The following is a 57,671-nucleotide window of genomic DNA, read 5'->3' as shown; positions in this document are numbered from 1 at the left end:
CGGGTACCCGCTGCTGGTCATCTCCGCCGAATCCCTGGCCGATCTCAACACGCGCCTGGACGAGCCGCTCCCGATGAACCGGTTCCGTCCGAGCATCGTCATCGAGGGCCTCGGCCCTTACGGCGAGGACGACGTGCGCCTCCTGCGCGTCGGCGGGGCCGTCATCGAGATGGTCAAGTCGTGCGCCCGGTGCGTCATCACGACCACCGACCAGGAGACCGCTGAGCGCGGCCGTGAGCCGCTGCGGACGCTCGCCGGCTACCGCAACCGGGACGGCGGCGTCCAGTTCGGCTACAACGCCGTACCGCGCGTTCTGGGCACCCTCACGGTCGGCGACCCGATCGAGGTCCTCGAACCTCGCTGACTCCCCGGCGCCGCCCTCCCGGCCGATGACGGCGGCCAGGCGATTCACCTAAATGATCACGATAGTCGCCCCTGCGGAAGGTCGCCGCCCCTAGGCTCACCTTGGGAAATTTCCTGGGGAGTGCGAACTTTTGGCGTGTTGCGGAGGTCTCACCATGCAGACTGACGCCAGCGTGGCGGACCGGGCGGCGCACGTCCGGTCCGGTGGTTTACTGGGGGTCGCGTTGGCGCAGAGGGGGATACCGTTCGGCGCGCTCGGCCCTCGTGCTCCCGATTGATTGCAGGCACCCTAACCGCACCCGAGAAGGAGTAAGGCGGCATGAGCATGGGCCACGAGGTTCGCTACCGCGTGCACGGCGGCCGGCAGCTGCACGGCACGGTTTTCATTCAAGGGGCGAAGAACGCCGTTCTACCGATGATCGGGGCCTCGCTGATGGCCGCCAAGGGGCGGACCGTGCTGCGCAACGTCCCGATCATCGAGGACGTGCGGCGGGCGGTGGAGCTCGCGCGGGCCATCGGGGCCAAGGCCGAACTGCACGAGACCGAGCGCACCCTGGTGATCGACGCGTCCTCGCTGAGCAGCCCGGTACTGCCCGCCGACATCGCGTCCCGGTTCCGGGGGTCGTTCCTGTTCGTCCCGGCGCTGCTGCACCGGCTCGGTGAGGCGATCATCGAGGGCGTCGGCGGCTGCAACCTCGGCAGCCGCAACCTCGACTTCCACTACAACGGCTTCAAGCGGATGGGCGCCACGGTCACCGAGCACGTGGCCGACAACGGCGACGGCATCATCCACATCAAGGCCGGCGACCTGCGCGGCGGGACGCTCTACTGCGACACCCCCTCGCACACCGGCACCGAGAACCTGATCATGGCGGCGGCGCTGGCGCACGGCACCACGCTGATCAAGAACGCGGCACTGGAGCCGGAGGTGCTGGACAACATCGCGATCCTCCAGGCGATGGGCGCCAGGATCAGCGGCGGCGGCACCGGGTTCATCACGGTCGAGGGCGTGGACGAGCTGACCGCCGTCGAGCACACCGTGATGCCCGACCGGATCGACACGGGCGTGTTCGTGATGGCCGCCGCGATCACCGGCGGCGACCTGAGCCTCGTCGGCGCCACGCTGGAGCACCTCGGCGTCGCCGCCGACAAGCTGGAGCAGATGGGCGTCGAGTTCCACCAGCAGGGCGCGGTACTGCAGGTCCGCCGGGACCGGACGCTCCGTCCGATCAACGTCATCACCGACGAGTACCCGGGCTTCGCCACCGACCTGCAGTCGCCGATCATGGCGCTGTCGTGCCTCGCCGAGGGACCGTCCTACATCTACGAGCGGATCTTCGACGGCCGGTTCAAGCTGGCCGACGAGCTGCGCAAGATGGGCGCCGACATCGAGGTGGACGGCAACCGCGCGAAGGTGAACGGCCCGCGCGCGCTGCGCGGCGCCGAGGTGGAGGCGCACGACCTGCGCTGCGGCAGTGCCCTCGTCCTCGCGGGCCTCGCCGCCGAGGGCGAGACGACGATCACCTCCGCCTATTATCTCGACCGCGGGCACGCGCACACGGCCGAGCGGCTGTCGCAGCTCGGCGCGGAGATCGTCCGCGAGGTCGGCTAGGGGACGGCCGGGCGGCGGGAAAGCGACCGAATGTGGCCCCGCCCTGACCAACTCCGGTGCGGCGCCTGACGGAACGTGTAACGCCGGCTCACGAAAATCGCCGAGCCGAGAGTTACCGAACGGCTACACCTTGCTGCCGCAGACGGGCGCGACCCACGCCGATCCGGGCGGATGACCAGGGAAGAAACCCAGGGAACACCCCCGGATGAACCAGTCCGTAACCCGGTAAAAAATCACCGAAGCGAACGATCCGCCCCCGTACGGACGGATCGTTCGTCTTTTCGCTGCGACAACATCGACACGTGCGGCTTCCGGTCCACAGGTAAACCAAACGGGTACCGCAGGGGTCCCTCCTGTACGTGAGAGCGTCAGAAGGGTCCCCTCGCCGTGTTTTCGGGTCTTGTTTTTCAACTTCGGACGTCCCAAGATGCAGGATCAAGGCTGGCCGAATGGTGACAAATGACTGACCAGGGGGTCGCGTAGGTTACTTTTTCGCCGCACTCTTGATTCGATTTCGCGTCTGGGCGTCACATCTCGTCGCCCTGACCCGATCTGCCCACTGAGGAACGGGCTCTCTTCCGCTTCAGGACGGGGGCCGAGGGAAGGCGACCCCTTCCGCTTTAGGGTGGCGGGTGGGGCTGCGGGAAGGCGGCTCCCTCCGCTTCAGGGTGGTGGGTGGGGGCTGCGATAAGGCGGCTCCCTCCGCTTCAGGGTGGTGGGTGGGGGCTGCGGGAAGGCGAATCGCACAAGACTGCGGTGCTGGGGCAGAAGGCAGGGGCGACAAGCCATGAGTCAACCGTTGGGCGAAACGTGCGCGAACGCGTGGCCGGGGCGGCGCCCCCGCCGAGAGGACGGACCGGAAGCGAGCGATCATCGATGACGGCCGCACGAACGGGGTCGGTTACCCCCGACCTCACGATCGGTGTCGTGGGCCCCCACGACCTGGTGGAACGGGTCATGCTGATGGGCCACGGCCCCACGCCGGTACCGAGCCGGCTGGTGGCCGCCGCGTACCGGGACGAGCAGGAGGCGGCCGACAAGGTCGTGCGGCTGGGGTCGGGCGTGGACGTGTGCCTGTTCGCCAGCCCCGTCCCCTACGACTTCGCGCGCAAGGCCGGCGTGCTCACCATGCCCGCCACGTACGTCCCGCTGAACGGCGCCGCCCTGCAGGGCGCGCTGCTGCGGGCGGCCCTCGACGAGCGCTTCGACCCGGCCAGGGTGAGCATCGACGTGCTCGGCCGCGCCGAGGTCGAGGAGGCCTACGCCGAGATCAGCCTCGGCACCGAGCAGGTGCACCTGCGCGAGGAGGCCGCCGGCCCCGGGACGCTCGCCGCGTTCCACGAGCGGCTGTGGCGGCGCGGCGCGACGACCGTCGCGGTGACCTGCGTGCACGCCACCGCCGAACGCATGGAGATGGCCGGCGTGCCCACGATCCGGGTCCGCCCGACCGGCGCCGCGATCCGCAGTTCCCTGCAGACCGCCGCGCTCCTCGGCGCCCACCACCGGCTGGAGGAGTCACAGCTCGTCGTCGTGCTGGTGGACGTCCCGACCCTCCGTGAGACGCCCCGCCGCGTCACCCCCCGCTACTGGCGCGACGAACTGAAGCTCGCGCTGCACCGCGTCCTGCTCCAGGAGGCGCACCGGATGAACGCCTCCGTGTGGTCGCTGGACGACCACAGCTACCTCGTCATCGCCACGCGCGGCTCCGTCACCGCGTCCACCGAGGGCTTCCGGACGCCGCCGTTCGTGGAGCGCGTCCGCGAGGAACTGGGCCTCGCCATCGAGGTCGGCATCGGCATGGGCCGCACCGCGCACGAGGCGGAGAACCACGCCCGCGCCGCGCTGGCCCGCTCGCAGAGCTCCCAGCGCACCCAGGGCTTCGTCCTGGACCGGGACGGCCGCGCCCTCGTCCCCGCGCCCCGCACGCCACCGCGCTCCCAGCCGCAGGCGAAGCCGAAGGGCCTGGAGATCCTCGCCCGCCTCGCCGACAAGCTCGGCGACCAGGAGCAGCCGCTGATCGTGGACGCCGAGAACGCCGGCAAGATGCTCGGCGTCACCCCGCGCACGGCCCGCCGCCTCCTGCGCACCCTGGTCGAGGAGGGCCTGGCCTGGCCCCTCCCCCCGAACCGCACCCCGCAGCCCGGCCGCCCCCGCCAGCTCTACCGCCTGATCGTCGAAAAACTGGGGCCCGCCGCCAAGACCACCTGAACGTCAGTCGCGGTGGGGGAAGGACTTGGCGACCGCCAGGAAGGCGTCGTTCTCCTCCGGGGCGCCGATGGAGATGCGCGCGCCCTCGCCGGCGAAGGGGCGGACGCTCACGCCCTGGGCGTCGCAGGCGGCGGAGAACTCCATCGTCCGGTCACCGAGGCGGAGCCAGACGAAGTTGGCCTCGGTCGGCGGGACCGTCCAGCCGTCGGCGAGGAGGGCGCTGCGGACCCGGTCGCGTTCCTTCACCGTGCCCTCGACGCGCTCCAGCAGTTCGTCGGTCGCCGCCAGGGACGCGATCCCGGCGGCCTGGGCGACGGAGTTCACGCTGAACGGCAGGAACGTCTTGCGGATCGCGCCCGCCACCAGCGGGTGCGCGACGAGGAACCCGATGCGCAGGCCGGCGAGCCCGTACGCCTTGGAGAACGTCCGCAGGATCGCGAGGTTCGGGCGGTCGCCGTAGAGGGTGAGCCCGTCCGGGACCTCGTCGTCGCGGACGTACTCGCGGTACGCCTCGTCCAGCACGACCAGGCAGTCGGACGGGACACGGTCCAGGAACGCCTCGATCTCGGCGCGCCGGACGGCGGTGCCCGTCGGGTTGTTCGGGTTGCAGATGAAGACCAGCCGCGTCCGGTCGGTGATCGCGTCCGCCATCGCGGCGAGGTCGTGGGTCTCCTCGCGCAGCGCCACCTGCGCGCTCGTCGCGCCCGACAGCGCCACCAGCAGCGGGTACGCCTCGAACGACCGCCACGCGTACACGACCTCGGCGCCCGGCTCCGCGACGGCCTCCAGTAGCATCTGCGTCATCCCGACCGAGCCGCAGCCCACCGCGACGTGGTCGGCGGGGACGCCGCAGAACCCGGCGATCGCCTCGGTCAGCGCGGTCGCGTTGTTGTCGGGGTAGCGGTTGATGTTCTCCGCCGCCTCGGCGATGGCGTCCACCACCGACGGCAGCGGGCCGTGCGGCGACTCGTTGGACGACAGCTTGAACGAGCGGCCCTCGGGTGACACCACGACCTTCCCTGGCTTGTAGGCCACGAACCGGTCGAGGACGGAGCGGAAGCGCGGAGTGGTTGCCTCGGACACCGTTGTCCTCCAGATCGCATGGGGGTGATGCCCCCTCAGCCTACGCAGCGTCCCTCATCATCCAGCAAACGGCCACGATGCGGACGAACTCCCAGTCGCGGGTGTCGTCCGGCCACCAGCCCCGGTTGAAGGCCTCCTCCGCGAAACCGTGCAGATATCCCATCAGCTCGTCCGCGCTGGGCGGCTCACCGTGCGCGCCGAGTTCGTCCCGCAGGCTCGCCACGTGCTGGTCGACGGCTGCCGCGAGGCCCGGGGAGCCGGCCATCTCCGCGACGCCGGCGTCGCCGATGTCGCGGACGAGCAGACCAAGCGCTTCGTCACCGTTCATAGGTGGTGAAACTAGCAACCCTCCCCGAAGGGCGCGAGATCCCCCCAGGTCAAGCCCGCGGGCGCAGCATGGGGGGTCGCAGTTGCTCGGCGTCGCCGCGCCGGTACAGCCGGGCCGGACGGCCGCCGTCCCGCGTCGTCGTCCGGTCCGTCGGGATGAGGAACCGGTCGGCGCCGGTGACCTTACGGTGGAAGTTGCGCGGGTCGAGGGTGGTGCCCCACACGATCTCGTAGACGCGGCGCAGTTCCGCGACGGTGAACTCGGGCGGGCAGAACGCGGCGGCCAGCGACGTGTACTCCAGCTTCGCGCGCGCCCGCTCCACCCCGTCGCACAGGATCCGCCGGTGGTCGAACGCGGCCCGGTCATGGTGGATGAGATCGTCCACGGCCGTCCACAGCACCTGCGCGCGGCTGGAGGCGGGCAGGTCCGGCGCGAGCCCCAGATACGCGACGCTCACCACCCGCTGCCGGGGATCGCGGTCGGGATACCCGTAGGTCGCGAGCTGCTCCAGGTGGATGCGCACGTCCGCGAGCCCCGCCCGCTCCGCCATCAGCCTGGACGCCGCGACCGGCAGGTCCTCGTCGAGCTGGATGAACCCGCCGGGCAGCGACCACGTCCCGGCATAGGGCGCCCGGTCACGCCGCCACATCAGCGCGCAGAGACGCTGCTCCCGCACGGTGAGCACGACAAGGTCGACGGAAACGGCGAGCCGCGGAACGGACATGCATCGAACTTAGTGGGCGTGACCGGCCGGTAACACCAAGAAGCCCCGGCCGGCCTTCGAGATGAGTGGGGACGGCCTGATCCGCCGGGCACCGGAAAGCCGGGCGCACCGCGCCAGAAAGGCCCGGCCGGGGCCGGGCCTTTCGTGGCGGAGCGGTCAGTCCTCCTTGGGGATCTCCACCGCGGGGACGGCCGGGGTGGCGCCGTTGTGGCCGTTGGCGGCGGGCTGGGTGTTCAGGTTGGCGAGGAGCTGGCGGGCGACGCCGAGGCCGGTTCCGCCGAGCGTGAGGGCCTTGGCGAGCATGTCCTCGATGCCCTCGGCGCCGTTGAGCACGACCATGTTGTCGACGTTGCCGAACACGCCCGCGCCGGCCTCGACGATCTGCGGCCACTGCTCGGCGAGCTGCTGGGCGATGACGGCGTCGGTGTTCTCCGCCAGCGCCTCCGCACGGGCCTTGATCGCCTCGGCCTCGGCGAGACCCTTCTGCCGGATCGCGTCGGCCTCGGCCTGGCCGAGGATGCGGGTGGCCTCCGCCTCGCGCTCCGCCCGCAGCTGGATCTCGGTCGCGGTGGCCTGGGCCTGCGCGATGCGCTCCTCGCGCTCGGCCTCGGCCAGCTTCACCTGCTCGTACGCGCGGGCGTCGGCGGGCTTGCGGATCTCGCTCTCCAGCCGCTTCTCGGTCCGCTCCGCCTCCAGCTCGGCGTTGCGGGTCTCCTTGAGGATGACCTCCTGCCGGGCCTGCTGCGCGGCCTGCTGCACCTGGCCCTCGTACTCGGCCTTCTTGATCTCGGTGTCGCGGATGACCGCGGCGTTCTGCCGCTCGGTCTCCTGCTCGCGCTCGGTGGCCTCCTGGTTGCGCTCGGCCTCGGCGATGCGGGCGGCGGCGGCGACCTTGGCGGCGTGCGGACGTCCGAGGTTGGTGATGTAGCCGGTCTCGTCGTCGATCTCCTGGATCTGGAGGGAGTCGACGACCAGGCCGAGCTTGCTCATCTCGTCGGCGGCGGAACTGCGGGTCTCGCTGGTGAGCCGCTCCCGGTTGAGGATCAGGTCCTCGACGGTGAGGTTGCCGATGATGGAGCGGAGGTGGCCGGTGAACAGCTCGTGGATCGCGCCGTCCATGGACGACTGCTGCTCAAGGAACCGCCGGGCGGCGTTGGCGATCGAGACGAAGTCGTCCCCGACCTTGTAGATGACCACGCCGCGCACCTTGACCGGGATGCCCTGCTGCGTCACGCAGTTCACTTCGAGGTTGGCGGCGCGGCTGTCGAGCCGCAGCCGCCGCGCCACCTGGAAACCGGGCAGGACGGACGTCCCCTTACCCGTCACGATCTTGAATCCGAGGCTGTCCACGCCGTCGATCGGCTTGGACCTGGCACCGAGCCCGGAAATGATCAGAGCCTCGTTCGGCTCGGCGACCCGCCAGACCATCTTGAACAAGACGATCAATACGATGACGGCGACGACCACACCGATCGCCACGGCGAGCACGGGCATGCGGCCTCCTCTTCAGATGTCGGGTGCGGCCGGCGTGCAGCGCCCCGTCCGCGTTTTCCCTCAGACGTGCGGGCCGCGTGTTCGGTTCTCCCCGCCGGTGACCACTTCGGGCCAGCGCGTCACTGGGGCAGCGCGGGCGCCACGTACACCGTCCGGGGCGGGTGGTACTCGACCACCACGACGATCGCCCCGACGCCGATCTCGTCCCGCGGGTCGACGGGGTGGGCGTAGAACGCCTCGACACCGCCCCGGATCGGGATCATGACCTCGCCGACCAGCCCCGGGCCGATCCGGCCGGTCACCCGCCCTTCCTTACCGATCAACCGACTCTCCCGGAGAACGACGCGCCGGGAGCCGCCTCGCGCGACCCCGTGTAGCCGAACCGTATCCGCTGTCCCCGCGCCCCCGCACTCAGGGCAGGACGCGTTCGGCTCGGGCGTACGCCTCGCGGGCGAGGCGTTCGGCGTCGGCATGGCCGATGGTGGAGCCGAAGACGGTGACGGTGCCGAGGTAGCCGCGGCCGCGGAAGACGACGTACCAGGTGCGGGCGCGGGCGTTGCCGCTGGCGGTGGCGACGCCGACGGTGCGGGAGCCCTCGCCGATGTCGCCCCTCGGCGTCTCCACGACACGGTGCTCGGACCACTGGGCGCCGATCTTGGTGCGGAACCTCAGGCAGCCGGGTGGAACGCGGGCGTTGATCTGCTTCTCGGCGTCGGCCGCGGACATGCTCATCAGGGTCTCGGTGGCGGTCCGGCCGGCGCCGGCGAAGGAGACGAGGGCCGCGGGGACGTCGCCGTCCACGGTGCCGCCGGGACGGCTCGTCCCGCAGGCGGGCTTGTCCAGGGTGGCCTCCCGCTGCAGCCTGGCGGCGTTCTGGATGGCCTTCAGGGACCCGTACTCGCCCGAGTCGGGCTCCCCGGCCCGCCGGTAGCCGGACGCCTCGGCGAGCAGGGCCTGGGCGAGCTGATCGGAGGTGAAGCCGAGGGCCGCGACCTCGGCGGGGGCGGTGCCGCGCACCTCGCGCGCACGTGCGCCGTGGGCGCCGCACGCGGCCGCGGCGGCGGACGTCGCCAGCAGGACGATCGGGAGGAGCCTGTGCGCCATGCCCGCGACATTACGGCCCGGAGAGGGCGGGTCCCCCCGGACGACACGCCCTCGCGTGAACCCGGCGGCCGGAGGGGAGCGGAGCGGGCGGCGCCGTCAGCTCTGTTCGGCGCGTTCGTTGTACTCGCCGGCGTACTCCTGGCCGGACATCTTCTGGATGGTCTCCACGATCTCGTCGGTGATCGCCCGGCGTGCCTTGGCGGGCGGCAGGTCGCGGTAGTGGGAGAAGTCCATCGGGGGGCCGATCCGGACGGTGGGGCGCGGGCCGAAGACGCGCGGGAGGCCGGCGCCGATCGGCTGGATCTTCTCGGTGCCTTCGAGGGAGACCGGCAGGACGCGGGCGCCCGATTGGAGGACGAGCCAGCCGATGCCCGTCCGGCCGCGGTAGAGCCGCCCGTCCGGGGAGCGGGTGCCCTCCGGGTAGATCGCGAACGCGCCGGCGTTGTCGAGGACCTCGGCGGCCTGCTCCAGCGCGCCCATCGCGGCGCGCCGGGCGCCGCGGCGGACGGGGACGTGGCCGAGGTTGGTGAGGAACCAGCGGACGAAGCCCTTCTTGAGCCCGCCGCCCTCGAAGTAGTCGGCCTTGGCGATGTAGGTGACGGGGCGCGGGACCGCGAGCGGGATGATGAAGCTGTCGATGAACGACAGGTGGTTGCTCGCCACGATCAGCGGCCCGTAGCCCGGTACGTTCTCACCCCCGATGACGCGCGGCCGGAACAGCAGCCAGAGGATCGGACGCACCACCCGCGTCATGAACGTGTAGAACACCCAGCCTCCCGAATTTCGCCACCGCCACTGTAACCTCTGCGCCGATCCGGGCCCGGGTCACCGTCCGCCTTTCGCGTGTACAGGCGGGTAAGAAATGGTCCATCCGCAGGTCACAGTACGGCAAACCAGGATTGAACGGCATTTCTTACCTATCAGTAAGTTTCTCTTGAGTAAGTTATTGCCTCCGTTTCCCGGGCACCCCCGGACGCATCGGACGCCCCGGACGGCACGTCGGGTAGAGTCTGAGACCAAGGACCGGCCGAGTGTCCGCTACGGCGTTACGGTCCCGAGCCCGGGCGGACGGCCAGGTCCTCCATCCCGGGTAGTGCTTGGAAAGCGGGCACGGGTGCGCAATCCTGAGAAGTCACCTGAGATGGCCGGATACCACCGGAGTGGGGCGTGAGGTGACCATGGACTTCGACATCAACCTGATGCGCGACGACCGCTGCACCGTCGTCCGTGTACAGGGCGACATCGACGTGGTGGCACGGTCGCACTTCGAGGAGGCCCTCTTCGAGGTCGTCGACATGGACGAGCCCGTGGTCGTCGACATGCGCGAGGTCACGTTCTGCGACTCGACGGGCCTGAACGCGCTCGTCGCCGCAAACCGCCGCGCCGGCGAGCGCGGCGGCCACATCGCGCTGGTGGCGCTGCCGCCGCGCGTCCAGCGGGTCTTCCGCATCACCGGGCTCGACAAGTTCATCCCGATCTACGACACGCTGCGGGAGGCGATCGTCGCGTTCCCGTCCACCACGACGCCCTGACGCTCAGGTACAGCCCTCGAACTGGGGGACGCTCGTCGTCAGCTTCAACCCCGACCTGCCGAACCACTTGTTCAGCAGCCGCTCGGCCGTGCCGTCCTGGTACATGCCGGTGATGGCCCGGTTGACCTCCTCGCAGCCCTTCAGGTCGCCCTTCTTGAGGCCGACGCCGTACTTCTCGTCGGTGAACGGCGCGTTGATCATCCGTCCGGGACGGCCGGCGGCGAACCCGGCGAGGATCAGGTCGTCGGTCGACACGGCGTCCAGCCTCCCGGCGGCCAGCGCGTCCATGCAGGCGCCGTAGGTGCCCACGGTGACCGGCTTCGCGGCGACCTTGCGCTCCTCGATGACGCGGCGCCAGGAGTTGGAGCCGGTCACCTGGCAGATCCGCCTGTCCTTCAGGTCCCGCACGTTCTTGATCGAGGTGGCGTCGGCGCGGACGAAGGTGTCCTGGTGGGCGACGTAGTAGGGGCCGCCGAACGTGACCTTCATCCTGCGCTTCGCCGTGATCGAGTACGTCGCCACGATCATGTCGACGGTGCCCTTCGCGAGCGCCTCCTCGCGGACGGAGGAGTTCGTCGTCCGGAACGTGATGCGGCTCTTCGGGACGCCCATCTTCCCCGCGATGTAGGTGGCGACATCGACGTCGAAGCCCTCGTACGTCCCGTCCGGGCGTTTGACGCCGAGGGCCGGCTGGTCCCCCTTCACCCCGATGACGAGGGAGTCCCTGCCGGCCGCGGACGTCTCCTCGGCGCCGCCGAGACCGCAGGCCGCAAGCAGCGCCGGCACCGTCGCGGCGGTCAGGACGGCGGCGGTGGCTCGGGTACCGCGCATGGCGTGCTCTCCTCCGGTCAGCGGAACTCGGCCAGCCGGGGACGGACCCCCGCGATGATCAGAAGGGCGATGACGGCCGCCGCGGCGGGCGGCGCGGCGTCCCAGCCGCGCAGCCCGCCGTCCGCGTCCTTGATCGCCGTGTCGAAGGCGTCCTGGTGGACGGCCGTCAGCGCGCCGAGCGCCGCGTCGAAGGCGTCGAAGTCGCGGATGGCGCCGGACGTGCGGCCCATCCGCACGTCGATGGCGCCGGCCCGGTCACCGGACGCGGCGAGCCGACGCATCCGCGCGTCGTTGCGCTGGACGGCCCGGTACGCCTCCAGCGTCCTGCCCAGCGCGTCCGCTTCGCGCCCCCTGCCGGCGGTGCGCGCCTCGTCCCCGAAGAAGCCGAGGAACGGGACGGCGCCCTCACCCGGCTTGTACGCGGCGGCCTTCTGCTCCAGCCCGGCGTAGTAGTTCTCCAGGTTGACGGGCTTGTCACCGAGGTCCGGGTAGATCACCGACAGCGACTTGTCGAGGTAGGTCTGCTCGTAGGTGTCGGCGCGTCCCGGGTCGAGGAGGTAGCGGCTCTCGTCGGCGAACGCGCTGTGGCTGATCGCCCGCGCCCGCGACAGTTGGAGGATCGAGTCGAACCCGTCCTCCTTGGCCTTCCTGATATGGCCCGCGTGCGCCGTCAGCAGGCCGGTCCCGGCCGCGGTCAGCACGATCGTGGCGAGCGTCGCCAGCGCCAGCGCCGGGTTCAGCAGGCGGCGGAACGTCCGGGTCAGGTACAGCTGCGTGGCGATCAGCAGCAGCAGCGCGACCACGCCGGTGACGGCGACCCACGCGCGGCCCGCCAGCACCGCCGACCGCTTCGTCTCGTACGACTGCCGGACGCGCGCGCCGCTGTCGAGCGTGATGTTGTACGCCTTCGGCAGCAGTTGCAGCCTCATCAGGTCGGTGGCCTGCCGGTAGGCGTCGACGACCTGGCCCGGCGGCTCCCCGGGCGCGTGGTTGGACTGGGCGTCGAGCTGCATGGCCTGGCCGACGAGCCGCTCGTACCGGCCGAGGCCGTCCAGGACCTCCTGGACGGTCCGTTTCAGCGCCGGGTCGCGGCCGGCGAGCTGCGCGGCCTGCACCGCCGCCGCGTCCGCCTCCGCGCGCCGCTGCTCGTACACCCGCAGCGACTCGTCGTAGCCGATGCCGAGGTCGTGCTCGCGCCCGATGAGCAGGATGTTGGACACCTGCGCGTCCATGTCGCTGAGCGCGAAGTAGAGCGTCCCGGTCGCCACGACCTGCGGGCCCGCGTCGTGCCCGATCGTCTGGACGGAGTCGCGCGCGTTCCCGGTCGCCACGGTCAGGACGGCCAGCAGCGCGACGAGGGCGGCCAGGCAGAGCACCACGTGCGCGCGGATACGGCCCGGGATCGTCTTGAGCCACCGGCCGCGGAGGAACGTTCCGAGCCGGCCGGCGCGCCGCGGGTCCGCCGGCGGTGCCGCGCCCGGTCCGGCCGTCCGGGGAGCGGGGGCCGCGGGCGGCGCGGGACTCATCGTCATGGCGGGCCCTCCTGCAGGGACAGCGTGATGGTCGTCCAGGCGCCCACGTGGATGCGGTCGCCGTCGCCCATCGGCATCGGCGCGTTCACCGGGATCGGCTCGGTGCCGCCGTTCACCGTCGTGCCGTTCGTCGAGCCGGGATCGACGAGGTTCCAGGTGCCGTCCGGCTGCGCGAGCAGGACGGCGTGCAGATGCGACACGCCGGGGTCCTGGGGCGGCGTGCTCAGGTCGATCTCCGGCAGGATCGCGCGGGACGTGCTGCGCCGCCCGATCCGGACCCTGTCGCCGATCAGCGGGATCCGGCGCTCCGGGCAGTACGGCGGAAAGGTGAGGTCCGCGGCGTCTCGCCCCATCTCGGCGACGACCGTGTCGAAGTAGTCGCGGTCGGCCCTGACCAGCGCGGACGGGCCGTCCGACACGAGCGGCCCGCTCCCCGTGCGCGGCTGCGGCACCGGCGGCGCGACCCGCGCCGCGCGGCCGGCCGGCAGCTCGGCGGTGTGGCCGGCGCCGGTCTCGAAGTCGTACCCGTCGACCTCGCAGAAGCGGCCGGAGCGGGGCGTCCCGCAACGCGGGCACACCCCCGTCTCCAGCGGCTTCGCGGGTGCGGCGCCCCCGATGAGGTCGCCGCAGACGTCGCAGTAGTCGGCGGCCTCGGACGTGTGCCCGCACGGACAGACCGGCATCCGCCTCAGCCTCCGGCCCTGTTCCCGGCGTCGTCGTCCTGCCGGGTGCGGACGGTCCGGACCGAACGGGTGTCGAGCGACATCTCATCCGCCTTCGACACGTCCCGTTTCAGCCGCACGGTGCCGCGCACCGGGTCCACGACGTCCACGACCTTGGCGAGCAGGCCGGAGATCTGCTCGTTGCCGACCTCCCGGGCGAGGACGACGGCGCGGCCGAGCCGGGCGGTCGCGGTGTCCTCGTCGCCCTCGCGGCGCGCCTCGAGCCCCTCCTGGATCGCCTCGGCCAGTTCCGACTGCCCGGTGTGGTGCGCGACCCGGCCGTTGATCCTGGTCGAGAGGGCCTCGTCGTCCGTCCACTCGGCGAGGACGTTCCCGGACGCGAGCACCCGGTCGTCCGCGATGAGCTTCACCCACGCGGCCCGCATCTGCCGTCCCACGTCGCCTGGCTGCACCTCGACGCACATGTGGTATTCGCGGGACTCTTCGCCCCACGCGCCGAGCGGATAGTCGCCCGTCTGCGTCCCCGACTCGACCCGCCGGCCGGTCAGGTCCTCCACGGCCGGGACCATCTGCTTGACGAACCGGAGCCGCGCCTGCTGCGGCGTCCACACGCGCAGCACCACGTCCGCGACCTCCTTGCTCATCGCGGCCCGCGTCATCGCCAGGAAGTCGGCCTCCAGGTCGGCGGGGTCGGGGACGTCCAGGAACCCGCCCAGCAGCGCCGAGGTGATCTTGCGGAGTTCGGCGACGTCCCAGTCGGTGCCGACGCCGCGCGCGTCGCAGAGGAAGTGCCCGGTGCACGCGCGCAGCGCCGCGTCCAGTTCCGCGGCCGACTCGTGCTGGTTCTTGCCGTCGGTCAGCAGGATGGCGTGCCTGACGGCGTCGTCGTACCCGGTGAACAGCCGGTCGGCGAGCCGCAGCCACGACCCGATCGCGGTCCCGCCGGCCGCCTCCAGCCGTCCGATCGCGTTCACCGCGCTGCGCCGGGCGGTCTCGTTCGCCTCGACGAGCCGCTCCCCCTGGGGGTAGATCATCCGCGGCCGGTTCGCGCCGGCGATCACCGCGAACTGGACACCGTCGCGCAGCACGTTCACCGCCGCCCGCGCGGCCCGCTTCGCCGCCGCCATCTTCCCCCGGTACGACATCGAGCCGGAGGTGTCGATGATGATGACCTCCGCCGCCTTCGCGCCGCTCCCGGTCCCGGTCCCGGACGAGCGCGCCGCCACGGACACGATCGCGTGCATCTCCCGTCCGCCGACCGGAAGGTGGGGATTCTGGTCCACGCGGACGGTGAACTCCGGAAACTCGCTCATCTGCCCCGCTCCCTGTCGTGTCCCCGCGGCGGACGGGGGACGACCGCCGCCGTGCCGCCGGCGGGCTCGCCGCGGGTGCGGCAGAGCATGCCGGAGGCGCGCCGGTCGGCGTCCATGGTCATAGCAGCGTCCTCGGGCGGACGGCGTTGGCCCGTTTCACCATCGCGTGCCGCCGGCCGGCGCCGTCCGCGAGCTTGGCGAGGACCCGGTAGGTCTCCTCCAGCTTCGCGCGCAGCGCCGGTTCGGCCAGTTCCGTGCCGAGGATCCGCTGGCGCATACCGGCCGGGAGCGGGGCGCGGCCGGCGCGGACCCAGGCGAGCGCGGCCTCCAGGACCTCGGCGGTGAACGCGGCGGCGCGTTCGGTGTCCAGGCGCAGGGACGCGAGCCGCCGGCCGGCCTCGGTGAGCGTGGCGGCGTCCAGCTCGCCGGGGCTCCTCCCCCGGACGGCGGTGGCGACGGCGGCGAGCTGCGCGGCGAGGTAGTGGCTGGAGATGCTGGGGACCGAGTCCAGGACGCGTTCGGCCGCGGCCCGGTCACCGGCGGCGAGACAGGTGCGGGCCAGCCCGAACGCGGCGCTGACGTGGGTCGGATCGGTGCGCCAGACCGTCTCGTGGAAGTGGCCGGCGTTGCCCATGTCGCCGAAGCTCTCGTAGCAGAACGCGAGCGCCAGCTTGGGCGCCTGCTCCCCCGGCGCGAGGTCGTACAGGTCGTTGAAGACGGCGACCGCCTCCGTGCCGCGCCCGCCGGCGAGGGCGCGGACACCGCGGTACCAGTCGACGCGCCAGTCGTCCGGGGCCTCGGCCGCGAGCTCCTCGATGAGCCGGCCGGCGCCGTCCAGATCGCCCAGTTCGATGCGGACGCGCACCAGCGCGAGCCGCACCTCCCGGGACGCGACCGGCGCGGAACCGAGGGCCGCCGCCAGGTCTCCGGGGTCGCGCGCGGTGAGCCCGGACAGGAACGCGGCGGCCGGATCGGCCGCCGACACGAGCGGGACGGGCAGCGCCGCGGCGGCGGCCGGCGGTTCCAGCGGCGCCAGGACGGGCGCCGCGCCGCCCGCCCGCGCGTCCCCCTCCAGGCCGCCGACGATCTCGGTTCCGGCCGTGTGCTGCTCGGGCCCGAACAGCGGCGACGGCGCGGGACGGGAACGTCCGTCCTCGGCCGCCAGGACCTCGCGCAGGACGCCGGTGAGCTGCTCGGCCATCTCGGCGGCGCTCTGGAACCGGCGCGCCGGATCGGGGTGCGTCGCGCGCCGCAGCAGCCGGTGGTAGGACTCGTGCCGCTGGAAGAGCGGCACCTGGTCGCGCGGCGGCAGGCTGCGCAGATGCCGTCCGGTGTAGCCGCGGAACGGGAAGCTGAGCACGGCCAGCGCGCGTCCCACCGTGTACAGGTCGGAGGTGATCGACGGGCCCTGCGAGCCGATCTCGGGCGCCTGGTAGCCGGGCGTGCCGAAGATCGGGCCGTCCACGTCGAAGGCCCGCCGGACCCCGCCGAGGTCGATCAGCTTGAGCTGCTCCTCGGACTGGATCGCGTTGTCCGGCTTGAAGTCGCAGTACAGCAGCCCGACACCGTGCAGGTAGCCGAGGGCGCTCAGCACCTCCAGCCCGTACGCGATCACCTGGCCGAGCGGCAGCGCCGCCTGGTCGCCGTGCTCGGCGCGGACACTGAGCAGGATGTCCTTCAGTGAGCGCCCGCCGACGTACTCCATCACGATGTAGCCGGAGTCGCCGTGCTGGACGAAGTTGTAGATCTTGACGATGTTGGGGTGCTCGACCTCGGCGAGGAACGCGCGCTCGGCGGTCGCGGCGGCCAGCGAGTCGGCGTCCCCGCTGTCGAGCAGCCCTTTCAGGACGACCCACCGCTCGCTCACGTTGTGGTCGCGGGCCAGGTACACCCAGCCGAGCCCGCCGTGCGCGAGGCAGCCGAGCACCTCGTACTGCCCGCCGACCATCTCGCCCGCGTGCAGCTTCGGCGTGAACGAGAACGGGTGCCCGCAGCTGCGGCAGAACCCCTCGGTGCGGCCCGGGCGCCCGCCCCGGCTCCGCCCGACCTTCTCGTCGCACCGGCTGCAGTAGCGCCGGTTCTCCGGCACCTCCGGATTCTCCATGATCGCTGAGGCGGGGTCGCGGGCCGGGACGGGCGGGACCTCGACGAGCCCGGCGCCGAGCATCCCGCGCCGGGCCGAGCCGCTGGAGCCGGTGCCCCGGGTGCCGCCGCGCGACGCCGTCCGGCCGGAGCCGACCGTCCCCGGGCCGCTGCCCGCCGAACTCCCGGATGTCCCGGCGGGCCCGCTCGGGACGGACGGCCCCGGCTCCCGGGTCGTCGGGGGAGCGGCGGGGGTCCGCGTGGTCACCGCGGCCGGAACCCGCACCGGCGCCGCCGCCGTGTATCCGGCTCTCGCGGGGTCGGCGGGGACGGCCGGGGCGGGGACGGCTCCGGCGGCCGGAACAGAGGGGGTGGCGGGGACGGAGGGGGTTTCGGCTCCGGCGGCGGGAGCCATGCCGCAGACGTCGCAGAAGCCGTCCGCGTCCACCTCACCCGCGCAGCCGGGCTGGGTGCATCGGTTCATCGCCGCGTCCCCGTCTCGCTCTCGCCCGCCCTGATCTCCCGCTGGTACTCCGCGAGGATCGCCGTCGCCCTGCGCAGATCGCAAGGGGCCGTCCACAGCACCTCGCGGGCCTCCGCGTGCAGCTTGGTGAGCCCCTCGTCCTCGGCCAGGCCGAGCCGCGCCGCCTTCGCCCGGTACGCCTCCAGCCGCCCGCGCAGTTCACCCCGCCGGTCGATCAGGCCGGCGCTGAGACGCAGATCACCGCGGGCCCGTTCCAGCGCCTCCTCGGCGGCGCGTTCGAGCTCGGCGAAACGGCCCGCCATCTCGACCCAGCGGCCCGCCTCGCGGAGCCGTTCGAGCGCGACGAGCCGGTCGCGGAGCGCACTGCCGAGATCGCGCGCCGGCGCCGGCAGGTTCGGTGAGTGGATCTTGACGAGGGCGGCCGCGTACGCCTCATGGGCGCGCCGCTCGGTGTCCTCGACCTCCTCGACCGTGGCCGTGACCCCGGCGAGGAGCTCGGCGTAGTCGTCGCGCATCCGGGCGACGCCGGCGAGTTCGTCGCCGAGCGCGGTCAGCACGGCGCGGACACGGTCGAGGCGGCCGGTGTCCGGGTGCCCGTCGTGGACGAGCGACAGCGGATCGGTGCGGACGATGCGGCCGAGCGCCGACAGCTCGCGGCCGACCCGGTCGAGTTCGGGATGCCGGGTGCCGTCCAGCAGGTGCGCCAGCCGGGCCGCCCTCCGCCAGCCCTCCTCGGCCTGCTCCAGGGGCTGCAGGAGCGCCGTCCAGGCGGTGTCGGCGGCGGCGACCTCCCGGGCGACGAACTCGTAGGCGTCCGACATCATGGCGACGGCCTCGTCCAGCGTGATGCGGCGCTCCCGCGGGCCGAGCAGCGTGCGGTGCTCCAGCGGGATCTCACCGCCCGGCAGCTCCACCGAGAAGCCCGCCAGCATCTCCGACAGTTCGGTCAGCCTCGCCGCGTCCGGACGGGCCGACCGCGCGCGCAGTTCGCACGCCTCGTCCAGGACGCGCTGGTAGGCGTCGAAGAGCAGCCACAGCGTCGTCAGCCGGGACCGCACCTCCTCCCACCGGCGACACGTCTCGCCGGTGAGCCGGGCGCCCTTCAGCAGCCGGACGCCCGGGTGCCGGTCGAGCTCATCCAGCGACGCGGAGATGCGCTCCCGCTCGTCCTGGAGCTTGCGCAGGGCATGGTCGACGCCTTCACGGCTCATGGGCGCGGCGGCCCCGGCCCCGCTGTGGTCCAACGTCTGCCCCGCGATCGCTTCTCCGGCCCCCCTGAGCCCGCCCTTCGCTGCACCGGTCCGGGAGCACGGATCGGTTCAGTATCGGACGTACACTCTCATATAAGTGTGATCCGTGACACTAACGGAGGCAAGGTCCTCTCGCCCAGCGCTGAATCACGTAAAAGGACCTCTGGCCAAGGGACAGATCGGCACCGCCCCGTACCCTGTGCACCGGGAACGTCGTTGTTCACGATGACGTTACGCAGGTAGGCCGATTACGAGAGGAGTGGTGAGTCCGCGGTGTCGGACCCCAGTCATAGACCCGGTGCCTCATGGTGAGCGCGGCGCTGGGAGTGCTCGCGGTGATCCTTCTCACTGCCGCCACCGGGTACTTCGTCGCACAGGAGTTCACCTACGTCGCCGCCGACCGCGCGACGCTCGGACAGGCCGCCGAACGCGGCGACGTGGCCGCCAGAAGAGCCCTCAAGGTCATCGGCCGGCTGTCGTTCATGCTGTCGGGCGCGCAGCTCGGCATCACGATGACGACGCTGATCGTCGGTTTCATCGCCAAGCCGGCCCTGGCCGAGCTGATACAGCCGCTTCTGGAGGTCGTGGGCGTCCCCAAGGGGGCGACGGGTGCGATCGCGCTCGCCACCGGCTTCGTCTTGGCGACGCTCATCCAGATGCTCCTGGGCGAGCTGTTCCCGAAGAACCTCGCCCTGGCGCGCGCGGAGTCGCTGGCGCGCGCTTTGGCCGCGTCCACCCTCGTGTACCTGACGGTCGCCGGGCCGCTGATCCGGCTGTTCGACCGCGCGGCGGAGCGGCTGCTGCGCGCCGTGGGCGTCGAGCCCGTCGAGGAGCTGCACGGCGGGGTGACGCTGGAGGAGCTCGGCGACATCATCGGCAAGTCGCACAGCGCCGGGCACCTGCCCGCCGACCTGTCCGGCCTGCTGGAGCGCGCCCTGTCGTTCGGCGACCTGACGGCCGACGAGGTCATGGTGCCCCGCCCGCAGGTCCGGACGCTGCCGGCGACCGCGCCCGTCGCCGACCTCATCGCACTGATCCGCGAGACCGGGCACAGCGCCTACCCCGTCTACGGGACGGAGGTCGACGACATCGTCGGCGTCGCGGGCGTCCGCGAGGTCGCCGACGACACCCTCGACCCGTCCACCCCGGTCGGCCGGATCGCCCGCCCGGCGCTGCTCGTCCCCGGCAGCCAGCCGCTGTACGGGGTCATCGAGCGGATGCGCGACTCCCGCCAGGAGTTCGCCTGCGTCGTGGACGAGTACGGCGGGCTCGCCGGCATCCTCACCTTCGAGGACGTCGCCGAAGAGCTCGTCGGCGAGATCACCGACGAGACCGACGGCCTGGCGGAGGCGCCGACGTCCGGGCCGGACGGGTCATGGCTCGTCGACGCGGGCATGCGCATCGACGAGGTCGGTCGGCTCACCGGGCTCGACCTGCCCGAAGGCGACGCCTACGACACCCTCGGCGGGCTCGTCATGGCCGAGCTGCGGCGGCTGCCGTCCCCCGGCGACCGCCTCACCATCGACCTCGACACCGGCACGGTCGAGCTGGAGGTCGTGAGCGTGGCCCGGCGCGTCGCCGAGAAGATCCTGATCAGGGCGACCGCCACCGCGTCGGCGGAGGTGTCGTGAACCCGCTGCCGTCACTGCTCATCACCGTCCTGCTGCTGATCGGGAACGGCTTCTTCGTCGCGGCCGAGTTCGCCCTGGTCGCGGCCAACCGCCCGCAGCTCGAACGCGCCGCGGCGAAGGGCAGCCGCCCCGCCGTCGCCGCCGTCGCGGGGGTCCGCGAGCTGTCGCTGATGCTCGCCGGCGCGCAGTTCGGCATCACGATGTGCTCGCTGGGCCTCGCGATCGTCACCGAGCCCGCGTTCGAGCACGTCCTCGAACCGCCGCTGCACGGGCTCGGCGTCCCCGAGGCCGGCGTGAAGGCCATCGCGCTCGGCACCGCGCTCACCGTCGTCACGTTCCTGCACATGGTCGTCGGCGAGATGGCGCCGAAGTCGTGGGCGATCGCGCACCCGGAACGGTCGGCGCTCATCCTGGCCCTGCCGTTCCGCGCGTTCGCGAAGGTGTCGCGGCCGATCCTGTCGGCGCTGAACGCGACGACGAACGCGCTGCTGCGGCTCATCCGCGTCACGCCGAAGAACGAGCTGGACAGCCACACCGACCCGGCGCGGCTCAGCCACCTGGTCGGCGAGTCCCGCCGCCTCGGCCTCATCGGCCGGCGCGACCACGAACTGCTCCGCCGGGCCATCTCCGCGCGCGAGGCCACCGTCGGCCCCCTCGTGGTGCCCGCCACGTCCGTCACCACGATCGGCGCGGACGCGACCGCCGCGCAGATCCGCCGGACCGCGACCGCGAGCGGCCACAGCCGGCTGCTCGTCCGCGCCGCGGACGGCGCGATGACCGGTATCGTGCACGTCCGCGCCGCCATCACCGAACCGGACGGCGAGCGCCACGCGGGCGAACTCGCGCACCCGGCGCCCGTTCTCACGGCGGAGACGACCGTCCTGGACGCGGTGAGCCGCATGCGCCGCGCCCGCGCCCAGCTCGCCGTGGTGAACGACGCCCGGGGCGAGTTCGCGGGCATCGTCACCCTGGACGACCTCCTGGCGGAGCTACTGGCCACGAACCCGCACTGACACAGCCCCCGTACCTGCGGCAACACTGCAGTTGTCGAGATGCTGCAACGGGATTCGTGGTTCATCGTGGACCCATGAGCGGACACGGTCACGGGCATGGACACGGTCACGGGCATGGTCACGGGCATGGACACGGCCACGGTCGCGGGCGGGGGCGGCTGCGGCACATCATCCGGCCGCACTCCCACGAGGCGGCCGACAAGGTGGACTCGGCGATGGAGGCGAGCGCCCAGGGCATGCGCGCCCTGTGGATCTCGCTCGCCGGGCTGGGCGCGACCACCGTCCTCCAGGCGGCGGTGGTCGCGTTCACCGGCTCGGTGGCCCTCCTGGGCGACACCCTCCACAACGCCGCCGACGCGCTGACGGCCGTCCCGCTGGCGGTGGCCTTCCTCCTCGGCAGGCGCCCGCCCACCCGCCGCTACACCTACGGCTACGGCCGCGCGGAAGACCTTGCGGGGATCGTCATCGTCCTGGCCATCGCCGCCTCCTGCCTGGCCGCCGGATACGCCGCCGTCGAACGCCTGGCACACCCGCAGCCCGTGGACCACCTGCCGGCCGTGGCGGGCGCGGCCCTGGTCGGCTTCCTGGGCAACGAACTCGTGGCGCGCTACCGCATCCGTGTAGGCCGCCGCATAGGCTCGGCGGCCCTGGTCGCCGACGGGATGCACGCCCGCACAGACGGTTTCGCCTCCCTGGCCGTCCTTCTGGGCGCCGCAGGCGTCGCCCTGGGCGCCCCTTGGGCCGACCCGGTGGTCGGCCTGCTGATCACCGTCGTCATCTCGACCGTCCTCTGGCAAACGGCCCGCGAGGTCTGGCGCCGCCTCATGGACGCCGTGGACCCCGCACTGGTCGACCGCGCCGAGTCGGCCCTCGCCGCAACCCCGGGCGTCCTGGCCGTGGGCGACGTGCGCCTCCGCTGGATAGGCCACAGCCTGCGCGCCGAATGCGACGTCGTGGTCGACCCGGCCGCCACCCTCGTCCGGGCCCATCAGGTGGCCGTGGACGCCGAGCACAGCCTCCTGCACGCCCTGCCCCGCCTGTCCGGCGCCCTCGTCCACGCCGACCCCGAGCCCCGCCCCGGTGAAGATCATCACGCCGCCCTGGCCGGTCACCACTGATCTCCGACCTGTGAGACGTTAGTCCCCGGCAGAAGGGGAAGATACGGCCCCGGACGGACGATCTGGGACGGGATGGCGTCGTGGAACACCCAGAAGAACCCAACGGGCCCGACAACGCGCCTCCGAGCGTCTCTGCCCAGCCCACCGAGGACGAACGGGAACAGGACCGGCAGAGCACGGCGAGCGCCGGTGACACGGCGGACGAGGCTGCTGAGGAGGCTGTGCACGACGTACCGGACACCGACGTCCCGGACACCGACGTCCCGGACACCGAGGCGGCGGACACCGAGGCGGCGGACGCACCGGCTCCGGCGGACGGGGGCTGGGGCGGAAGCGAGCTGGTCGCGAGCGTCTACGGGCCGTTGATCGAGTTCTACGAGCGGATCGACGCGCGGCTCCGGGAGGTGCCCGAGGACGTTCCGCCGGTCGGGTGGGCGCCGCATGTGGCGGCGTTGCGGGCGTTGCGGGACGGCCGGGTCGCGGGTGAGTGGGAGGTGCTCGCCCGCTTCCTGGTGGCGCCCGAGCCGCCGGACTCCGAAGCCCTGCGGCTCGTCCACGTGGAAGAGGGCGGGGAGGCCGGCGCCGTCCGGGAGGCGGTCAAGGAGCTCACGGCGGCGGACGCGCGGGCCCTCCTCATCGCGCCCACTCCGGAGCAGGCCGCCGACCTGCTGCGGAGCATGGAGGGCGATCCCGAGGTCTTCTCGCTGCTGATCGAGACGCGGCCGGAGTCGGCGGAGGCGCGGTCGGTGCAGACGCGGGCACTACCGCCCGTCGAGGAGCCGCCGCAAACGCAACCGCCCGTCGAGGAGTCGGTGCAGACGCAGGCGCTGCCGCCCGTCGAAGAGCCGCCGCCGCTGCGGGACCCGGGGTCCAACGGGACGGTCGAGTTCAGGCCCGTGGGCGCCGCCCCCGACACCCCGGTCCCCAACGCCCCGGCCCCTGACACCTCGTCCACCGTGACGCGGGCGGAGCCGCTTCCCGTGCTGCCGCCCGAGGGCGTGGAGCCGATCGTCCCGGCGGAGGGTCCGTCGGCGCCGGAGACGCGGGTGCGGTCGGCGGCGCTGCGGCCGGTCGGGGAGGCGTGGCGGCGGGCGTGGCAGACCGAGGCGCGGCTGCTGCGGCGCGGGCTGATGTGGCTTGAGCAGTGGCCGCGGGACGCGGCGGCGCTCCGGGCCGTCCAGGCGGAGAACCTGCGGCGCGGCGCGGAACTGGAGGCCGAGCAGGCGGCGCTGCGGAGCGCGATCGAGGACGCGAGGACCGCGGCGGAAGAGGCCGAGGGGGCGGCCGCGGCGGCCGAGACGGAGGCGGAGCGGTTCGCCGCCGTCCAGAGCGAGGCCGAGGCCGAGCTGGAGGAGCCGCGTGCGGAGGCGGAGCGGCTCCAGGCGGAGGCCGACCGGACGTCGGACGAGGCCGGTGCCCTCACCCGCACGGCCGACGCGTCCTACGCGCGCTGCATCCAGCTGGACGAGCGGGAGAAGACGGCGCGGTCCGAGCTGCGGGCGGCGCGGGAGACCGAGGCGTCCCTCACCGACGAGCTGGCGCGGGCGCGGGAGGCGCTGCCCGCCGCGGCGGAGGAGGCGCACCGGCTGACGGCGGCGGACGCGGACGCCGCCGCCGAGGGCCATGCCGCCTACTACCGGCTGGTGTCGGCGGAGTCGGCGGTGTCGGCGGTCCGCCGGAAGATGACGCTGGGGCAGCGGCTGCACGTGGCGTCGCCGCCGGCCGAGCTGCGGGCCCTGCGGGACGAGGCCAAGGCCCGGGCGCGGGACGCCGACGAGGCGGCGCGGCGGGCGCGGGAGGCCAAGGACGCGGCGGAGCACGCGGAGCGGGTGCGGCGGGGGCTGGCGACGTTCGTGTCCGAGGGCGGGGCGCGGCTGCGGCAGGCGCAGGAGGCGCAGGAGCGGCTCGGCACGGAGCTGACCTGGCTGGCGACGGAGCGGGAGAAGGCCGGGGCCGAGCACCGGGAGCAGGCGCGACTCGCGTCGCAGGCCGTGGAGCGGGCGACGGAGGCGGGGCTGCGGGCGCGGGCGGCGCACCAGGTGGTGCAGGAGATCGCCGACCGGGTGAGCGCCGCCCGGACGTCCCGCGAGGAGGCGCTGGCGACGGCGGCCCGGGCCCGCGCGGGCGCGGAGACCGCCACGGCGACGGCGGCCGAGACGGCGGCCGTGCTCGCGCGGCGCACCGAGGAGGCCGCGGCGGAGATGTCCGCCCGCGCGGCCGAGGTGGAGACGGCGGCGCTGACCGAGGCCCGCTCGCGGGAGAACGTGGTGGAGATCTGCGGCGCCGATCCCACCGCGGACCCGGCGGCCGTCCCGGCCCATCAGCGCCGCGCCATGGCGAGGATCGAGCAGCTCACCGCCTATCTGGAGGGCGGCGCGGCGGTGGAGGGCGATGTCCTGCTCCGCACCGCCGACGTCGTCATCGGGACGCCGCTCGGCGCCGCCCTCACCGCCCCCGGCCAGGAGTTCGACACGTTGATCGTCGCGGACGCGGGGGCGGTGACGGATGCCGAGTTCCTCATCGGCGCCGTCCGGACGCACCGCTGGGTGCTGATCGGCGCGTCCGGATCGCGTCCGCCGGAGTACCGCGAGTACACCGGCGCGCCGTCCGGCCTGCCGGGGGCTGGCCCGTTCGGGCGTGCGCCGGCCACCGCGGACTAGTCGTCGTCGTCCTCCGGGATGAGGAGGTGCAGCAGCCAGCCGACGACGCCGACGACGATCGCGCCCCAGAACGCCGACCAGAAGCCGTCGACGTGGAACGGCAGGTCGAGCCGCTGCGCGACCTCGCTCGTCAGCAGGAGCAGCAGGGCGTTCACGACGAGGCCGATCAGCCCCAGCGTGAGGACGTAGAACGCGCATCCGAGCGTCTTGATGATCGGCTTGAGGATGGCGTTGACCAGGCCGAAGATGACCGCGACGCCGACCAGCGTGAGGACGCGCCGGCCGGTCGTCTGGTCGCCGAGCGTGATGCCGGAGAACAGGACGGTGGCGACCCACAGGGCGACCGCGGTGATGCCCACCTTGAGAAGAATCCGCACACCACGATCATTGCCGGTGCGAGATGCGGCCGCCATCCTTCTACGTGACGATTCGGGTGGTTCGTCCCGTCACCACCGCGTACTACGCGTCGCGCTACTCGTTGCGCTCGAAGAAGGGGGAGGCCGCGGAGACCTGCGAGCGGGACCCGGCGCGCACGCCCTGCGGCGCCGCGGCCGGTCCCCGCTGCGCCGCAGGGCCCTGCTCCCGCTGCGGGGGCGCGGCCGGCTCCCGCTGCCCGGACCGCCGGGCCGTGCCCTGCCGGACGCGGGCGAGCTCGCGCTCCAGGCGGCGCTTCTCCATCTCCAGCGTGGTCAGCGACTCCTTGTGCTCGTCGCGCAGGTCGCGCAGGTCCCGGCGGGTGCGGATGCGGCGGGCGGCGCCCACGACGGTGAGCGTCATGCCGAGGACGAGGACGAGCGCCATGCCGGCGCCTGCGAAGAACACCTGCCATTCGTTGTTCAGGCCGGGCACGGCCTGGCCGAAAACGACGAGGTGCGCGGTGTCGGTGTTGTCGAGAACGACACCGGCTCCGACGGCGATGACGATCGCGACCAGCAGGAAACCGAGGAACATCATGGGCAGATCTCCTCTGCAGTGACTCCGGAGGGGGAACGGAGGGGCACCACGATGCCAGACCGAAACGAAATCATGTCGCATTCGCCGGATAAATCCGGTAAGGCGGCATCATGGGGCACGCATGGGGTTCCGTCCCGACCACACCGGGTAGTGGACGATATATCGCTGCGCGAGCTCCTGGGGGAGGGGCCATGTCCGTGCAGGCCATCGTGTTCGACTTGGACGGAGTCCTGATCGACTCGGAACCGGTGTGGGAGGAGGTCCGGCGCGGTTTCGTCGCCGACCACGGCGGACGCTGGCTGCCCGACACCCAGGACCGGCTGGTGGGCATGAGCACCGACGAGTGGGCCGAGTACATCGCCTCCGATCTCGTCGACGGCCTCACCGGGGAGGACGTCGCCTACGAGGTGATCGACCAGATGTCGCAGCATTACGAGAAGGGGCTGCCGGTGCTGCCGGGCGCCGAGGAGGCCGTCCGCCGGATGGCCGGGTACCGTCCGCTGGGGCTCGCCAGCTCGTCCCCGCGCATCCTCATCGACCTGGTGCTCGGGAAGCTCGGGGTGGCCGGCCTGTTCCACGCGACCGTGTCGACCGAGGAGGTCGAGCGCGGCAAGCCGGCACCGGACGGATACCTCACCATCGCCGCCCGGATGGATGCGACGGGCCGTGACTGCGTCGCCATCGAGGACTCCGGCAACGGGCTCCGCTCGGCGCACGCGGCGGGGATGACGGTGATCGCGATCCCGCGTCCGGCCCACCCCGTGGCGGCGGACGCCCTGGCGCTGGCCGCCCACGTCGCCGGCCATCTGGACGAAGTGACACCGGAGCTGGTGCGGGCCGTCCACAGGTGAGGTTTCCCGGGACGGGTGTCGGCGGCGGTTCATACTATGGGCCGATGACTTCCCCCGAGATGCCGGAGACGCTCGACACCCTGCGGCGCGTGTTCGGCTACGACACGTTCCGGGACGGTCAGCGGGAGATCATCGAGCATGTGGTCGCCGGCGGGGACGCGCTCGTCCTGATGCCGACCGGCGGCGGGAAGTCGCTGTGCTACCAGATTCCGGCGCTGGTCCGGAAGGGCACCGGCATCGTCATCTCCCCGCTCATCGCCCTCATGCAGGACCAGGTGGACGCGCTGCGCGCACTCGGCGTCCAGGCGGGGTTCCTCAACTCCACCCAGGACCTCGACGAGCGCCGCGTGGTCGAGGCCCAGTTCGTCCAGGGCGAGCTCGACCTGCTGTATCTGGCGCCGGAGCGGCTGAAGCTCGCCTCCACCGTGGAACTGCTCGACCGGGCCGACGTCTCCCTGTTCGCGATCGACGAGGCGCACTGCGTGTCGCAGTGGGGGCACGACTTCCGGCCCGACTACCTGATGCTGTCCGGCCTGCACGAACGCTGGCCGGACATCCCGCGCATCGCCCTCACCGCGACCGCGACCGAGTCGACCCGCGGCGAGATCGCCTCTCGTCTCAAGCTCGACCAGGCCCGGCACTTCGTCGCCAGCTTCGACCGCCCCAACATCCAGTACCGGATCGAGCCGAAGACCGACGCCAAGCGCCAGCTCCTGCGCCTCCTCCAGAGCGAGCACAAGGGCGACGCCGGGATCGTCTACTGCCTGTCCCGCAACTCGGTGGAGAAGCACGCGGCGTTCCTCACCGAGAACGGCATCGAGGCCATCCCCTACCACGCGGGCCTGGACGCGGAGACGCGCGCCACCAACCAGGCACGTTTCCTCCGTGAGGACGGCCTCGTCATCGTCGCGACCATCGCCTTCGGCATGGGCATCGACAAACCCGACGTCCGCTTCGTCGCCCACCTGGACCTGCCCAAGTCCGTGGAGGGCTACTACCAGGAGACGGGACGCGCCGGGCGTGACGGCCTCCCGTCCACCGCCTGGCTCGCCTACGGCCTGCAGGACGTCGTCAACCTCCGCAAGATGATCGACGGCGGCGAGGGGGACGCCGACCACCGGCGCCGCCAGAGCGCGCACCTCGACTCCATGCTCGCCCTCTGCGAAGCCGTCGAATGCCGCCGTGCCCGGCTCCTCGCCTACTTCGGCCAGCCGGCCGAACCCTGCGGCAACTGCGACACGTGCCTGACCCCGCCCGAGACATGGGACGCGACCGTCCCCGCCCAGAAGGTCCTGTCCACGGTGGTCCGGCTCGACCGCGAACGGCGGCAGAAGTTCGGCGCCGGCCACATCGTCGACATCCTGCTCGGCAAGAAGAACGCGAAGGTCATCCAGTTCGACCACGACTCGCTCAAGGTGTTCGGCATCGGCGCCGAGCTGCGGGACGTCGAGTGGCGCGCCGTCATCCGGCAGCTTCTCGCGCAGGGGCTGGTCGCCGTGGAGAGCAACCACGGAACCCTCGTCCTGACCGACACGAGCGGCGAGGTCCTGCGCGGGCGGCGCACGGTGATGATGCGCCGCGAGCCGGAACGTCCCGCCGCGAAGACCGTGAAGACCGCCAAGGCCGCGAAGTCCGCCAAGGCGCCCGCCGAACTCCCCGCCGAGGCCATGCCGATCTTCGAACGCCTCCGCGCCTGGCGCGCCGCCACCGCCAAGGAGCAGGGCGTCCCCGCCTACGTCATCTTCCACGACGCGACCCTCCGCGAGATCGCCACCGCCCTCCCCGCGACCCTGGACGAGCTGTCCCGGGTGAACGGCGTAGGCGAGAACAAACTCGCCAAGTACGGCGACCAGGTCCTGCAAACCCTCGCCGACTCCGCCCCCGGCTCCGCCCCCGACCCTGACCCCGGCTCCGGCTCCGGCTCCGGCTCCGGCTAGCCGGCGGGCCTGCGGGCCGCTTCGGCGGCGGTGCGGTGGCCGGATTCGACCGCGCCGTCGATGTAGCCGGCCCACCTGGTCGCGGTTTCCGTGCCCGCCCAGTGCAGGGGGCCGACCGGGCGGCGCAGGGAAGGCCCGTAGCGGGTCAGGGTGCCCGGGGAGAGGCGGGGGATCCGCCCGGTGTAGTCGCGGCGTGTCCCTCCTATGCATAAGCATCCGGCATATGGCTTGTATGGGTCATACATACCGCCGCGGCAGCCGAACTCCCAGGGTTCTCCCAGGATTCGCGGAGGTCTGCTGCCAGGCGCCTCCGGTTGGCTGAACCACATGCGAACCAAGACCATCGCGGCCGGAGCCGGCGCCGCCGGCCTCCTCGGGCTCGGCCTGTACCTCGCCGTCCCCGCGTCCGCCGCCGATCCCGCGCCCTCCGCCTCCCCCACCGCGCACCCCGGTCATCCCGGTCATCCGGGGAAGGGGCACCCGTTCCGGCGGGCGCGCGCCCTTCACGGCGTCCACGGTGAGGCCACCGTCCAGCGCAGGGACGGCTTCCACCTCGCGACCTGGCAGCGCGGGAAGATCACGTCCGTTTCGTCCGGCGGAGTCACCGTCAGCAGCGTCGACGGCGTGTCGTGGACATGGACCGCCGACGACAAGACCCACGTCCGCAAGGACGGCGACAAGTCCACCCTCAAAGCCCTGGCCGCCGGCGACCAGGTTCTCGTCGCCGGCGAGCGAACCGGGAACACCCGCACGGCCCGCCTGATCCGCGTCCCCCGGCACCGCTGACCGGCGGGCGGTACCGTCGAAGCGACAGCCCGAACGGACGATCTGCGGGAGCCGATGAGCGAGAGCCGGCGGGTGCTCATCGTGGACGACGAGGCCAACATCCGTGACCTCGTCGATGTCGCGCTGCGCTTCCACGGCTTCACGACCGGCACCGCGGCCACCGGCGAGGAGGCGCTGCGGGCGGTCCGCAAGGAGCGTCCCGACCTCGTCCTGCTGGACGTCATGCTGCCCGGCCTGGACGGCTTCGAGGTGTGCCGCCGGCTCCGCGCGGACGGCGACCAGGTTCCGGTGATCTTCCTGACCGCGAAGGACACCCCGTCCGACACCGTCATCGGCCTCACCCTCGGCGGTGACGACTATGTCACCAAGCCGTTCTCCATCGAGGCGCTGATCGCACGGGTGCGGGCCGTCCTGCGCAGGACGGCCCCGCCGCCGGCGCCGTCCGAGGACACCGTCCTGCGCGTGGCCGACCTCGAACTGGACGAGGCCCACTGGACGGTCCGGCGCGGCGGCGTCGAGGTCGACCTGTCGCCGACCGAGTTCCGCCTGCTCGCCTACCTGATGCGGAACGCGGGCGTGGTCCTGTCGCGCGCCCGGCTGCTGGAGGGCGTGTGGGGCTGGGACCACGGCAACCCGCAGGTCGTCGAGACCTACATCAGCTACCTGCGGCGCAAGCTCGACCCGCTCGGCCCCCCGCTCATCCACACCCGGCGCGGTGTCGGCTACGCGCTGCGGCCATGACGCTCAACGCGCGGCTGCTCGCCGGCCTGCTCACGGTCACCACCGCCGGACTGGTGATCATGGGGCTGGTCAGCGCGCTCGTCCTGAACGGCTACCTGATGCACCGGGTCGACCGGCAGCTTGAGGCCACCCGGGACCGGGCGGTGTCCCGGCTGCTGCGTCCCGGGCTGCCCGAGCAGGGCGTGGCGCCGACGCAGTTCGTGGTGCTGGCCGTGGGGCAGGCGGGACGGGTGCGCGTCCTCAGCGGCGACGACCCGGTCTCAGGCCCCGCCGTCACCGCGATCGAGAGGCTCGGGCGGGACGAACTGGCCGCCCGCGCACGCAACCTCGAACCGTTCTCCCTTCCCGGGCTGCGGGCGGTGGCCCGGCCATGGCGGAACGGCATCGTCGTCGTGGCCTCCCCGCTCAGCGAGATCCACGCGGCCGTCCGCAATCTCGTGCTCTCCGAGGTGGCGACGGGCGCGCTGCTGCTGGCCGCCCTGCTCGTGCTCGGGCGGTGGCTCATCCGCCGCGGCCTGCTGCCGCTGGACCGGATGGCCGCCACCGCGCACGCGATCACCGCCGGCGGCGACCTGCGCGCCCGCATGCCGGGCCCCGGCCGGCGCACCGAGACCGCCCGGCTCGCCGCCGCCATCAACGTGATGCTGGAGCGGATCGAGCAGGCGTTCTGGGCGCGGAGCCGCTCCGAGGCCCGGGTTCGCGAGTTCGCCGCCGACGCGTCCCACGAGCTGCGCACGCCGCTGACGACGATCCAGGGCTACGCCGAGCTCTACCGGCACGGCGCCCTCGGCCCCGCCGAACTGCCGGACGCGATGCGCCGCATCGAGGGCGAGGCGCGCCGGATGAACGACCTGGTCACCGACCTGCTGGAGCTGGCCCGCCTGGACCGCGAGGCGTCCCTGCACCCGGTACCGGCCGATCTGGTCGTCCTCGCACGGGACGCGGTGGCGGACGCGACCGCCGCCGAACCCGACCGTCCCCTCAGCCTGAACGCCCCGGACACGCTCGTCGCGAACGTCGATGAGGCGCGCATACGCCAGGTCTTCGCGAACCTCCTGGCCAATGTCCGCGCCCACACGCCCCCTGAAACGCCCGTGACCATCCGTCTGGCTCCGGGGCTGATCGAGGTGGCGGACAAGGGGCCGGGCATGGCACCGGAGACCGCCGCCCGCGCCTTCGAGCGCTTCCACCGCGGCGACCGCGGCGGCACCGGCCTCGGCCTCCCCATCGTGGCCGCCATAGCCGCCGCCCATGGCGGACGCGCCGAACTCCTCTCCGCACCGTCCAAGGGCACGATCGTCCGCATCACGCTGCCCATGCCCGGAGGGCCCGGCTCCCACTGAGCGGGACGGCCGGGGTCGGAGGGGACGGCGTCCTGCACAGTCGGTCGCGGAGGATCCCGAGGTAAGGAACCGCGCATGGCCGGGATCAAGGGGCCGGGCACATGACGCAGATCGAGAAGTCCGGCGAGACCCCCGCGGTGATGCTGGAATTCCTTGCGGAGAGAGACGAATGGGCCTGACCGAGAACCGTGTGGTGGTCGTCACCGGCGCCAGCCGCGGCGCCGGAAAGGGAATAGCGCTCGCCCTGGGGGAGGCGGGAGCGACGGTGTACGTCACCGGACGCACCCGCGCCGAGGGCGACGCCGAACTCCCGGGCACGGTCTTCGCCACCGCCCGGGAGATCGACGAGCGCGGCGGCACCGGCGTCCCGGTGATATGCGACCATTCCGATGACGATCAGGTGGCGGCCCTGTTCGAGCGGGTCGAACGCGAGTCGGGTGCGCTGGACATTCTCGTCAACAACGCCTTCACGATTCCCGACGGCCTGGCCCGCAAGGGGCCTTTCTGGGAGAAGCCGCTGGCGCTGCAGAGCATGTTCGACGTGGGAATGCGCTCGGCATACGTGGCGAGTTACTACGCGGCGCCCCTGCTGATCGAGAACAGTGCGGGGCTCGTCGTCAACACCTCGTCCTTCGGTGGCCGCTGCTATATGCACGGCCCGGCCTACGGGGCGGGGAAAGCCGCCGTGGACAAGATGGCCCACGACATGGCGGTGGATTTCCGGCCCTACAACGTGGCCGTCATCTCACTGTGGATGGGCCTGCTGAAGACCGAACGGAACAGGGCCCTCTTCGAGGGGGTCCCGGAGCGGTACGCGTCCTTCGCGGCCGGGGCGGAGTCCCCGCAGTTCAGCGGACGGGTGATCGACGCCCTTGCGCGGCACGAGGATCCGATGAGGTGGTCCGGGCAGGTCGTCATCGGCGCCGAGCTGGGCGAGGAGCTGGGCGTCGTGGACGTCGACGGCAGCCGGCCGCGGTCGCACCGGGCCATGCTGGGAGACCCGCCGACGTTCAGCAAGGCCGTGGTCGACTGACGGCCCCTGCCAACAGCCGTCACACCGGCCCATTCGGCACCATGACGGACCGCCGGTGACCGACATTTCCTTGCCATGCCTTGTCGATGATTAGCGCCGATTCGTTCAACTCCCGTACGGAATGACAAAGGCGAGATCCAGGTGAGGAAAAACCTGGACATGACCAGGACGCCTCACGCCATATCGAGCACCTCACAGGACGCCGAGAACGTCTCCGGCATCCCAATTCAACTTTGATCACGCGATTTTGTGGGCATAGGCCGGGAATATCCCGTGAACAGGGTCCTGACCGGGCGGCCGGCCGGAAGTTATGATCCGAATCGGGACTGTCCGGATACACCGTCCGGTCAGCGGTCCCCGCACTTCAGGGACGCATCTGACGCCATCTGAATCGCGCCGGATGCCTGGCATGACGGTGAGGTCGGATCAGTATGGGGCAACGCGAGTCTCGTCACCGCCGGTGCGGCCTTTCCCGACGTCCGCTGTCGCATTCCTTCGTCCATCCCTGCCCGGCCGACCCCAGACCGAGCGAGACATGGCGATGGGACTCCACCAAGGAGGCACCATGACCCACGTCGAGCAGGAGTCCACTCCGCAGACACCGCCCGCGGTCGCCGACCCGGCCCCCCTGGGCCTGGCGGCCCTGGCCCTGACCACGTTCCTCCTGTCCGTCAAGAACGCGGCCTGGACCGACGGCACCGACGCATGGCTCGGCTACGCCCTCGCCTACGGCGGCCTCGTCCAGCTCCTGGCGGGCATGTGGGAGTTCCGCAACCGGAACGTGTTCTGGTCCACGGCCTTCTCGTCCTACGGCGGCTTCTGGATCGGCCTCGGCCTGTACGTCCTCCTGGTCGCGAAGGGGGCCACCCCCACCCAGGAGGCCAACGACCTCGGCTGGATCCTGCTGGCCTTCGCGATCTTCAACACCTACATGATGCTGTGGGCCACCCAGGTCAACCAGGCCGTCCTCGCGGTGTTCGTGACGCTGGAGGCGACGGAGATCATCCTGTTCATCGGGAACTTCGCCACCAGCGAGAGCACGATCAAGGTCGGCGGCTACATCGGCATCCTCACCGCCATCTGCGCGTGGTACGCCTCCGCCGCCGGCATCATCAACGGCATGATGGGCCGCACGCTCCTCGGGGTCGGCAAGCCCCTGTTCCAGCAGATCACCCCCGGCGGCAGGCCCGAACCCCGCTGACTCCCAACGCCCCCGCCGCACGTCCCGGCGGGGACGCCGTCTTCCCTCCGGAGGGATGTTGCCTGGACGATGTGTTCGTCTCGGCAGTACGACGACACGCCCCCTCAGAATGTGAGGTGACGCGCCGACCTCACACCTCGGTGCGCTGTCTCGTCGGACTGATGAGGGCAGACGCGACCAAGGGAGTCGTCGAGACCATGACCACCGGCCGTCCCGATCCGGGCCTGAACGCGATCATGAGCGAGCGGCGCCATCTGCTCAATCTCGCGTACCGCCTGCTCGGCTCCCTGGCAGAAGCCGAGGACGTCGTGCAGGAGACCTACGTGCGCTGGTACGCCATGCCCCGGCAACAGCAGGACGCCATCGAATCCCCCGGCGCCTGGCTGACGACGGTCGCCAGCCGCATCTGCCTCGACCTGCTCGGCTCGGCACGGGCCCGGCGCGAGCGCTACGTGGGCGAATGGATCCCCGAACCGCTGCCCGAACACACGGAGTGGACCGTGGTCGACCCGGCCGACCGGGTCACCCTCGACGAGTCGATCAACATGGCCTTCCTCATCGTGCTCGAATCGATGACCCCGGCCGAGCGCGTCGCGTTCATCCTGCACGATGTCTTCCGCTACCCCTTCGCCGAAGTGGCCGAGATCGTCGGCCGCACACCGGTGGCCTGCCGCCGGCTGGCCTCCTCGGCCCGCCGCCGCATCCGCACGTCGCGGGCTCCCGCGACGCCCACGGCCCGGCAGGCCGACATCGTCCGGGACTTCAAGCGGGCATGGGAGGCCAAGGACATCGCCGCCCTCGTCGGGCTCCTCGACCCCGACGCCACGACGATCGCCGACGGCGGCGGCCTCGTCAGCGCCGAACTCCACCCGATCCAAGGCAGCGAACAGATCGCCCGCACCATCATCGACATCGCCGGCAAGGCACCCGACATGACGATCCTGGAACGCACGGTCAACGGCCAACCCGGCCTGGTGCTCCAACAAGCCGGCGTCACCGTGACGGTGATCGCCTTCGACATCGCAGACGACCGGATCAGGCACATGTGGGCCATCCGCAACCCCGAAAAGCTACGCCCCTGGACGAACTGACCCACGTCGCCCCAAAACGATCATGGCGCCCCTTGAAGATCAAGGAGCGCCACAGCCAGAGATGCGCAGCCGGAGGGATTCGAACCCCCAACCTTCTGATCCGTAGTCAGATGCTCTATCCGTTGAGCTACGGCTGCCGGTTTCCTGGCTTCCACCAGGGGTGTCGTTGCCGGGAGGAGTCTACCAGTCTCGTATACGGACGTAGAGCCAATAACCCCGCCGCGGCGACGGCCCAAGTCTAGGGCATCCGGGCCGTACCGGTGACACCCTGCCGGTCGCCGCTCCGCTTGCGCGGACGACGTCACCGGCGAGGGACTCATGGCATGGCGTCGGCACCATACCCGGTGCGTGAGATGCTCCCGTCCGCCCACCTTCTGGGGGAGGCGAGAAGGCGAACGCCTGCCGGCCGAGGCCACGGGGGCGACGGCGAGCAGGCGAAGCCGGCTGATCGGCATGTTCCTCAAGCTCCCCGCGGGTCGCCCGAGGGCGGTCGCCGCGATCAGATCCGAGCGTTGAAGGACTGGTACGAGGAGTCCTCCCGGGTGCCGCCGCGCCCGTCACCCTCGGTGCGGTAATCCTCGACCCATTCGATGCTGCGGATGTATTTGATCATCTTGTAGCCGTGAATGGACTCGACCCGCAGACGCAGCGGGGCGCCGAACGTCAGGGGCAGGGGTTTGTCGTTCATGTCGAAGGCGAGGATGGTCTCATCCTCCTCGACCACTTCCGGAGGGAGGCAGGTGTAGTACGGCTCCAACGGCTTTCCGCCGTGCATCTTCTGGGCCAGCCCGAAGGACGTGAGCTTGACGTAGCGCGCGCCGGGCTTCTTCTCGACCAGGTCCAGCACGTCCTTGAGCCTCACCCCGCTCCACTTGGCGATGCCCGTCCACCCCTGCATGCACGTGTGCATGGTGATCTGCGTTTGCCGCGGCATCGCCCGCAGGTCGTCAAGGCTCAAGGAGACGGGTTCGTCGACAAGCCCGCCGATCTCAAGGCGGTAGTCCTTCCAGTCGTTCCCACGAAGACGGCCCCACTCTGGCGACTCGTCTCCCACGGGGTGACGTCCGTTGCTCCAGTGGTAGGGGGAGATGTCCTTCTCGGTCCACACCTGCTTACTGCGCTGGCGGGACACGAGGCGGTTGACCGTCATCCGCCGGATCGGCTCGGTCAGCCTCTCGAAGATCACCTGGCTGCGCCGCAGGTCCGACAGGCTCCAGTAGCTGGCCGCCAGCCACAGCACCACGACGCCCACGAGGCCGATGATGGTCATGGTCAGCGCCTGTGCGAAGCGGGCGGGGTCGGCCTCGCCGAGAACCATCTGGGTGAGGTTGTGGTCGGGGTGCACGACGAAGACCAGCGTCACGTGCATGACGGTGAACACCGCGAAGAACGCCATGCCGAGGAAGTGCAGTGACCGTGCCGCCTGGCGTCCGCCGAACAGCTTGGGGTACCAGGGGAACCGGCCGACCACGGCCGGCGACATGACCGGACCCGTCGCGATCATCAGGGGCGCCGCGATGAACACCACCGTGAAGTACATGAGCTGCTGGAGCGCGTCGTACGGCTGGAAGTGCTCAAGCGACGGGACCCCGAAGCCCGCGTAGATCTTCAGGGACTCCCAGGCGTCGGGAAAGACGCTCCAGGACGTGGGGACGATGCGCCGCCACTCGCCGGTGCCGAAGAGAAGCACGACATAGATCAGTCCGTTGAGGATCCACAGCGTGGTGACGACACCGTGCCAGTACCGCGCGATCCCGATGTTCTTGCGGCCGGGCAGGGAGATCAGTGGCGAGAGTGTGCACTCGTCGTCTCGGGCGAAGTAGGCGCCCTCCTCGGACGGGACCTTCTTTTTGGTGAAGCGGATCCATTCCGTACCGGGCCCGCAGTCGTTGCGCCAGTACAGGCGCGGATGGCTGGAGAGGATCTCGAAGCCGCTGCGGATCAGCAGCCCCATGAAGAGCAGGTTGATGAAGTGGGCCGCGCGCAGCCACGCCGGAAACCCCAGCTCAGAGTCGGCGCCCGCGGACAGGGCGACGTTGATCACTCGGTCCTCCCGTCTCCCGTTTGACCAATGACTTCTTGTTTATACAATGGGCATTTGTGAAAATCAGGGGGCTTTCGTCCCCGCTTGATCCGTGCTTTGGTCCCCCCGCATCGGCCCGAGGGTCCCGTCGGCGCGATCCTCGACAGCTGCGACAACATCGCAGAGCGTTCATGAGGGAGCAGGGTGCGACACAACGCTGGCCGGGACGCGCCCCTGAAGCCGCGCATACAAAGCCGTATCGGACGCCGCCCCTACGCAAGGTCCACGGGTCATCACACCGGTGTTCGCGGTAGCACTACCGGTTGCGCGCCCGAGAGGCACCGAAATGCCAGTGACCGACGAGGTTCTCCTCCGCCCGCGTCACTGGCGCGGGTGCGGGCTCGGTGTCGTAGCAGTCCGGAACCGGTCGGGAGCGGCGCCACGCGTCCCGGCGGGCACGCAGGTAGGCGGTGCGGGCATCGGCGTCAGCGTGAAGTGGCATCCAGGCTCCACGCGGTTGCCCGGCGGAACCCGGAGAGTCAGCCCGTTTCAGCCGTGAAATACGGCGTCTGATTCACGGAGGTCTGACGGGTCCCGACCTTGCGGATTCGCTGGCCGCGCATAGGGGGAACTGCGATGATCCGTGGTCAGATGCGCTACGGGCGCTCGCCGCGGCCAAGTGCACCGGCTCTATGGACCTGTCCGCAAATCAGCCCGCAGATGTGGGGTTATCGAAGCGTGACTTGAGCCACGGAACCCTCCGTGGTCGAAGTACGCCCAACGTGTGATCGAGGCCAGAGTGTCTAAGATTCCGGTCTCATCCGAAGTCCAACCCCCTGAAGGAGAAACCCCCATGCGTATGTCCGCCGCCAAGCTGGCCGGCGTCGTCGCGATCGGCGCCCTGATGCTCGGCTCCACGGGCTGTGGCGTGGTCGACGCCGTCGCCGGCGGGAAGAAGACGACCGCCTGCAAGAACATCGAGACGGAGCTGCGGAGCTTCTCCACCGGCGGCATGTCGATGACGTCGCCGAGCGGCGCCTCCTCGACCGCCCAGAAGTTCTCGGACACGGCCGCGAAGGTGCGGTCGGAGGGCCAGAACGCCGGCGGGGACGTCGAGACCGCCGCGACCGCGTTCGCCGGCGACCTCGACGAGACGGCCGAGATGCTGCGGAAGCTGAGCTCCGGCGACACCTCCTCCATCGGACGGCCCAACACCGCGGCCATGCAGCAGCACGGCAACGACCTGGCCAAGGCCTGCGGGTTCACCGGGTTCCGCCTGGGCTGACCGCCGTCGCCTCGCTCCCGCGGCCCCGGGAGCGGGACGTCCGGAACCGTTTCGGACTATGCTGTCGGAACCACTGGGCGCAGACTTTGCCGGTTGGCTCGCCGAACCGGTAGCCTGTGCTGAGCCTGATGGCTACTGGAGGATTCGCCTAGTCCGGTCTATGGCGCCGCACTGCTAATGCGGTTTGGGTTCACGCCCATCCGGGGTTCAAATCCCCGATCCTCCGCCACTTTCCAGCGCCTCCGTCGAGGGTGAGCACCCCCGACGGAGGCGTTTTTGGTGTCTGGTGTGGCCATCACGTCGCAGCGGCACCACGGCGGCCACCGCCTCGGCCGCGGCCTTGGCCACTTCGGGCTCAGGACGTGGAAGCGCTGTGAGAGGGAGTTTTGTTAGCGGTCGCCTCGGTTCGTAGTCGCGGACCAGGTGCCGGTGCCGCATCAGCGTGCCGTAGACCTGCTCGGCGATCCACCGCTCGGGCAGCGGCGCGAACCCGCGTGTGGCCGGGACACTGGCCGTGGCGCGCACGGTCTGGGTGTCCATGGACACCGCACCGGGGTCCTCGGTCCGCCCGGCCCACTTCCGTACCTGGCAGCGCAGCAGGTCGTGAACACCCTGCATCGAGGGTCAGTTATGCGAGTTCTCGGACGTTCGCGGTGTGCTGGGCGTCGACCCTGGCCACGACGTCGGGGGTGGGCCGAATGCGCGGCGACCGGCTCGCACGGTCAGAGTGGCCATGGCAGCGTTGGCGCCACCACCGATCACAGCGCCGATACCGAACGGTGCCACTCGACCGAGAACGACGATTCCCTGCTTGGTCCCGTACTTCGTGATGAAGTTCTTTCCCAGGATCTTGTTGATCTGACGCAATGTCTCGACTGGCACTTTGGCGACAACCTGACGTCCCCAGTGTTGCCCCGTACGCTCGGCGATCTTGCCGATGGTCTTGGAGCCGGATCCGCCGAGCATGATTCCCATCACGATCGTCCGGCGGCGCTCGATCTCGTCGATGGGGACTCCGTGGACCTCGGCGATCGAGAGCGCGAAGAGGACGCTCAACTCAAGAGATGTGAAAGTCTCGCCTGCCGTCAGTGCCAGCGCGACTCCCGTGCCGACGCCGGGCGCGGCTGCGGTTCCTCCAACTGCAGCACCCGACCCGGTCAAGGCGCTGACGTACATCCGCTCCAGATTGCGGATCACCTGCGCTGGTGCGGCCTCCGGGTTCCGCTGGCGGGCCCGGGCGATGTTCTTGAGCACCAGTGGGCTCTGAATTTCGATTGCCCTGTCCAGGAGGTCGAGGACTCGCTGCCCACGTACGGCCGCCGCCGGAACCGGTCCGTCAGGTGCGTCTGTTGTCATGCCTCGAACTCCTTTTGGGCGTCACGTTCCAAATGAGTGTCCAACTCAAGCAGCCGAGCGGGATCTCTCACCAGATGGCCGCCATGCGGAAGAAGGGCCGAAGGTGGACAGCCCGGCAAGGCATCGCCACTCGCTACAACGAGACCCCTGCCGACTGCCTCGCCTGCCTCTGCCTTCGGGCCTCGATGATCTGGATCAAGAACCTCATCAGAACTCGGTACGCGCCCCGCGTCCCCCACGCGGGCGGAGACGCTGCCGTTCCATCCGCAGAGGATCGTCTACCTGCCCGGGAAGGAGATCTGAGCCGCTGTCGATCCTCATCGGCGGTTTGCGCGCACACGAAATCTGATCATCGGCGGGGACGGGCTCCGCGTCCCGTCCCCGATCGACGCTGCGAGGCGCCGTTGACGGCCCGTTCAGGGGGCGACCTGGGCGCGGGCCGCCTCGTCGAACAGGGGGTTGGTCATCGAGACGACCTTGGGCCGGAAGTCGCCCTTCGCGCACACGAGGCCGGTGGCCTTCTCGCCCGGGGCGAGCTGCGTGGTGTCGATCTGCCCCTCGTACTCGCCGAGGGCGGTGCTGCTGTCGTGCTTGGTGTTCTTGGTGTCGGTGATCGAGAAGTAGAGGGGGTTGACCTCGAGCTGCTTCTTGGTCTGGTTGGTGACGGTGACCTTGACGCAGGACAGGGCGTCGCCGTCGCTCAGGACGCTCTTGCTGGCGTGCGCCCGCTTGGCGGTGAGCTTGATCGGGAAGGTCTTGCCCTTGGCCGCGCCGCCGCTCTTGCCCGCGGGCTTGCCGGGGTCGGACGACTGGACGGCGACCGGGTCCTGCTCGATGTTGCAGCCGGCGGTGAGGACGGCGACGGCGCAGAGGCCGATGATGATCTTGCGCATGGGGTGCTCCTGTGTGTCCGGGCGCGTTCCGCATGGCGCGCCGCCGGATGGGGGTTCGCGGGGGGAGGGGCGCCGCCGCCCGCCGGTGCTGGGCCGGCCGAGCGGGCGGGGGCGCGTTTCGGAGGGAAGCGGAGGTCGGCGGACCTCCGCATGGGCTGATCAGTTCTCGGCCACCGCGAGGAGCTCGTAGAACTCTTCGTCGTCGATGACCGTGATGTCGTGACCGGAGTCGCGGAGGCGTTCCGCCTTGGCGAGCTTCCCGGTCTTCGTCGCCCTGGGTGCGAGCTGGTGGGGTTTGATGCCGCCGACCACCAGCAGGTCGACGGACCTGGTGACGTTGTCGGACGTCCAGGCTCCGAGGGCCGCGATCCGTTTGGCGGCCACCGCCTTCGTCATGTCGGGCAGTGATCCGGTGAAGCAGATGGTGAGCCCGTAGAACGGGTTGTCCGGGTCGGCGTCGGGATCGGCGTCCGGAGACGGCTCGCGGCGGGTGGCTCCCCAGTACTTGCACCCCTGGCGGGCACCGCCGCGGTAGGAGCCCATCCGGATCCCGTGGACGGCGAGGAGGTCGTCCAGGGCGGCCGTTCCCTGCCGTTTCAGCGCGGCGAGCATCACCTGGGCCGCCGCCCGCGCGTCGTCACCGGCGTCGTGGTGGCGCGGCAGTTCGATGCCCAGGGCGTCGGCGAGCACCGGGAGCTTGTACGCGAGCAGGCCGGTCCAGGCCCGTCTTGCGACCACGAGCGTGCAGGCGAACCGGAGGTCCGGAACGGGCAGGCCGCTCGCCCGGCACGCGTCGGCGAGAACTCCGATGTCGAAGGCCGCGTTGTGCGCCACGAAGGGGGTGTCGCCGGTGAACTGGACGATGCGCTCCAGCGTCTCCGGCCAGCCGGGGGCGTCCCTGACGCGGTCCGCCGTGATGCCGTGGATGCCGACGTTGTAGGCGTCGAAGTGGTCGTGTCCGTCCGGGGGCTTGATGAGCGATGACCACTCCTCGACGATCCGTCCTTCCTTCACCTTGGCCAGTCCCACCGAGCACGGGCTTCCCCGCAGGGCGTTCGCCGTCTCGAAGTCGATCGCCACCCAACTCGTCATCCGTCGCTCCTAGCGCCGAGCCGTTGAAAGCACGACCATGAGAGCATGCTGTGAAAGCACTGTCAAATGGCTTCACTCAATTGGATGGTGTACAGTGGCGATGCTCCCGAAAGCTGATAAGGAAGTACCGATGGCATCGCAGAGCGAGCAGCTGACCGCCGCCGAGATCTCCCGGCTCGCCGGCGTGACGCGGGCCACCGTGAGCAACTGGCGCCGGCGTCACCCCGACTTTCCGCAGCCCAGCGGGGGTACGGAAGCCAGCCCCAGCTACGACCGGCGGCAGGTCGAAGCGTGGCTGAACGCGCGCGGCCGCCTCCCCGCACGTTCGGCCAGAGACGACCTGAGAACCCACCTGCGCGGACGCACGCAGCGCGACGTCGAAGCCGTAGCGCTGTTCACTGCACACGTAGCCGGGCTGGACGAGAACGAACGAGGCAGAATCACGGCGCTCGACGACGACGCGCTGATCGGGCTGCACGCGGACGCGGTGTCGTCGTCCTCCGACCCGGTGAAGCCGAGCCATGGCGACGTGCCGGCGGCGCTCCTGCGGTCGGCGGCGAACGTGATGCGACAGGAGGGGTTCCTCGCCGTCTTCGACGTCCTCGACGAGCATTCCGAAGCACCGATCGGCATCCGCGGGACGCACCCGACGCCGCCGGCGATCGCCGAGCTGATCGCCGAGCTGGCGACGGCGGGGGGCCGGCGGGTCCGCAGCGTTCTGGACCCGGCATGCGGAGGCGGACGTCTCCTCGCCGCGGTGGCGACCAGGCTCGGGCCGGGTGCACGCGTGCACGGCCAGGAGTACCGCGCCGTCACCGCCGCCCAGGCCAGGACGCGCGTCACCGGAGAGTCGCCCAAGGCGTCCGTGGACGTCCGGACCGGAGACAGCCTGCGCGACGACGCCTTCCCCGGCCTCCAGGTGGACGCCGTGGTGTGCAACCCGCCTTACGGGGACCGCGAGTGGGGGCACGACGAGCTGGCGTTCGACACGCGCTGGGCGTACGGCGTGCCACCGCGTTCGGAGCCTGAACTGGCCTGGGTGCAGCACTCGCTGGCGCATCTGAGCGACGGCGGGCAGGCCGTCCTGCTGCTCCCGCCGGCCACCGCGTCACGGCCGTCCGGCCGCCGGATCCGAGCTGAGCTGCTCCGGCAGGGAGCGCTGTGCGCGGTCATCGCGCTTCCGGCGGGCCTGGCCGTACCTCACCACATCGGGCTTCACCTGTGGATACTCCGGCGTCCCGAAGCCGACCGCCCCGGCCGGGACCCGGTCCTGCTGATGGACATGGCCGACCAGTCCGCCACCGCCGCGGACCCGGCGCCCGACCAGGGCAAGGCCGCGGACCAGGGCGCGCTCCAGGAGACGATCCGCGGCACCTGGGAGGCGTTCGGCGACTCGGCCGATTTCGCCGACATCCCGGGAACCGCCCGGGCCGTGCCCGCGATCGATCTCCTGGACGAACTCGTCGACCTCTCACCGGCACGGCACGTCCGCTCCGCGCCGGTGATCAGTCCTGACGCGGCCCTCCGGCACGTCACCGAACTCGCCGGGCGTCTCAGGGCGCATGTGGCGGCCCTGGCCGAGGCGAGCAGGATCGGGCCGTGGACATCGGCCGGTGAGACCAACCGCACCTGGCGCAGCGCCACCGTCGCCGACCTGGCCCGCGGCGGGGCGCTCGCCGTCCATCGCGGCGTCCGGGCCTCATCCGCCGATGCCCTGCCCGCCGACCTGGCAGGCCGTCCCGTCCTTCGAGCACGTGACCTGATCGGCGGGGCGCCCGCCGGCGGCGACACAGGCGAACTGCACCTGGCCGACCCGGTCACCGTCGAGACGGGGGACGTCCTCCTCACGCAGATCGTCGGCCCGCAGGGTGTCGCGACCCGCGTGGCCGATGAGGACGACGCCGGATGCCTACTCGGCAACGGCATGTTTCTGCTCCGCCCCGACCCTGGACGGCTGGATCCCTGGTTCCTCGCCGGTTTCGTCAGCGCGCCCGACAACGTCAGCCAGGCGACGACCGGCTCCTCCACATATCAGCTCGTGCCGTCCCGGCTGCGTATCCCGCTGCTCCCGCTCGATGAGCAGACCGCCTACGGTCACGCGTTCCGGAAGATCCACGAACTCCGCACCAGCGCGCGGAAAGCCGCGGCCCGCGCAAACGAGACGGCGGACCTTGTCGCCACCACTCTCAACAGCGGTGCGCTGCTTCCCCATGAAGCCGAGTGGCGATGAAGACCGGGACTTCGTCGGCATCCGGGGCTCCGCGATCTGTTCAAAAACGCGGTGTGCGCGTTAATAGGCCTGTGGTGGCCAACAAATGTCTGATGCACCCCGCCTCCACAGAGGCGAGTTGGAAGATGAAGGTGTGGCTGTGACTGTGGAGTGCATCGCGGACCGGTTCCGTGTGACGGGCCCTCTCGGCAAGGGCAACATGGGAGAGGTCCACCGCGCCGTCGATCTCCAGGCGAATGGCGGAGACCGGGACCGTGAGGTCGCGGTGAAGGTGATCCTGCGCAGCCGGACGGGTGCGGTCATCGACTCGCGCGCCGATGTGAAGGCCGTCCAGCGGTTCGAGCGCGAGGTCCGCATCATGCGGCGCCTCAACGAGCACCCGAACCTGCCTCGCATCATCGCGGGCGGCCTCGATGAGGGCGACGGCCTGCCGTTCATCGCCATGGAGCTTCTCAAGGGCCACACGTTGCGGGTGCTGACCGGTGAGCACGCCCAGCTTCCGGTGGCCTGGGCCGCGGCTCTCGGCGCGCAGATCGCGGACGGCCTGTCGGTCGCGCACCGCGCCGGGATCGTCCACCGCGACCTCAAGCCCGCGAACGTGATGCTGCTTCCCGGCGGGCAGGTCAAGGTCCTCGATTTCGGCATGGGCCGGATCATCGACGACGCCGAGGCCGGCCGGGTGACGAGCACCGGGGTCACGGTGGGCACCGCCCGCTACATGGCCCCCGAGCAGTTCCTCAACGCGGCGGTGACGCAGGCCGCCGACCTGTACGCGCTCGGCTGCATGCTGTACGAGCTGCTGACGGGTGTCCCGCCGTTCGTGAGCGAGAACGCGCTGGAGCTGGGGAACAAGCACCGCCTGGAGGAGCCGGCCCCACTGCGGCTGCTGCGTTCGGACGTCCCCGAGGACATGGCCCGGCTGGTCGAGCGGCTCCTCAACAAGCAGCCGGAGGACCGGCCGGCCGACGCGGTGGCGGTCCGCGAGGCGCTGCTTCCCTTCGCCGAGGGCGAGGCGGCGGTGGAGGACTGGGAGTCCTACGATCCGGTCCGCTACCTCGCGTCGACCGATGAGACGCCCGCGCCCGAACCGGCTCCGGTGCCGGAGAGGCCGCGTCCGGCGGGTTCGGTGATGGACGTGTTCGGCCTGCACCGGCAGCTCATCAAGGACTACCGCGAGTTCACCGAGGGCGGGACGATCATCCGCGACGACCGCATCGCCGCGTATGTCGAGAGCACCCTGGACGACAAGTCCCAGTGGCCGGACCCGTGGGTGTCGCTGAACCCGTTCTTCGCGTCGGGCGGCACCGTCTCGGAACTGAGCGGCAGCGGCAGGCTCCTGCACGAGGAGTGCGCACGCATCTTCCAGGCGGGCAAGACCCGGAAGGGCACGAAGATCAACGGGCGCCCGCTCACGCTGCACCGCCACCAGCTCGAAGCGATCGAGGCGGCCAGGCGCGAGCAGTCCTACGTCCTGACGACCGGCACCGGCTCCGGCAAGTCGCTGTCCTACATCGTGCCCATCGTCGACCGGGTGCTGCGCGAACGCGAGACCACATCGCAAAAGCGCGTCCGGGCGATCATCGTCTATCCGATGAACGCCCTGGTCAACAGCCAGGTCAATGAACTGAAGAAGTATCTGCGGGACGGCTACGGAAAAGGCAACGAGCCGGTCACCTTCGCCCGCTACACCGGGCAGGAGGACGACGAGCGCCGCAGGGAGATCCGCGAGAATCCGCCGGACATCCTGCTGACCAACTACGTGATGCTGGAGCTGATGCTCACCCGCCCGAGGGATCGCAGTTCGCTGATCCGGATGGCGAAGGGCCTGGAGTTCCTGGTCTTCGACGAGCTGCACACCTACCGGGGCCGCCAGGGCGCGGACGTCGCCCTGCTCATCCGGCGGGTGCGCGAGGCGTGCCAGGCCGAGAACCTGCGGTGCATCGGCACATCGGCGACGATGTCGAGCGAGGGCACCTTCGAGGACCAGAAGAAGGAGGTGGCCCGCGTCGCCACCATCCTCTTCGGGACCGAGGTCGACAAGGACAACGTCATCGGCGAGACGCTGGTGCGCGCCACCGGGGAGCCCCCGGACACGGTGCCGGCGCAGCGGCTGCGGACCGGCGCCGCTCCGCGCGCGTACGACGACCTGGTGAAGGATCCGCTGGCCCGCTGGATCGAGACGCGGTTCGGTCTCGCCGAGGACCCGGCGGGGCGTCTCGTCCGGCAGCAGCCCGCGAAGATCGAGGAGGCCGCCGCCGACCTCGCCGGGGAGTCCGGTGTCCCCGAAAACGATTGCGCGGAGGCGATCCGCCGCACCCTGGAGGCCGGCTCGGAGGCCCGGCACTCGGTGACCGAACGTCCGCTGTTCGCGTTCCGGCTGCACCAGTTCCTGTCCAAGGGCGACACGGTCTACGTCACCCTGGAGGACCCGTCATCGCGCGAGCTCACCCGCGACTACCAGCTCGTCCAGCCGGGGTCGGACGGCAAGATCCTCCTGCCGCTGGCGTTCTGCCGGGAGTGCGGCCAGGAGTACCTGACCGTGTGGCGGACGGATAAGGACGGCATGGTCCGCTACGAGCCGCGCCGTGACACCGCGGCGTCGGGCGGCCGCGAGGGCGACGGCTATCTGTACGTCGATTCGGGCCGGCCCTGGCCGCGCACCGTCGAGGAAGCGGTCGGCGACCGCCGCCTGCCGGAGGCGTGGCTGGAGGTGGACGACACCGGGCAGGAGGTCGTGCGCGCCAACCACCGCTCGAAGCTCCCCGTCCCCGTCCGCGTCGATCCCTACGGTGTCGAAGGGCACGGCGAACTGGACGCCGCGTTCATCCCGGCGCCGTTCCGGTTCTGCCTGCACTGCGGGGTGAGCTACGAGCAGGTCCGCGGCAAGGACTTCGCCAAGCTGGCTACGCTCGACCAGGAGGGACGTTCCTCGGCGACGTCGCTGGTGTCGGCGTCGATCATCCGTTTCCTGCGGGCGGTGCCGGAGGGCGCACTCGTCAGGGAAGCCCGCAAGCTGCTCACCTTCGTCGACAACCGGCAGGACGCCTCCCTTCAGGCCGGTCATTTCAACGACTTCGTCCAGATCACCCAGCTTCGCGGCGCGCTCTACCGGGCGGCGGTCGAGGCGGGCGACGAGGGAATCAGCCACGAGGATCTGGCGTCCAAGGTCGTCGGCGCCCTCGGCCTGGACGTCGCCGACTACACCGGCTCATCCGACCTGCCCCCGTCGATGGCCCGCAACGCGGCGCGGACGCTGCGGGACGTCGTCGCGTTCCAGCTCTACCTCGACCTTGAGCGCGGCTGGCGCGTCACCATGCCCAACCTGGAGCAGACGGGCCTGCTGAAGATCGATTACGAGGACCTCGACTGGCTGGCCGCCAAGCAGGACCGCTGGGAGACGACGCACCGGGCGCTGCGCGACGCCGAGCCGGGCCGCCGCGCCGAGATCATGCGGGCACTGCTGGACGAGATGCGCCGCTCCCTCGCCATCGACGTCCAGTACTTCCGGGACGACTTCGACAGCCTCCGCCGCGCCAGCGAGGAGCGGCTCGTCGACCCGTGGGTCCTGTCCAGAGGAGACGACCCGAAGGTCGGCACGGCCTACCCGCAGGGCTCCCGCCCCGGCATCGACCGTTCGGGCCTGTTCCTGTCGGGCCGCGGCAAGTTCGGCAAGTACCTGCGGCGCGTGCATTTCGGCGACCTGTCGGTGGACGACGCCCAGCAGCTCATCGAGGAGCTGCTCAAGGTGCTGAGCAAGGCGAACCTGGTCAAGGAGGTGTCGGTGACGCCCGGGTGGGCCAGGCGCGGCCGCCGTCCCACCGGCCCGGCCGTCACCGGCTACCGCGTCTCGGCGGCGTGCCTGGTGTGGCGGGCCGGGACCGGCGAGGTCGGCGCCCACGACCCGCTCACCCGCACCTACGCCAGCGGCGACGGCCCCCGCGTCAACGTCTTCTTCCGTGACCTGTACCGCCACACCGCCGCGGAACTCGGCGGCCTCATCGCCCGCGAGCACACCGCCCAGGTCGATCCGGAGGAGCGGCGCAAGCGCGAGGAGGCGTTCAGCGAGGCGAAGCTGAAGCTGCTGTACTGCTCACCCACGATGGAGCTGGGCGTCGACATCAGCGCCCTCAACGCGGTGATGATGCGCAACGTGCCGCCGACTCCCGCGAACTACGCCCAGCGCAGCGGGCGGGCGGGACGGTCCGGACAGCCCGCGCTCGTCACCACCTACTGCGCGACCGGCAACAGCCACGACCAGTACTACTTCCGGCGGTCCGCACGGATGGTGGCGGGCGCGGTCGCGCCGCCGCGCCTCGACCTGGCGAACGAGGACCTCGTCAGGTCGCACATCCACGCGATCTGGCTCGCCGAAACGGGCCTGGAGCTGCACAACAACATCCCGGCGATCATCGACATCAGCTATGACGAGGACTCCCGCCGCCCCGACCCGCCGCTTCCGCTGCACGACACCGTCTTCCAGGCGATTCACGACGAGGCCGCGCAGAAGCGTGCCGTGCGGGCCGCGAAGCAGGTGTTCGACGGGCTGCTGGGCGACTTCGCCGCCACGGTCTGGTGGGAGGACGACTGGATCGAGAAGACGGTCAAGGGCGCCCCAGACCGGTTCGACCGGGCCTTCGACCGCTGGCGGAGGCTGTTCAAGGCGGCGCTGGTGGACCAGGCGGAGCAGAACCGCCGCGTCCTGGACACCACGCTCTCCGACCGTGACAACAAGATCGCCGTCGGCCGGCGCCGCGAGGCGGAGACGCAGCTCGACCTGCTGAAGAACCAGTCGGCGGAGAGCCGCTCGGTGCTCTCGGACTTCGGCCCGCACCGGTACCTGGCCAGCGAGGGCTTCCTGCCGGGCTACTCGTTCCCGCGCCTTCCGCTGGCCGCCTACATCAACATGCAGGACCGCCGTTTCCGCGACGGCGACTACCTGCAGCGCCCCCGGTTCCTGGCGATCCGCGAGTTCGGGCCGGGCGCGCTGATCTACCACGAGGGCGCCCGCTACCAGGTGACCCGCATCCAGCTCCCGCCGGGCGGGACGGGCGACGTCGTCACCTCCGAGGCCCGCCGCTGCGCGAGCTGCGGCTACCACCACGACGCCACCGACAGCGCCGACCTCTGCCAGATGTGCAAGGAGCGGCTGCCCGAGGCCAAGTACGGGCTGCTGCAGATGCACACCGTCTACACCAAGGCCCGCGCGCGGATCTCCTCCGACGAGGAGGAGCGCCGCAGGGCCGGGTTCCGCCTCGTCACGTCGTACCGGTTCACCGACCACGGCGCCCGGCCGGGCCGCCAGGACGCCACGGTGACCGACGCCGAGGGGGACATCGCCACCCTGTCCTTCGGTGACTCGGCGACGGTCCGGATCACGAACCTGGGCCGGCTGCGCGCGAAGGACGGCGAGCCGGACGGCTTCTGGCTCGATCCCGCGACCGGCGAGTGGATGACCGAGAAGGCCGCGTCGGAGGCGTCCGGCGACTCCAGCGAGATGCCGGTCGTGGACGCCGACGGGAACGAGAAGAAGCACAAGAAGCGCGTCATCCCGTACGTGGAGGACCGCCGCAACATCCTCGTCGCCCAGCTCGCCCAGCCGCTGGACGAGCCGGTCGCGCTGTCGCTGATGTACGCCCTCGAACGCGGGATCGAGGCGGCGTTCGAGCTGGAGGACTCGGAGCTGTCGAGCGAGCTGCTGCCGCCCGACGAGGGGCCCCGCGACCGGATGCTGTTCACCGAGGCGGCCGAGGGCGGCGCCGGCGTGCTGCGGTTGATGCAGTCGACGCCGGGCGCGCTCGCGAAGGCGGCGAAGGCGGCCCTGGACATCTGCCATTTCGACGAGAACGGCGACGACCTCGGCGGCCCGCGATCGGGCAGTTCCGGGGGGCGCGGGGGGTCGTCCCCCCACAAGGGACCGGACCGGCCGTGCGCCCGCGGCTGCTACGACTGCCTGCTCACCTACGGCAACCAGCTCGACCACGGGGCGATCGACCGGCACGCCATCAAGGACATCCTGGTGCGCCTGTCCCGCGCGAAGACCACCGCGACCGGACGCGGCGAGTCCCGCACCGAGCAGCAGGCGCGCCTGTCCGCCCAGTCCGACAGCTCGCTCGAAAAGCGGTTCATCGCCTGGTTGAAGGAGCGCGGTCTGCGGATGCCCGACGAGGCGCAGACGTACGTCGCCGACGCGCAGGCCCGCCCCGACTTCGTGTACCGGCTGCCGGGCGTGCCGGTCGCGGTGTTCGTGGACGGTCCCGTCCACGAGCACGCCAACGTCAAGGAGCGCGACCGCCGGGCGGAGCAGCGGCTGGACACGCAGGGCTGGGAAGTGATCCGTTTCCCCCACGACGCCGACTGGGACGCGATCGTCGCCGAGACCCCGAGCTATTTCGGCGCCTCTCCCCGCACCTGATGCCCCCAGCCGCCTGATGCACCTACGACACCCACCGAGCACGACGACGCGAGGGTTCTGCCACCAATGACACAGCCGACAACGGACTACACCCCCGGTTCCCTGGTCTCGGTCCGCGACCGCGAATGGGTGGTGCTGCCCGAGAGCGCCCCGGACATGCTGGTGCTGCGCCCGCTCGGCGGCGCCGACGACGACATCGCCGCGGTGTTCCCGGCGTTCGAGGACGTCCGGGGAGCGGAGTTCGCGGCGCCGTCGCCGCAGGATCTCGGCGACTCGCGCGCCGCGGGCCTGCTGCGCAGCGCGCTGCGCATCGGGTTCCGGTCGGGCGCGGGCCCGTTCCGGTCGCTGGCCGGGATCGCGGTGGAGCCGCGCGCCTACCAGCTCGTCCCGCTGATGATGGCGCTGCGGCAGAAGACCGTCCGGATGCTGATCTCCGATGACGTCGGCATCGGCAAGACCGTCGAGGCCGGCCTGATCGCGAGCGAGCTGCTGGCGCAGGGCGAGGCGAAGGGCCTGGCGGTGCTGTGCTCGCCGGCGCTGGCCGAGCAGTGGCAGGACGAGCTGCGCGCCAAGTTCGGCATCGACGCCGAACTCGTCCTGTCCTCCACGGTCACCCGGCTCGAACGGGACCTGGACATGGGCCAGTCCCTGTTCGACAAGCACCCCCACGTGATCGTCTCCACGGACTTCATCAAGTCGCACCGGCACCGCGACGACTTCGTCCGCCGCTGCCCCGACCTGGTGATCGTGGACGAGGCCCACACCTGCGTCGCCGCCGACGACCGGGCCTCCCAGCAGAGCCAGCGCCGCTACGAGCTGCTCGAACGCATCGCCAAGGACGAGAACCGTCATCTGCTGCTGGTGACCGCGACCCCGCACAGCGGCAAGGAAAACTCGTTCCGGAACCTCCTGGCCCTGTTGAAGCCCGAGTTCGGCGACCTGGACATGAACAGCGGCTCCGACCGCGCCCGCCTCGCCCTGCACTTCGTCCAGCGGCGCCGCGCCGACATCCGCAAGTACCTCGACGAGGAGACCGAGTTCCCCGCCGACCGGTTCTTCAAGGACGAGACCTACAAGCTGTCGCCCGGCTACCGGTCGCTGCTGGAGGACGCGATCGGCTACGCGAGCGAGCGGGTCACCGTCGCCGGGGAGCAGGGCCGGCGCGAGGCCCGGATCGCCTGGTGGTCGGCGATCGCGCTGCTGCGGTCGCTGGTGTCCTCGCCGCGCGCCGCCGCGCAGACGCTGCGGACCCGGTCGGCCGCCGCGTCCGCCGCCACCGCGGAGGAGGCCGACGAGCTGGGCGCGCCGCTGACCCGCGACTCCGCCGACGGCGACGCCCTTGAGGGCCTGGACGTCGCGCCCGGCGCGGAGACCGATGACGCGGGGGCCAGGCTCGCCGCGCTCGCCGACCGCGCCGCGGACCTGGAGGGCCCGGCCGCGGACCTGAAGCTGAAGGCCCTCATCAAGCACCTGAAGGCGCTGCTCAAGGACGGCTACGACCCGATCGTCTTCTGCCGCTACATCCCGACCGCCGATTATGTCGCCGAGCATCTCAGGGGAAAGCTCGGCCGCAAGACGGTCGTCAAGGCCGTGACGGGCACCCTGTCCCCGCAGCAGCGCATCCAGCGCATCGAGGAGCTCGCCGAGGAGACGGCCGACGACCCGGACGCCCGCCGTGTCCTCGTCGCGACCGACTGCCTGTCGGAGGGCGTCAACCTCCAGCACCACTTCGACGCCGTCGTCCACTACGACCTCGCGTGGAACCCGGCCCGGCACGACCAGCGCGAGGGACGCGTCGACCGCTACGGCCAGAAGCGCGCCGAGGTCAAGGTCATCACCCTCTACGGCAGCGACAACGGCATCGACGGCAAGGTCCTGGAAGTGCTGATCCGCAAGCACCGGCAGATCCGCCAGGACCTCGGCATCTCCGTCTCCGTCCCGGACGAGGCGTCGTCGGGTGTGACGGACGCGATCGTCGAGTGGCTGCTGATGCGCCGCGAGCGCGGCGAGCAGGAGGCGCTGTTCGGCGCCGAGGACGTCCAGACCGTCAACGAGAAGGCCGCCGAGCTGGAACAGGAGTGGAACTCCACGGTCGAGCGCGAGAAGGCGTCCCGGTCCCGGTTCGCGCAGAACACCATCCGTCCCGAGGAGGTCAAACGCGAGGTCGACGCCACGCGGGACGCGCTCGGCGACGCCGGCGAGATCCGCGACTTCGTCCGCCATTCCCTCGCCGCTCTGGACGGCGTCCTCTACGAGGGCGGCGACGCCCCCGGCGACTTCGGCGCCGACCTGAGCGGGAGCCCCGTCGGCCTCCGCGACGTGCTGGCGCCGATGCTCGGAGGCGGGATCATCGAGAACGGCAAGCAGGTCCCGTTCCGGACCGTGTCGGCGGTGTCGCGCGGCGAGGCGGCGCTCGTCCGCACGGACCCGGTCGTCGGAGCGCTCGCCGGCCACCTCCTCAACGCCGCGCTCGACTCCCAGACCGACGGCCCCCGCCCGGCCCGCCGCTGCGGCGTCATCCGGACGAGAGCGGTCACCACCCGGACGACGCTGCTGCTCGTCCGCTACCGGTTCCACCTGACGCTGCCGTCCCGCGCGGGCGAGCGGCAGCTCGTCGCCGAGGACGCCCGGCTCCTCGCCTTCGAGGGCTCACCGGCCGACGCGACGTGGCTGTCCGCCGTGGACGCCGCACGCCTGCCGCACGCCACCGCCGACGAGAACACCGACCCCACCTTCGGAGAGCGGACGATGAAACGGCTCCTGGACGCCCTGCCCGACGCCGCGGAGCATCTCAACGAGTACGGCGACGGGCTCGCCGCCGAACTCCGCGACTCGCACCGCCGCGTCCGCAGCGCCGCCGGCGAGATCATCCGGGGCGTGGACGTGAAGGCGCAGAAGCCCGCCGACGTCCTCGGCGCCTACGTGTACCTGCCCGTGACCGGTGTCGTCTCCGGAGGTGCCGCCTGATGTCCGCCACCGCCCGCACGCAGATCTTCTCCGCCGTCCACACCATCGGCGGCCTCCTCCCCGCCGACATGCTCGTCAGGATTTCCGAGGGGAAGGACGTCCAGGGCTCCAAGCCCGCCGACTACGACATCTTCGGCTCGCGTTCCGTCCGCGACGAGGCCGAGCGCCACTGGGAGTACCTCAAGGCGGTGTGGAAGGAGCTGCGCGGCAAGCTGCCCGTCGCGCCGGAGGCGGAGACCCCCGCCGACCCCACCGGCCTCGCGATCCGCCAGTGGCTGGAGCCGCTGTTCGCCGAGCTGAGCTTCGGCCGCCTCACCGCCCTCGGCGCGTCCGGCATCGAGGCCGACGACGGCACCAAGACGTTCGCGATCAGCCACCGGTGGACGCACGTCCCGATCCACCTGGCCGCCTGGAACGCCCGGCTCGACACTCGCCCCGGCGGCCCCGGCACCATCCCGCCGCAGTCGCTGATGCAGGAGTGCCTGAACCGCACCGAAGCCCACCTGTGGGCCGTGCTGACCAACGGACGCCAGCTCAGGCTGCTGCGCGACTCCAGCGCCCTCGCCACCGCCGCCTACGTCGAATTCGACCTTGAGGCGATCTTCGACGGGGAGCTGTTCAGCGAGTTCGTGCTGCTGTACCGCCTCCTGCACGCCTCCCGCTTCGCCGTCGACGACGGCGCCGCCCCGTCCGCCTGCTGGCTGGAGAAGTGGCGGACGGACGCCATCGACTCCGGCACCCGCGCCCTCGACCACCACCGCGACGGCGTCCAGAGGGCCATCACCGCGCTCGGGACGGGCTTCCTCAAGCACCCCGCCAACACCGAACTGCTCCGCGACCTGGACGTGCACGCCTTCCACGGCGCGCTGCTCCGCCTCGCCTACCGGCTGATCTTCCTGTTCGTCGCCGAGGACCGCGACGTCCTCCACCCGAAGGGCACACCGGACGAGGTCCGCGAGCGGTACCGGAAGTACTTCTCGTCCGAGCGGCTCCGGCAGCAGGCGATGCGGCGGCGCGGCACCGCGCACACCGACCTCTACCAGGCCCTCAAGATCGTGCTGGACGCCCTCGGGGACGAGAACGGGCGCCCCGAACTCGGCATCCCCGGACTCGGCGGCCTCTACGACGACGCCCCCGCCGACGCCCCGCTACACGGACTCGTCCTGTCGAACGTGCACCTGCTGGAGGCCGTCCGCCACCTGTCCCGCATCCACGACGGCGACACGCGGCGCTGGCGCCCGGTCGACTACCGCAACATGGGCGCGGAGGAACTCGGCTCCATCTACGAGTCGCTCCTCGAACTCGTCCCCAAGCACAGCGCAGTGGAGCGGACGTTCGAGCTGGTCGACCGGCTCGGCAACGACCGCAAGAAGACCGGCTCGTACTACACGCCGAGTTCCCTGATCGAGACGCTGCTCGACTCCACGCTCAACCCCGTCATCGACGACGCCCAGAAGCGCGGCGAGGAAAAGGCCGCCGCAGCCGGCGAACCCGACCCCACCGAGGCGATCGTCTCCGAGCTGCTGTCCCTGACCGTCTGCGACCCGGCCTGCGGCTCCGGACACTTCCTGGTCGCTTCGGCCCGCCGCATCGCCAAGCGCGTCGCCGCCGTCCGCGAGAACAACCCCGAACCGACGTTGGACGCGGTACGCCACGCGTTGCACGAAGTCATCGCGCGGTGCGTGTACGGGGTTGACCTCAACCCGATGGCCGTCGAACTGGCCAAGGTGTCGCTGTGGCTGGAGGCCCTGGAGCCTGGCAAGCCCCTGGGGTTCCTAGACGCGCACGTCAAACTCGGCAACGGCCTCGTCGGCGCAACCCCGGTCCTACTGAAGGATGGCATTCCGACGAAGGCGTTCAAGCCGGTCGAGGGTGACGACGCTGCCTACGCCAACTTCCTCGCCAAGCAGAACGATAAGGAGCGCGGGGGACAAGGCGGCCTGTTCGACCTGTTCGAGGAGACGAAGGTCGCCAACACCGCCTTCGCTGAGAGCCTGCGGCGCATCACCGCTGCCCCTTCCAACACCCTCCGGGACGTCCACCGTCAGGCCGACGCGTACGAGGAGTGGAAGTCCTCGGCCGAGTACACCCATGCCGTGCATATGTCGGACGCTTGGTGCGCCGCCTTCATGTGGCACAAGACCAAGGACGCCCCGACCCCGATCACGCACGACGTCTTCCGCGCCTTCCAGGACCCGAACGCGACGGCCGCCGGTCAGGACGTCCACGACGAGATCGTGCGGCTGAAGGAGCGGTACCACTTCTTCCATTGGCACCTGGAGTTCCCCGAGATCTTCACCGTCCCGGACAAGGGCGGTAGCGCGGAAGTAGACCCGGCCACCGGCTGGGCGGGCGGCTTCTCCTGTGTGCTTGGTAACCCGCCGTGGGACAAGGTCGACTTCGAGGAGAAGAAGTACTTCAGCGTTGTCGAACCTCGGATCGCCGAGTTGTCAGGCGCGCAACGCAAGACCGCAATCGCCGACTGGGAACGCGAGAACCCTGGAGGAAGCAGGCATTTCCGCGCCGCACGTCGCATGGTGAAGTCGACATTCCTCTTCGTTAGCGGCTCGGAAGCTTTCCCGCTGTGCGCCAAAGGTCTCACCGTCAAGGGTGTCAACTCGCTCCAGACGGACCAACTCTTTGCTGAGCGATTCGCATCCATCGTGGCACCCGAGGGGCGTTTTGGCTGCATCATCCCGACAGCTATCGCCACAGGTGCAGGAGCACAGCACCTCTTCAGCGCCTTCACGCAGCGCGGTGCGGTTGCGTCCCTGTACGACTTCGAAAACAGCAAGCCTCTCTTTGTTGGAGTGCACTTCAGCTATAAGTTCTGCTTGATTTCTTTCGTCGGTCGAGACCTTCGGGAATCAGCAGCTCAGTTCGCGTTCTTTCTTCAGGACTCGAGCGTCCTCGATCAGCCGGATCGAGTCTTCACACTCAGCCCCGAGGAGATCGCGCTCATCAACCCCAACACTGGGACGCTCCCAATCTTCCGTTCCCGCCGCGATGCCGATCTAACCGCCACAATCTACCGACGAGTCCCAGTTCTATGGGACGAGACTGCCAAGAATGGCAATCACTGGAAGGTCGCATTCAAGAATCACTTCAACATGACAGACGATTCCGACCTCTTCCACACCAAAGAGCAACTTGAAGGCGACGGATGGGAACTCATCGGGAATGCATTCACACGCGGCGAAAGAAAAATGCTTCCCGTCTATGAAGGAAAGATGATCCACCACTTTGACCACCGATTCAATTCATATTACGATATCGGCAATGAAGACCATCGCCGCACGTCCCTCAATGAGAAGCAGGATCCATCTACGGTAGTTTACCCGCGCTACTGGATTGCATATGAAGGGCAGATACTCACCACCCGAAAAGGGAAAGAGGTCAAGGTAGACGGCGTTGCGCGCCGCCTGGGGGAACTCGACTGGGATCGACCGTGGCTTGTTGGTTGCCGCGACGTCTGCCGCAGCACTGACGAACGCACCGCCATCCCAGCGTTCTTGCCGCTATCAGCCGTAAGCTACACGTTTCCCCTAATGCTGCCCTATCAGACTGCTCCGCTGGCAGCAGCGTTGATCGCTGCTCAATGCTCCTTCGTCTATGATTACGTGGCACGCCAAAAGGTCGGCGGAATCCATCTGACTCGCATCACTCTCAAGCAACTTCCCGTCCCCACACCACAGGACCTCGCCCCACACACAACATTCCTGAAGTCGCGAGTACTTGAACTCATCTACACCGCGTACGACATGTCTCCGCTCGCTCGTGACCTCGGGGACTCTGGGGAACCGTTCCGGTGGGATGAGGAGCGGCGGGCTCAGATCCGCGCCGAGCTGGACGCCTATTTCTTCCACCTCTACGGGATCAGTCGTGAGGACGCCGATTACATTCTGGAGACCTTCCAGACGGAGACCGGCGGACTGAAGAACAACGAGATCACCAAGTATGGGACGTATCGCACGAAGGATCTCGTGCTCGCCGAATACGACCGGATGGCGGCTGCTGGAGTAGACCTCGACAAGCCGCTGGTGGACGGAGAGAACTTCACGTCCACGCTCACCCCGCCACCGGGGCACGGGCCTCGGCACGGGTAGTGGGCTTGGCCGGTAATGCGCGGAGGGACGGCCCCCTCCCACCGCCCCTCCGCGCGGTCTTCACGGGTTGAGAACCGCGAAGATGACCTTGCCGGCGTTACCGGCCAGCGGCCGGACGCCCCAGCACAGGGCGAGCCGGTCCACGATGAACAGGCCACGGCCGGCCTCACTGGTCGCGTCCGCCTCCTGCATGTACGGCAGAGCGCAGGCGGCGTCCTGGACCTCCATCCACAGCCCGCCGTCCTCGGTGCGGTCCAGCCGCAAGGTCACATCGTCATCCGACGCGGACGCATACCGCAGGGCGTTGGTGACCAGTTCGCTCGCC

At 70.8% G+C, this 57,671-nt stretch carries 45 protein-coding genes and 2 tRNA genes (1 of these 47 running past the window's edge); 22 read left to right on the top strand and 25 right to left on the bottom strand.

All coding sequences use genetic code 11. The features are described 5' to 3' along the window. The 3 genes from AF1_RS05760 to AF1_RS05750 form a co-directional block, all read left to right on the top strand. On the top strand, positions 1–364 hold the final stretch of the coding sequence (locus tag AF1_RS05760) for an MOSC domain-containing protein (RefSeq protein WP_067793947.1). It extends 419 nt beyond the left edge of the window; only the last 364 of its 783 coding nucleotides appear in the window; its start codon lies off the left edge, out of view; its stop codon occupies positions 362–364. 324 nt (positions 365–688) lie between these two features. Further along, on the top strand, positions 689–1,975 hold the full coding sequence (gene murA, locus AF1_RS05755) for a UDP-N-acetylglucosamine 1-carboxyvinyltransferase (RefSeq protein WP_067793972.1): 1,287 nt from the start codon (positions 689–691) through the stop codon (positions 1,973–1,975). Positions 1,976–2,917: 942 nt separating this feature from the next. Next, entirely contained in the window at positions 2,918–4,183 is a 1,266-nt protein-coding gene (locus tag AF1_RS05750) for a GTP cyclohydrolase IIa (RefSeq protein WP_067793971.1), read from the top strand. A gap of 3 nt (positions 4,184–4,186) precedes the next feature. Here AF1_RS05750 and hisC read toward each other — a convergent pair whose 3' ends face one another. The 7 genes from hisC to AF1_RS05715 form a co-directional block, all read right to left on the bottom strand. Next, entirely contained in the window at positions 4,187–5,266 is a 1,080-nt protein-coding gene (gene hisC / locus AF1_RS05745; RefSeq protein ID WP_067793946.1) for a histidinol-phosphate transaminase, read from the bottom strand. Between the two features lie 40 nt (positions 5,267–5,306). Next, positions 5,307–5,594, bottom strand: a complete 288-nt coding sequence (locus AF1_RS05740) for a DUF6401 family natural product biosynthesis protein (protein WP_067793945.1) — start codon at positions 5,592–5,594, stop codon at positions 5,307–5,309. A 49-nt stretch (positions 5,595–5,643) separates the two neighbouring features. Next, the gene (locus AF1_RS05735; protein ID WP_067793944.1) at positions 5,644–6,318 is read right to left on the bottom strand and encodes an NUDIX hydrolase; all 675 of its coding nucleotides are present in this window, start codon (positions 6,316–6,318) and stop codon (positions 5,644–5,646) included. Positions 6,319–6,474: 156 nt separating this feature from the next. After that, on the bottom strand, positions 6,475–7,812 hold the full coding sequence (locus AF1_RS05730; RefSeq protein ID WP_067793943.1) for a flotillin family protein: 1,338 nt from the start codon (positions 7,810–7,812) through the stop codon (positions 6,475–6,477). A gap of 119 nt (positions 7,813–7,931) precedes the next feature. Then, positions 7,932–8,114 carry a hypothetical protein gene (locus tag AF1_RS05725; RefSeq protein WP_084262484.1) on the bottom strand — a complete coding sequence of 61 codons (183 nt, stop codon included), beginning with the start codon at positions 8,112–8,114 and terminating at the stop codon, positions 7,932–7,934. Between the two features lie 109 nt (positions 8,115–8,223). Next, on the bottom strand, positions 8,224–8,916 hold the full coding sequence (locus AF1_RS05720) for a hypothetical protein (protein ID WP_067793941.1): 693 nt from the start codon (positions 8,914–8,916) through the stop codon (positions 8,224–8,226). A 96-nt stretch (positions 8,917–9,012) separates the two neighbouring features. After that, a complete protein-coding gene (locus AF1_RS05715) occupies positions 9,013–9,684 on the bottom strand; it encodes a lysophospholipid acyltransferase family protein (RefSeq protein ID WP_067793940.1) in 672 nt (223 codons plus the stop codon). A gap of 410 nt (positions 9,685–10,094) precedes the next feature. Here AF1_RS05715 and AF1_RS05710 point away from each other — a divergent pair, with 410 nt between their 5' ends. Beyond that, positions 10,095–10,448: an STAS domain-containing protein gene (locus AF1_RS05710; protein WP_067793939.1), complete on the top strand. Its 354-nt coding sequence runs from the start codon at positions 10,095–10,097 to the stop codon at positions 10,446–10,448. A gap of 3 nt (positions 10,449–10,451) precedes the next feature. Here the strand turns inward: AF1_RS05710 and AF1_RS05705 are convergent, their stop codons facing one another. The 7 genes from AF1_RS05705 to AF1_RS05680 are packed head-to-tail and all read right to left on the bottom strand — an operon-like array spanning position 10,452 to position 18,584. Further along, the gene (locus tag AF1_RS05705; RefSeq protein ID WP_067793938.1) at positions 10,452–11,279 is read right to left on the bottom strand and encodes a glutamate ABC transporter substrate-binding protein; all 828 of its coding nucleotides are present in this window, start codon (positions 11,277–11,279) and stop codon (positions 10,452–10,454) included. Positions 11,280–11,296: 17 nt separating this feature from the next. After that, positions 11,297–12,811 carry a hypothetical protein gene (locus AF1_RS05700; RefSeq protein ID WP_174548822.1) on the bottom strand — a complete coding sequence of 505 codons (1,515 nt, stop codon included), beginning with the start codon at positions 12,809–12,811 and terminating at the stop codon, positions 11,297–11,299. Further along, a complete protein-coding gene (locus AF1_RS05695) occupies positions 12,808–13,494 on the bottom strand; it encodes an FHA domain-containing protein (protein WP_067793937.1) in 687 nt (228 codons plus the stop codon). The genes AF1_RS05700 and AF1_RS05695 overlap by 4 nt, the downstream gene beginning before the upstream one ends. Before the next feature lie 5 nt (positions 13,495–13,499). Beyond that, complete coding sequence (locus tag AF1_RS05690) at positions 13,500–14,807, bottom strand: vWA domain-containing protein (RefSeq protein ID WP_067793936.1); 1,308 nt, start codon at positions 14,805–14,807, stop codon at positions 13,500–13,502. Beyond that, complete coding sequence (locus AF1_RS36165) at positions 14,804–14,929, bottom strand: hypothetical protein (RefSeq protein ID WP_255218781.1); 126 nt, start codon at positions 14,927–14,929, stop codon at positions 14,804–14,806. The genes AF1_RS05690 and AF1_RS36165 overlap by 4 nt, the downstream gene beginning before the upstream one ends. Beyond that, positions 14,926–17,373, bottom strand: coding sequence for a serine/threonine-protein kinase (locus AF1_RS05685; RefSeq protein ID WP_084262483.1), 2,448 nt, complete (start codon positions 17,371–17,373; stop codon positions 14,926–14,928). Before AF1_RS05685 ends, AF1_RS36165 begins: the two co-directional genes overlap by 4 nt. Next, positions 17,370–18,584 (bottom strand): hypothetical protein, encoded by a 1,215-nt coding sequence (locus AF1_RS05680; RefSeq protein WP_067793935.1) that lies wholly within the window; start codon positions 18,582–18,584, stop codon positions 17,370–17,372. Before AF1_RS05680 ends, AF1_RS05685 begins: the two co-directional genes overlap by 4 nt. A 374-nt stretch (positions 18,585–18,958) precedes the next feature. Here AF1_RS05680 and AF1_RS05675 point away from each other — a divergent pair, with 374 nt between their 5' ends. The 4 genes from AF1_RS05675 (at position 18,959) to AF1_RS05655 (ending at position 25,045) form a co-directional block, all read left to right on the top strand. Continuing rightward, the gene (locus AF1_RS05675) at positions 18,959–20,254 is read left to right on the top strand and encodes a hemolysin family protein (protein ID WP_242608552.1); all 1,296 of its coding nucleotides are present in this window, start codon (positions 18,959–18,961) and stop codon (positions 20,252–20,254) included. Beyond that, the gene (locus AF1_RS05670; protein WP_067793934.1) at positions 20,251–21,267 is read left to right on the top strand and encodes a hemolysin family protein; all 1,017 of its coding nucleotides are present in this window, start codon (positions 20,251–20,253) and stop codon (positions 21,265–21,267) included. Before AF1_RS05675 ends, AF1_RS05670 begins: the two co-directional genes overlap by 4 nt. 74 nt (positions 21,268–21,341) lie before the next feature. Then, entirely contained in the window at positions 21,342–22,385 is a 1,044-nt protein-coding gene (locus AF1_RS05665) for a cation diffusion facilitator family transporter (RefSeq protein WP_067793933.1), read from the top strand. 80 nt (positions 22,386–22,465) lie between these two features. Further along, the gene (locus AF1_RS05655) at positions 22,466–25,045 is read left to right on the top strand and encodes a coiled-coil domain-containing protein (RefSeq protein WP_131732275.1); all 2,580 of its coding nucleotides are present in this window, start codon (positions 22,466–22,468) and stop codon (positions 25,043–25,045) included. Here the strand turns inward: AF1_RS05655 and AF1_RS05650 are convergent. Then, a complete protein-coding gene (locus tag AF1_RS05650) occupies positions 25,042–25,458 on the bottom strand; it encodes a phage holin family protein (RefSeq protein WP_067793930.1) in 417 nt (138 codons plus the stop codon). The two genes, AF1_RS05655 and AF1_RS05650, sit on opposite strands and share 4 nt — an antisense overlap. Before the next feature lie 58 nt (positions 25,459–25,516). Further along, the gene (locus AF1_RS05645; protein ID WP_174548821.1) at positions 25,517–25,999 is read right to left on the bottom strand and encodes a hypothetical protein; all 483 of its coding nucleotides are present in this window, start codon (positions 25,997–25,999) and stop codon (positions 25,517–25,519) included. 191 nt (positions 26,000–26,190) lie between these two features. Between AF1_RS05645 and AF1_RS05640 the strand changes: the two genes are divergently transcribed. Further along, a complete protein-coding gene (locus tag AF1_RS05640; protein ID WP_067793929.1) occupies positions 26,191–26,850 on the top strand; it encodes an HAD family hydrolase in 660 nt (219 codons plus the stop codon). 44 nt (positions 26,851–26,894) lie between these two features. Further along, positions 26,895–28,787 carry a DNA helicase RecQ gene (gene recQ, locus AF1_RS05635; protein ID WP_131732277.1) on the top strand — a complete coding sequence of 631 codons (1,893 nt, stop codon included), beginning with the start codon at positions 26,895–26,897 and terminating at the stop codon, positions 28,785–28,787. On the opposite strand, the gene AF1_RS33045 is transcribed toward recQ, so the two are convergent. Further along, positions 28,784–29,032, bottom strand: coding sequence for an FAD-dependent oxidoreductase (locus AF1_RS33045; protein ID WP_084262481.1), 249 nt, complete (start codon positions 29,030–29,032; stop codon positions 28,784–28,786). The genes recQ and AF1_RS33045 overlap by 4 nt on opposite strands. Before the next feature lie 82 nt (positions 29,033–29,114). Between AF1_RS33045 and AF1_RS05630 the strand changes: the two genes are divergently transcribed. The 6 genes from AF1_RS05630 to sigJ all read left to right on the top strand — a co-directional run bounded on the left by AF1_RS05630 (position 29,115) and on the right by sigJ (position 34,982). Then, complete coding sequence (locus AF1_RS05630; protein WP_067793927.1) at positions 29,115–29,573, top strand: DUF5666 domain-containing protein; 459 nt, start codon at positions 29,115–29,117, stop codon at positions 29,571–29,573. 54 nt (positions 29,574–29,627) lie between these two features. Beyond that, complete coding sequence (locus AF1_RS05625; protein WP_067793926.1) at positions 29,628–30,314, top strand: response regulator transcription factor; 687 nt, start codon at positions 29,628–29,630, stop codon at positions 30,312–30,314. Continuing rightward, a complete protein-coding gene (locus AF1_RS05620; RefSeq protein ID WP_067793925.1) occupies positions 30,311–31,657 on the top strand; it encodes a sensor histidine kinase in 1,347 nt (448 codons plus the stop codon). The genes AF1_RS05625 and AF1_RS05620 overlap by 4 nt, the downstream gene beginning before the upstream one ends. Positions 31,658–31,826: 169 nt before the next feature. After that, positions 31,827–32,690, top strand: a complete 864-nt coding sequence (locus tag AF1_RS05615; protein ID WP_067793924.1) for an SDR family NAD(P)-dependent oxidoreductase — start codon at positions 31,827–31,829, stop codon at positions 32,688–32,690. A 565-nt stretch (positions 32,691–33,255) separates the two neighbouring features. Then, positions 33,256–33,891, top strand: coding sequence for an acetate uptake transporter (locus AF1_RS05610; RefSeq protein WP_067793923.1), 636 nt, complete (start codon positions 33,256–33,258; stop codon positions 33,889–33,891). 161 nt (positions 33,892–34,052) lie between these two features. After that, positions 34,053–34,982: an RNA polymerase sigma factor SigJ gene (gene sigJ, locus AF1_RS05605; RefSeq protein WP_242608553.1), complete on the top strand. Its 930-nt coding sequence runs from the start codon at positions 34,053–34,055 to the stop codon at positions 34,980–34,982. A gap of 64 nt (positions 34,983–35,046) precedes the next feature. Here sigJ and AF1_RS05600 read toward each other — a convergent pair. From AF1_RS05600 to AF1_RS34130, 3 genes are all read right to left on the bottom strand, one after another. Continuing rightward, positions 35,047–35,119, bottom strand: a tRNA-Arg gene (locus AF1_RS05600). Positions 35,120–35,481: 362 nt separating this feature from the next. Then, positions 35,482–37,026, bottom strand: coding sequence for a molybdopterin-dependent oxidoreductase (locus AF1_RS05595; RefSeq protein WP_067793921.1), 1,545 nt, complete (start codon positions 37,024–37,026; stop codon positions 35,482–35,484). A gap of 295 nt (positions 37,027–37,321) precedes the next feature. Further along, entirely contained in the window at positions 37,322–37,507 is a 186-nt protein-coding gene (locus AF1_RS34130; RefSeq protein WP_131732278.1) for a hypothetical protein, read from the bottom strand. A 351-nt stretch (positions 37,508–37,858) separates the two neighbouring features. On the opposite strand from AF1_RS34130, the gene AF1_RS05590 reads away from it, so the two are divergent. Together AF1_RS05590 and AF1_RS05585 are read left to right on the top strand one after the other, a co-directional pair. Next, positions 37,859–38,290, top strand: a complete 432-nt coding sequence (locus tag AF1_RS05590) for a hypothetical protein (protein WP_067793920.1) — start codon at positions 37,859–37,861, stop codon at positions 38,288–38,290. A 137-nt stretch (positions 38,291–38,427) separates the two neighbouring features. Next, positions 38,428–38,519: transfer RNA gene (locus AF1_RS05585), tRNA-Ser, on the top strand. Here AF1_RS05585 and AF1_RS34125 read toward each other — a convergent pair. The 4 genes from AF1_RS34125 to AF1_RS05570 form a co-directional block, all read right to left on the bottom strand. Further along, positions 38,498–38,830, bottom strand: coding sequence for a hypothetical protein (locus tag AF1_RS34125; RefSeq protein ID WP_131732279.1), 333 nt, complete (start codon positions 38,828–38,830; stop codon positions 38,498–38,500). The two genes, AF1_RS05585 and AF1_RS34125, sit on opposite strands and share 22 nt — an antisense overlap. A gap of 84 nt (positions 38,831–38,914) precedes the next feature. Continuing rightward, positions 38,915–39,646 carry a hypothetical protein gene (locus tag AF1_RS05580; RefSeq protein ID WP_067793919.1) on the bottom strand — a complete coding sequence of 244 codons (732 nt, stop codon included), beginning with the start codon at positions 39,644–39,646 and terminating at the stop codon, positions 38,915–38,917. A gap of 416 nt (positions 39,647–40,062) precedes the next feature. Further along, positions 40,063–40,539, bottom strand: coding sequence for a DUF4352 domain-containing protein (locus tag AF1_RS05575; protein WP_067793918.1), 477 nt, complete (start codon positions 40,537–40,539; stop codon positions 40,063–40,065). Positions 40,540–40,698: 159 nt separating this feature from the next. Then, positions 40,699–41,631, bottom strand: coding sequence for an exonuclease domain-containing protein (locus AF1_RS05570; RefSeq protein WP_084262479.1), 933 nt, complete (start codon positions 41,629–41,631; stop codon positions 40,699–40,701). Positions 41,632–41,761: 130 nt separating this feature from the next. On the opposite strand from AF1_RS05570, the gene AF1_RS05565 reads away from it, so the two are divergent. The 4 genes from AF1_RS05565 (at position 41,762) to AF1_RS05550 (ending at position 57,346) form a co-directional block, all read left to right on the top strand. Further along, positions 41,762–43,861 (top strand): N-6 DNA methylase, encoded by a 2,100-nt coding sequence (locus AF1_RS05565; protein WP_067793916.1) that lies wholly within the window; start codon positions 41,762–41,764, stop codon positions 43,859–43,861. A gap of 133 nt (positions 43,862–43,994) precedes the next feature. Next, positions 43,995–50,273 carry a protein kinase domain-containing protein gene (locus AF1_RS05560; RefSeq protein WP_242608554.1) on the top strand — a complete coding sequence of 2,093 codons (6,279 nt, stop codon included), beginning with the start codon at positions 43,995–43,997 and terminating at the stop codon, positions 50,271–50,273. Between the two features lie 66 nt (positions 50,274–50,339). After that, a complete protein-coding gene (locus tag AF1_RS05555) occupies positions 50,340–53,240 on the top strand; it encodes a DEAD/DEAH box helicase (protein ID WP_067793915.1) in 2,901 nt (966 codons plus the stop codon). Beyond that, the gene (locus tag AF1_RS05550; protein WP_067793914.1) at positions 53,240–57,346 is read left to right on the top strand and encodes an Eco57I restriction-modification methylase domain-containing protein; all 4,107 of its coding nucleotides are present in this window, start codon (positions 53,240–53,242) and stop codon (positions 57,344–57,346) included. The genes AF1_RS05555 and AF1_RS05550 overlap by 1 nt, the downstream gene beginning before the upstream one ends. A 60-nt stretch (positions 57,347–57,406) precedes the next feature. Here the strand turns inward: AF1_RS05550 and AF1_RS35095 are convergent. Then, positions 57,407–57,671 (bottom strand): ATP-binding protein (locus tag AF1_RS35095; RefSeq protein WP_169804030.1); only part of this gene is annotated, 265 nt, incomplete at its 5' end.

It is taken from the genome of Actinomadura formosensis NBRC 14204, assembly GCF_001552155.1.
Taxonomy (GTDB): Bacteria; Actinomycetota; Actinomycetes; order Streptosporangiales; family Streptosporangiaceae; genus Spirillospora; species Spirillospora formosensis.
The sequence above is the reverse complement of the archived record's forward strand: the minus strand, read 5'-3'. Positions and strand labels throughout refer to the sequence as shown.

Bases quoted from the DNA above. Each gene is read 5' to 3' on its own strand.
- AF1_RS05565 (WP_067793916.1), top strand. From the start codon at position 41,762: ATGGCATCGCAGAGCGAGCAGCTGACCGCCGCCGAGATCTCCCGGCTC.
- AF1_RS05645 (WP_174548821.1), bottom strand. From the start codon at position 25,999: ATGATGTTCCTCGGTTTCCTGCTGGTCGCGATCGTCATCGCCGTCGGA.
- AF1_RS34130 (WP_131732278.1), bottom strand. From the start codon at position 37,507: ATGCCACTTCACGCTGACGCCGATGCCCGCACCGCCTACCTGCGTGCC.
- AF1_RS05720 (WP_067793941.1), bottom strand. From the start codon at position 8,916: ATGGCGCACAGGCTCCTCCCGATCGTCCTGCTGGCGACGTCCGCCGCC.
- AF1_RS05730 (WP_067793943.1), bottom strand. From the start codon at position 7,812: ATGCCCGTGCTCGCCGTGGCGATCGGTGTGGTCGTCGCCGTCATCGTA.
- AF1_RS05570 (WP_084262479.1), bottom strand. From the start codon at position 41,631: ATGACGAGTTGGGTGGCGATCGACTTCGAGACGGCGAACGCCCTGCGG.
- AF1_RS05695 (WP_067793937.1), bottom strand. From the start codon at position 13,494: ATGCCGGTCTGTCCGTGCGGGCACACGTCCGAGGCCGCCGACTACTGC.
- AF1_RS05625 (WP_067793926.1), top strand. From the start codon at position 29,628: ATGAGCGAGAGCCGGCGGGTGCTCATCGTGGACGACGAGGCCAACATC.
- AF1_RS05615 (WP_067793924.1), top strand. From the start codon at position 31,827: ATGGGCCTGACCGAGAACCGTGTGGTGGTCGTCACCGGCGCCAGCCGC.
- AF1_RS05590 (WP_067793920.1), top strand. From the start codon at position 37,859: ATGCGTATGTCCGCCGCCAAGCTGGCCGGCGTCGTCGCGATCGGCGCC.
- sigJ (WP_242608553.1), top strand. From the start codon at position 34,053: ATGAGGGCAGACGCGACCAAGGGAGTCGTCGAGACCATGACCACCGGC.
- AF1_RS05620 (WP_067793925.1), top strand. From the start codon at position 30,311: ATGACGCTCAACGCGCGGCTGCTCGCCGGCCTGCTCACGGTCACCACC.
- murA (WP_067793972.1), top strand. From the start codon at position 689: ATGGGCCACGAGGTTCGCTACCGCGTGCACGGCGGCCGGCAGCTGCAC.
- AF1_RS05690 (WP_067793936.1), bottom strand. From the start codon at position 14,807: ATGAGCGAGTTTCCGGAGTTCACCGTCCGCGTGGACCAGAATCCCCAC.
- AF1_RS05555 (WP_067793915.1), top strand. From the start codon at position 50,340: ATGACACAGCCGACAACGGACTACACCCCCGGTTCCCTGGTCTCGGTC.
- recQ (WP_131732277.1), top strand. From the start codon at position 26,895: ATGACTTCCCCCGAGATGCCGGAGACGCTCGACACCCTGCGGCGCGTG.
- AF1_RS33045 (WP_084262481.1), bottom strand. From the start codon at position 29,032: ATGTATGACCCATACAAGCCATATGCCGGATGCTTATGCATAGGAGGG.
- AF1_RS05735 (WP_067793944.1), bottom strand. From the start codon at position 6,318: ATGTCCGTTCCGCGGCTCGCCGTTTCCGTCGACCTTGTCGTGCTCACC.
- AF1_RS05630 (WP_067793927.1), top strand. From the start codon at position 29,115: ATGCGAACCAAGACCATCGCGGCCGGAGCCGGCGCCGCCGGCCTCCTC.
- AF1_RS05685 (WP_084262483.1), bottom strand. From the start codon at position 17,373: ATGAACCGATGCACCCAGCCCGGCTGCGCGGGTGAGGTGGACGCGGAC.
- AF1_RS34125 (WP_131732279.1), bottom strand. From the start codon at position 38,830: ATGGACACCCAGACCGTGCGCGCCACGGCCAGTGTCCCGGCCACACGC.
- AF1_RS05710 (WP_067793939.1), top strand. From the start codon at position 10,095: ATGGACTTCGACATCAACCTGATGCGCGACGACCGCTGCACCGTCGTC.
- AF1_RS05640 (WP_067793929.1), top strand. From the start codon at position 26,191: ATGTCCGTGCAGGCCATCGTGTTCGACTTGGACGGAGTCCTGATCGAC.
- AF1_RS05610 (WP_067793923.1), top strand. From the start codon at position 33,256: ATGACCCACGTCGAGCAGGAGTCCACTCCGCAGACACCGCCCGCGGTC.
- AF1_RS05550 (WP_067793914.1), top strand. From the start codon at position 53,240: ATGTCCGCCACCGCCCGCACGCAGATCTTCTCCGCCGTCCACACCATC.
- AF1_RS05680 (WP_067793935.1), bottom strand. From the start codon at position 18,584: ATGAGCCGTGAAGGCGTCGACCATGCCCTGCGCAAGCTCCAGGACGAG.
- AF1_RS05650 (WP_067793930.1), bottom strand. From the start codon at position 25,458: ATGGCGGCCGCATCTCGCACCGGCAATGATCGTGGTGTGCGGATTCTT.
- AF1_RS05700 (WP_174548822.1), bottom strand. From the start codon at position 12,811: ATGACGATGAGTCCCGCGCCGCCCGCGGCCCCCGCTCCCCGGACGGCC.
- AF1_RS05705 (WP_067793938.1), bottom strand. From the start codon at position 11,279: ATGCGCGGTACCCGAGCCACCGCCGCCGTCCTGACCGCCGCGACGGTG.
- AF1_RS05575 (WP_067793918.1), bottom strand. From the start codon at position 40,539: ATGCGCAAGATCATCATCGGCCTCTGCGCCGTCGCCGTCCTCACCGCC.
- AF1_RS05580 (WP_067793919.1), bottom strand. From the start codon at position 39,646: ATGACAACAGACGCACCTGACGGACCGGTTCCGGCGGCGGCCGTACGT.
- AF1_RS05665 (WP_067793933.1), top strand. From the start codon at position 21,342: ATGAGCGGACACGGTCACGGGCATGGACACGGTCACGGGCATGGTCAC.
- AF1_RS05740 (WP_067793945.1), bottom strand. From the start codon at position 5,594: ATGAACGGTGACGAAGCGCTTGGTCTGCTCGTCCGCGACATCGGCGAC.
- AF1_RS36165 (WP_255218781.1), bottom strand. From the start codon at position 14,929: ATGACCATGGACGCCGACCGGCGCGCCTCCGGCATGCTCTGCCGCACC.